General features: G+C 70.1%; 41 protein-coding genes, 1 tRNA gene and 2 pseudogenes (1 of these 44 cut by a window edge). 19 read left to right on the top strand and 25 right to left on the bottom strand.

Annotated elements, in window-relative coordinates:
• Positions 1 to 254: 254 nt before the first annotated feature.
• A complete protein-coding gene (locus ABZ154_RS19605; RefSeq protein ID WP_356834216.1) occupies positions 255 to 452 on the top strand; it encodes a hypothetical protein in 198 nt (65 codons plus the stop codon).
• Positions 453 to 1,100: 648 nt separating this feature from the next.
• Here ABZ154_RS19605 and ABZ154_RS19600 read toward each other — a convergent pair.
• Positions 1,101 to 2,120, bottom strand: a pseudogene (locus ABZ154_RS19600) (TadA family conjugal transfer-associated ATPase); the annotation flags it as partial.
• Positions 2,117 to 3,256, bottom strand: a complete 1,140-nt coding sequence (gene ssd / locus ABZ154_RS19595) for a septum site-determining protein Ssd (protein WP_356834214.1) — start codon at positions 3,254 to 3,256, stop codon at positions 2,117 to 2,119. The gene ssd and the pseudogene ABZ154_RS19600, both read right to left, overlap by 4 nt.
• A 503-nt stretch (positions 3,257 to 3,759) precedes the next feature.
• Here ssd and ABZ154_RS19590 point away from each other — a divergent pair.
• On the top strand, positions 3,760 to 4,605 hold the full coding sequence (locus ABZ154_RS19590) for an HAD family hydrolase (RefSeq protein WP_356834212.1): 846 nt from the start codon (positions 3,760 to 3,762) through the stop codon (positions 4,603 to 4,605).
• 489 nt (positions 4,606 to 5,094) lie between these two features.
• On the opposite strand, the gene ABZ154_RS19585 is transcribed toward ABZ154_RS19590, so the two are convergent.
• Complete coding sequence (locus ABZ154_RS19585) at positions 5,095 to 5,919, bottom strand: oxidoreductase (protein WP_356834210.1); 825 nt, start codon at positions 5,917 to 5,919, stop codon at positions 5,095 to 5,097.
• 102 nt (positions 5,920 to 6,021) lie between these two features.
• Between ABZ154_RS19585 and ABZ154_RS19580 the strand changes: the two genes are divergently transcribed.
• Positions 6,022 to 7,017: an ATP-binding protein gene (locus ABZ154_RS19580; RefSeq protein WP_356834208.1), complete on the top strand. Its 996-nt coding sequence runs from the start codon at positions 6,022 to 6,024 to the stop codon at positions 7,015 to 7,017.
• A 95-nt stretch (positions 7,018 to 7,112) separates the two neighbouring features.
• Here ABZ154_RS19580 and ABZ154_RS19575 read toward each other — a convergent pair whose 3' ends face one another.
• Positions 7,113 to 8,453, bottom strand: a complete 1,341-nt coding sequence (locus ABZ154_RS19575) for a hypothetical protein (protein WP_356834226.1) — start codon at positions 8,451 to 8,453, stop codon at positions 7,113 to 7,115.
• An 849-nt stretch (positions 8,454 to 9,302) separates the two neighbouring features.
• Between ABZ154_RS19575 and ABZ154_RS19570 the strand changes: the two genes are divergently transcribed.
• The 6 genes from ABZ154_RS19570 (at position 9,303) to ABZ154_RS19545 (ending at position 15,425) form a co-directional block, all read left to right on the top strand.
• Positions 9,303 to 9,629, top strand: coding sequence for a hypothetical protein (locus ABZ154_RS19570; RefSeq protein ID WP_356834206.1), 327 nt, complete (start codon positions 9,303 to 9,305; stop codon positions 9,627 to 9,629).
• A gap of 247 nt (positions 9,630 to 9,876) precedes the next feature.
• The gene (gene acs, locus ABZ154_RS19565; RefSeq protein ID WP_356834204.1) at positions 9,877 to 11,874 is read left to right on the top strand and encodes an acetate--CoA ligase; all 1,998 of its coding nucleotides are present in this window, start codon (positions 9,877 to 9,879) and stop codon (positions 11,872 to 11,874) included.
• A gap of 220 nt (positions 11,875 to 12,094) precedes the next feature.
• Positions 12,095 to 13,507: a Na+/H+ antiporter NhaA gene (gene nhaA / locus ABZ154_RS19560; RefSeq protein ID WP_356834202.1), complete on the top strand. Its 1,413-nt coding sequence runs from the start codon at positions 12,095 to 12,097 to the stop codon at positions 13,505 to 13,507.
• A 40-nt stretch (positions 13,508 to 13,547) separates the two neighbouring features.
• Positions 13,548 to 14,081, top strand: coding sequence for a phage holin family protein (locus ABZ154_RS19555; protein ID WP_356834200.1), 534 nt, complete (start codon positions 13,548 to 13,550; stop codon positions 14,079 to 14,081).
• The gene (locus ABZ154_RS19550; RefSeq protein ID WP_356834199.1) at positions 14,078 to 15,091 is read left to right on the top strand and encodes an alpha/beta hydrolase; all 1,014 of its coding nucleotides are present in this window, start codon (positions 14,078 to 14,080) and stop codon (positions 15,089 to 15,091) included. Before ABZ154_RS19555 ends, ABZ154_RS19550 begins: the two co-directional genes overlap by 4 nt.
• 115 nt (positions 15,092 to 15,206) lie before the next feature.
• Positions 15,207 to 15,425 carry a hypothetical protein gene (locus tag ABZ154_RS19545; protein ID WP_356834197.1) on the top strand — a complete coding sequence of 73 codons (219 nt, stop codon included), beginning with the start codon at positions 15,207 to 15,209 and terminating at the stop codon, positions 15,423 to 15,425.
• Between the two features lie 82 nt (positions 15,426 to 15,507).
• Here ABZ154_RS19545 and ABZ154_RS19540 read toward each other — a convergent pair whose 3' ends face one another.
• From ABZ154_RS19540 to nth, 3 genes are all read right to left on the bottom strand, one after another.
• Positions 15,508 to 16,713, bottom strand: coding sequence for a MarP family serine protease (locus ABZ154_RS19540; RefSeq protein WP_356834195.1), 1,206 nt, complete (start codon positions 16,711 to 16,713; stop codon positions 15,508 to 15,510).
• A gap of 91 nt (positions 16,714 to 16,804) precedes the next feature.
• Complete coding sequence (locus ABZ154_RS19535) at positions 16,805 to 17,533, bottom strand: CoA pyrophosphatase (RefSeq protein WP_356834193.1); 729 nt, start codon at positions 17,531 to 17,533, stop codon at positions 16,805 to 16,807.
• Positions 17,534 to 17,634: 101 nt separating this feature from the next.
• Positions 17,635 to 18,516 (bottom strand): endonuclease III, encoded by an 882-nt coding sequence (gene nth / locus ABZ154_RS19530; protein ID WP_356834191.1) that lies wholly within the window; start codon positions 18,514 to 18,516, stop codon positions 17,635 to 17,637.
• 348 nt (positions 18,517 to 18,864) lie between these two features.
• Here nth and ABZ154_RS19525 point away from each other — a divergent pair, with 348 nt between their 5' ends.
• Complete coding sequence (locus tag ABZ154_RS19525; protein WP_003967450.1) at positions 18,865 to 19,539, top strand: Crp/Fnr family transcriptional regulator; 675 nt, start codon at positions 18,865 to 18,867, stop codon at positions 19,537 to 19,539.
• A 107-nt stretch (positions 19,540 to 19,646) separates the two neighbouring features.
• On the opposite strand, the gene ABZ154_RS19520 is transcribed toward ABZ154_RS19525, so the two are convergent.
• From ABZ154_RS19520 to ABZ154_RS19505, 4 genes are all read right to left on the bottom strand, one after another.
• Positions 19,647 to 20,477 carry an MBL fold metallo-hydrolase gene (locus ABZ154_RS19520; RefSeq protein WP_356834189.1) on the bottom strand — a complete coding sequence of 277 codons (831 nt, stop codon included), beginning with the start codon at positions 20,475 to 20,477 and terminating at the stop codon, positions 19,647 to 19,649.
• Positions 20,474 to 21,370: an NUDIX hydrolase gene (locus ABZ154_RS19515; protein ID WP_356834187.1), complete on the bottom strand. Its 897-nt coding sequence runs from the start codon at positions 21,368 to 21,370 to the stop codon at positions 20,474 to 20,476. The genes ABZ154_RS19520 and ABZ154_RS19515 overlap by 4 nt, the downstream gene beginning before the upstream one ends.
• A 182-nt stretch (positions 21,371 to 21,552) precedes the next feature.
• Positions 21,553 to 22,023 (bottom strand): RidA family protein, encoded by a 471-nt coding sequence (locus ABZ154_RS19510; RefSeq protein WP_018514204.1) that lies wholly within the window; start codon positions 22,021 to 22,023, stop codon positions 21,553 to 21,555.
• On the bottom strand, positions 22,023 to 22,181 hold the full coding sequence (locus tag ABZ154_RS19505) for a DUF4177 domain-containing protein (RefSeq protein ID WP_019888269.1): 159 nt from the start codon (positions 22,179 to 22,181) through the stop codon (positions 22,023 to 22,025). The genes ABZ154_RS19510 and ABZ154_RS19505 overlap by 1 nt, the downstream gene beginning before the upstream one ends.
• 72 nt (positions 22,182 to 22,253) lie before the next feature.
• On the opposite strand from ABZ154_RS19505, the gene ABZ154_RS19500 reads away from it, so the two are divergent.
• Together ABZ154_RS19500 and ABZ154_RS19495 are read left to right on the top strand one after the other, a co-directional pair.
• A complete protein-coding gene (locus ABZ154_RS19500; RefSeq protein WP_356834185.1) occupies positions 22,254 to 23,228 on the top strand; it encodes an ArsA-related P-loop ATPase in 975 nt (324 codons plus the stop codon).
• The gene (locus ABZ154_RS19495) at positions 23,225 to 24,631 is read left to right on the top strand and encodes an ArsA family ATPase (RefSeq protein ID WP_356834183.1); all 1,407 of its coding nucleotides are present in this window, start codon (positions 23,225 to 23,227) and stop codon (positions 24,629 to 24,631) included. Before ABZ154_RS19500 ends, ABZ154_RS19495 begins: the two co-directional genes overlap by 4 nt.
• A gap of 37 nt (positions 24,632 to 24,668) precedes the next feature.
• Here ABZ154_RS19495 and ABZ154_RS19490 read toward each other — a convergent pair whose 3' ends face one another.
• The gene (locus tag ABZ154_RS19490; protein ID WP_015609457.1) at positions 24,669 to 25,019 is read right to left on the bottom strand and encodes a WhiB family transcriptional regulator; all 351 of its coding nucleotides are present in this window, start codon (positions 25,017 to 25,019) and stop codon (positions 24,669 to 24,671) included.
• A 560-nt stretch (positions 25,020 to 25,579) separates the two neighbouring features.
• Between ABZ154_RS19490 and ABZ154_RS19485 the strand changes: the two genes are divergently transcribed.
• Positions 25,580 to 27,829 carry a transglycosylase domain-containing protein gene (locus ABZ154_RS19485; protein WP_356834181.1) on the top strand — a complete coding sequence of 750 codons (2,250 nt, stop codon included), beginning with the start codon at positions 25,580 to 25,582 and terminating at the stop codon, positions 27,827 to 27,829.
• Positions 27,830 to 27,916: 87 nt separating this feature from the next.
• Here the strand turns inward: ABZ154_RS19485 and ABZ154_RS19480 are convergent, their stop codons facing one another.
• On the bottom strand, positions 27,917 to 28,381 hold the full coding sequence (locus ABZ154_RS19480) for a GatB/YqeY domain-containing protein (RefSeq protein ID WP_356834179.1): 465 nt from the start codon (positions 28,379 to 28,381) through the stop codon (positions 27,917 to 27,919).
• Between the two features lie 79 nt (positions 28,382 to 28,460).
• On the opposite strand from ABZ154_RS19480, the gene ABZ154_RS19475 reads away from it, so the two are divergent.
• The 3 genes from ABZ154_RS19475 to ABZ154_RS19465 all read left to right on the top strand — a co-directional run bounded on the left by ABZ154_RS19475 (position 28,461) and on the right by ABZ154_RS19465 (position 31,191).
• On the top strand, positions 28,461 to 29,399 hold the full coding sequence (locus tag ABZ154_RS19475) for a metallophosphoesterase (RefSeq protein WP_356834176.1): 939 nt from the start codon (positions 28,461 to 28,463) through the stop codon (positions 29,397 to 29,399).
• 95 nt (positions 29,400 to 29,494) lie between these two features.
• Positions 29,495 to 29,568: transfer RNA gene (locus tag ABZ154_RS19470), tRNA-Pro, on the top strand.
• 81 nt (positions 29,569 to 29,649) lie between these two features.
• Positions 29,650 to 31,191 carry a DNA-binding protein gene (locus tag ABZ154_RS19465; RefSeq protein WP_356834174.1) on the top strand — a complete coding sequence of 514 codons (1,542 nt, stop codon included), beginning with the start codon at positions 29,650 to 29,652 and terminating at the stop codon, positions 31,189 to 31,191.
• A gap of 166 nt (positions 31,192 to 31,357) precedes the next feature.
• On the opposite strand, the gene ABZ154_RS19460 is transcribed toward ABZ154_RS19465, so the two are convergent.
• Together ABZ154_RS19460 and ABZ154_RS19455 are read right to left on the bottom strand one after the other, a co-directional pair.
• The gene (locus tag ABZ154_RS19460; RefSeq protein ID WP_356834172.1) at positions 31,358 to 31,891 is read right to left on the bottom strand and encodes a hypothetical protein; all 534 of its coding nucleotides are present in this window, start codon (positions 31,889 to 31,891) and stop codon (positions 31,358 to 31,360) included.
• A 251-nt stretch (positions 31,892 to 32,142) separates the two neighbouring features.
• Positions 32,143 to 32,253 (bottom strand): annotated as a pseudogene (locus ABZ154_RS19455) (hypothetical protein); the annotation flags it as partial.
• A 373-nt stretch (positions 32,254 to 32,626) separates the two neighbouring features.
• Here ABZ154_RS19455 and ABZ154_RS19450 point away from each other — a divergent pair.
• Positions 32,627 to 33,433 carry an SGNH/GDSL hydrolase family protein gene (locus ABZ154_RS19450; RefSeq protein WP_356834170.1) on the top strand — a complete coding sequence of 269 codons (807 nt, stop codon included), beginning with the start codon at positions 32,627 to 32,629 and terminating at the stop codon, positions 33,431 to 33,433.
• 82 nt (positions 33,434 to 33,515) lie between these two features.
• Here the strand turns inward: ABZ154_RS19450 and ABZ154_RS19445 are convergent, their stop codons facing one another.
• Positions 33,516 to 33,926 (bottom strand): nuclear transport factor 2 family protein, encoded by a 411-nt coding sequence (locus ABZ154_RS19445; protein WP_356834167.1) that lies wholly within the window; start codon positions 33,924 to 33,926, stop codon positions 33,516 to 33,518.
• A 59-nt stretch (positions 33,927 to 33,985) separates the two neighbouring features.
• Positions 33,986 to 34,828, bottom strand: a complete 843-nt coding sequence (locus ABZ154_RS19440; RefSeq protein WP_356834165.1) for a class I SAM-dependent methyltransferase — start codon at positions 34,826 to 34,828, stop codon at positions 33,986 to 33,988.
• A 124-nt stretch (positions 34,829 to 34,952) separates the two neighbouring features.
• Between ABZ154_RS19440 and ABZ154_RS19435 the strand changes: the two genes are divergently transcribed.
• Together ABZ154_RS19435 and ABZ154_RS19430 are read left to right on the top strand one after the other, a co-directional pair.
• Positions 34,953 to 36,794 (top strand): prolyl oligopeptidase family serine peptidase, encoded by a 1,842-nt coding sequence (locus tag ABZ154_RS19435; RefSeq protein ID WP_356834163.1) that lies wholly within the window; start codon positions 34,953 to 34,955, stop codon positions 36,792 to 36,794.
• Between the two features lie 93 nt (positions 36,795 to 36,887).
• Entirely contained in the window at positions 36,888 to 37,745 is an 858-nt protein-coding gene (locus ABZ154_RS19430; protein WP_356834161.1) for an SURF1 family protein, read from the top strand.
• 103 nt (positions 37,746 to 37,848) lie between these two features.
• Here the strand turns inward: ABZ154_RS19430 and ABZ154_RS19425 are convergent, their stop codons facing one another.
• The 8 genes from ABZ154_RS19425 to ABZ154_RS19390 form a co-directional block, all read right to left on the bottom strand.
• Positions 37,849 to 39,132, bottom strand: a complete 1,284-nt coding sequence (locus ABZ154_RS19425; protein ID WP_356834159.1) for a hypothetical protein — start codon at positions 39,130 to 39,132, stop codon at positions 37,849 to 37,851.
• Between the two features lie 59 nt (positions 39,133 to 39,191).
• Positions 39,192 to 39,854 (bottom strand): SigE family RNA polymerase sigma factor, encoded by a 663-nt coding sequence (locus tag ABZ154_RS19420; RefSeq protein WP_356834157.1) that lies wholly within the window; start codon positions 39,852 to 39,854, stop codon positions 39,192 to 39,194.
• Between the two features lie 300 nt (positions 39,855 to 40,154).
• Positions 40,155 to 41,234 carry an aspartate-semialdehyde dehydrogenase gene (locus ABZ154_RS19415; RefSeq protein WP_356834155.1) on the bottom strand — a complete coding sequence of 360 codons (1,080 nt, stop codon included), beginning with the start codon at positions 41,232 to 41,234 and terminating at the stop codon, positions 40,155 to 40,157.
• Complete coding sequence (locus ABZ154_RS19410) at positions 41,231 to 42,502, bottom strand: aspartate kinase (RefSeq protein ID WP_018514188.1); 1,272 nt, start codon at positions 42,500 to 42,502, stop codon at positions 41,231 to 41,233. Before ABZ154_RS19410 ends, ABZ154_RS19415 begins: the two co-directional genes overlap by 4 nt.
• Before the next feature lie 240 nt (positions 42,503 to 42,742).
• Positions 42,743 to 43,513 carry a DUF1838 family protein gene (locus ABZ154_RS19405; RefSeq protein WP_356834153.1) on the bottom strand — a complete coding sequence of 257 codons (771 nt, stop codon included), beginning with the start codon at positions 43,511 to 43,513 and terminating at the stop codon, positions 42,743 to 42,745.
• A 99-nt stretch (positions 43,514 to 43,612) separates the two neighbouring features.
• Positions 43,613 to 45,754, bottom strand: a complete 2,142-nt coding sequence (locus tag ABZ154_RS19400; RefSeq protein WP_356834151.1) for a LamG domain-containing protein — start codon at positions 45,752 to 45,754, stop codon at positions 43,613 to 43,615.
• Between the two features lie 132 nt (positions 45,755 to 45,886).
• Positions 45,887 to 46,396: an SgcJ/EcaC family oxidoreductase gene (locus ABZ154_RS19395; protein WP_356834149.1), complete on the bottom strand. Its 510-nt coding sequence runs from the start codon at positions 46,394 to 46,396 to the stop codon at positions 45,887 to 45,889.
• Positions 46,397 to 46,552: 156 nt separating this feature from the next.
• A protein-coding gene (locus ABZ154_RS19390) for a DUF5063 domain-containing protein (RefSeq protein ID WP_030565136.1) crosses the window boundary here: on the bottom strand, positions 46,553 to 46,554 show a 2-nt sliver of it. It continues 658 nt past the right edge of the window; only 2 of the gene's 660 nt are visible here; its start codon lies beyond the right edge, outside the window — the gene reads right to left on this strand; the stop codon is cut by the window's right edge — 2 of its three bases fall inside, at positions 46,553 to 46,554.

The raw sequence follows: 46,554 nt of genomic DNA, 5'->3' as shown, positions 1-46,554 counted from the left end.
ACCGCCAGATCACGCCCTCGAACTGCTGCCGCAGCCGGGTGGGATACGGGCCGTACTCGCCAATTGGCAGGTACGGCGCGATGAACTCCCACTCCCCATCCGTCAGTTGCACGCGCGTCATGCACTCAGGACTACAGGACCCGTCCCCGAAGCGGAGGCGCATCCCACAGATTGATCACGACTCGATACACGCCCTAGGTTAGTCAACTCTGGTCAACTACCGCGTCACGATGGCGGGTCGCGACCATGTCGGCATGACCGAGCCGACGAGGTACAGCACAAGGGCTCTCGAACTCCCTCTGCAACTAGGGCGGTTGGAGCCGACGCCTGTCGAAGGTTGCGCCGGATGCGTTGAGTTGGCGAACGTGCGAGATCGCGCCCGGACGGGTGGCGACTGGACGACGGTTTCCGACTGCAACGTCTTCTTGCGGCGGCATCCCCAGGGCCACTAGGTGACGACCGCCCCAGAACGTCCACGTGCCGTAGCGCCATCCAGACGGCAGCGGAAGCAGACCGTTCAGCCTGCCCCAACGCCGCCCCCTGCCCCGATCACGTCGTACTGCGGCACGTGCGCCGGACGCCGTGCCATCTGGTGTGACGGGTGTTGCGGATTCGCGGGGTGTGAACTCTGTGCGTGGACGTTTAAGCGCCCGTGCCCGGCGTGCGTTGGCGGAGACGCAGAACGCATCCGCTGGTGAACCGGTACGCCCTCAAAGCCTGCCCGTAGGCTGCGCGGCGTGGCAGAGATATGGAGCACGTTGGTCGGTGCCGGAGCTGTCGTGGTGGGTGCGGGCCTCACTGGTGGGTTCACCCTGCTGAAGGGACGACAAGAACGCGTAGACAAGGAACGTGACCGGCTAGAGCAGCGGACGAGTCGGCATCGTGAGATACGCAGAGACGCGTATATCGCTCTCCTCAGCGACGCGAAGTCAGTGGACAGCTTGCAACGTGACTTCTCGCCTTCCAACCCCCTACCGCGTACGGAGTACCTGCGGGAGCTGACGGCGGCAACCGATCAGCTCTATCAAAGCCTGCTGATCGTTCGGATCGAGGGTCCGGACGAGGTAGCCGCTGCTGCCCAAGAGCTCGTCTCCAAGTACAGCTCTCTGAGCAACCAGATGCACTCGGACGACGGAGTCACCCTGGGCGACCTGTTGAACGGCCGGTTGGCAACGCTCCAGGCGCGCGAGGAGTTCCTAGCAGTCACGGCGAGGGCGCTGGACAGCCGCTCGTGAGCTGTCCAGGTGTATGTATGGTTTGAGCAGACACCCTCCCTCATGACCGGTGTTCAAGGCGGCCAGCAATTCCGTCACTTCAACACCTCGGACCTCTCCCACCACCAGACGGTCAGGACGCATCCGCAGCGCCTGGCGCACCAGGTCGCGCAAGGTCACCCGGCCCGCGCCCTCCTGGTTGGCGGGGCGGGACTCCAGGCGCACCACATGGGGGTGGTCGGGGCGCAGTTCGGCGGAGTCCTCGGCGAGCACGATCCGCTCGTCCGCACCGACGGCGCCCAGCAGGCTGGCGAGGAGGGTCGTCTTGCCCGCCCCGGTACCGCCGCTGATCAGGTACGAGAGACGGGCCTCCACCATGGCCCGCAGGATCCGGTCGCCACCCGGCGGCACGGTCCCGGCTTCCACCAGCTCCGCCAGGGAGAAGGCCCGCGGACGCACCACCCGCAGGGAGAGGCAGGTCGAGCCGACGGAGACCGGTGGCAGCACGGCGTGCATCCGCGTCCCGTCCGGCAACCGCGCGTCCACCCACGGCCTGGCATCGTCCAGCCGCCTGCCCGCGACCGCGGCGAGGCGCTGGGCCAGCCGGCGAACCGCCGCCGCGTCCGGGAAGGTGATCCCCGTCAGCTGAAGCCCGCCGCCCCGGTCCACCCACACCCGGTCGGGTGCGGAGACCAGCACATCGGTCACCTCGGGGTCCGCGAGCAACGGCTCCAGCACGCCGGTTCCGACGAGTTCGCCGCGCATCTCGGCCGCAGCCCCGAGTACCTCCGCATCGCCCAGCAGCCGCCCCTGGGCCCGAAGCGCGGCCGCCACTCCGGCAGGTGTGGGCGCGTCACCGCTACGCGCCAGCCGTTGGCGTACGGCATCCAGCAGCGCATCGGTCATGGCGCGCCTCCCCCGGCCGGAGCCGCCGCGGAACCCCGCTCCCCCACTGCTGCCGCCGCCTGCTCCCAGAACTCCGTGCAGAAGCGGGCGAGCGGCCCGCGGGCGCTGCCGCCCGGTGGCATTCCGGCGTCCTGGGCGGCCAGGAGATCCGGTTCCAGGGGCAGTTCACCGACGAGCGGCAGGCCGATGGCCTGGGCCACCCAGCGCTCGTCCAGACCTGCCGCATACGGTCCCCGAGCCACCACCCGCACGTCGTCCAGCACCATGCGAACCGTGGACGCCACGCGCTTCGCAGCCGCGACCGCCCTCAGCTCGCCCGGCACCACGAGCAGGCCGAGGTCGAGCTGGGCCAGGGCCTCCGCGACACCCTCGTCCACCCGGCGCGGCAGATCGACGACCACCACCCCGCCGAGCCGGCGCGCGGCGGCCAGGACCGCCCGCACGGCCTGCGGGGCGATGGTCGCCTCGTGGTCACGGCCCCAGCTCAGCACCCGCAGTCCGTGGAGCGCGGGCAGGGAGTCCTCCAGCGCCCCGCCCCCGAGGCGACCCTTCGAGTGGGCGAAATCCGGCCATCGCATGCCCTCGGCCCGTTCTCCGCCAAGGAGGACGTCGATGCCTCCGCCCAAGGGATCCGCGTCGATCAGCATCGTCCGCCGCCCGGACCTCGCCGCGCTGACGGCGAGGGCACAGGCCAGCGTCGATGCGCCGGAGCCGCCCCGTCCGCCGATCACCCCGACGGTGAGCGCGGGCCTGCCGACGCCTTCGACCGCGTTGGCGATCTGATCGACGAGCCAGCCCTCCGAATCCGGCAGCCGCAACACGTATTCAGCCCCGATCTCGACCGCCCGCCGCCAGACGTCCGGGTCGTCCTGGTCCCGCCCGACCAGCATCACCCCCCGCCTGCGGGCGGCCCCGCGGCATCGCGCGGCCGCGTCGTCGCCCACCAGGACCATGGGGGCCCGCTCCCAGGCGCCCCGCCGCCCGGGCGGCCCGTGATGAACCTCCGGCTCCGCGCCGGCCGCCGCGCAGAGCCGCAGCAGATCATCGAGCAACTCCACGTCTTCCGTCACGATCAGCGGTCCGCCGCGTCGCCCTTCGGCGACCGTCAGCCCTTCTCGCGTGAGGGATCCAGCCACGATCTCCGCCCCCTTCTCACTGCTCCTTCAGTGCGGTTCGCGGCGATCTCGGGCGTTTCCGAGATGCGCGATTCCGCTACCCGCGGACTTCGCGGGAGGAATCAACGTGCAGCACCTCGGAAAAACATGTGGATCTTGCTCGAAAACTGTGGACAACTTCGGCGTTGTGAATATCTCCGTCACCCGAACCGGCGACTTCCGGAGCGCAGCCCCGCTGCTACACACTGTGACGAGACGAGGCTCGCGTCGACGCCTCGCACGTCCGGGCCTCGCAGGGTCCGGAAGGGAGAGAAGCGCTGGTCCCGAACGCCAGAAATGCATCCGGACATGCGACGACCCCCGCCGGGGGGGAGAGCGGGGGTCGTCCCCACGGCCGACTCGGGGGGGGGAGGAGCCGGACCGGGGTTCGCACGGTCGCGAACGATCCGTGACTTCCATGGTGTACCCGAGGGCCCTCTCAGGCAAACCCACGCACCGGATTTTACGCCGAATGGCGGCCCCCTATGCTCAGCCTTGTGGAAAACTGCTTCTCGCCGCGCACAGCAGCCTTCTTTGACCTGGACAAGACGGTCATCGCGAAGTCTTCGACGCTGACCTTCAGCAAGTCCTTCTACCAAGGCGGACTGATCAACCGCCGTGACGTACTGCGCACCGCGTACACACAGTTCGTGTTCCTGGCCGGTGGCGCCGATCACGAGCAGATGGAGAAGATGCGTGCCTACCTCTCCGCCCTCTGCAAAGGGTGGAACGTCCAGCAGGTCAAGGAGATCGTCGCCGAGACCCTGCACGACCTGATCGACCCGATCATCTACGACGAGGCGGCCACCCTCATCGAGGAACATCACACGGCCGGCCGCGACGTGGTCATCGTCTCGACCTCCGGCGCGGAGGTCGTCGAACCGATCGGCGAACTGCTGGGCGCCGACCGTGTCGTCGCCACGCGCATGGTCGTCGGTGACGACGGCTGCTTCACGGGAGAGATCGAGTACTACGCCTACGGACCGACCAAGGCCGAGGCGGTGAGGGCGCTAGCCGTCTCGGAGGGGTACGACCTTTCGCGCTGCTACGCCTACAGCGACTCGGCGACCGACGTGCCGATGCTGGAAGCGGTCGGCCACCCGCACGCCGTCAACCCCGATCGCGCGCTGCGCCGCGAAGCGACCCTTCGCGAGTGGCCGATTCTCGTCTTCAATCGCCCGGTCCGGCTGAAGCAACGACTCCCCGACTTCTCCATGCCGCCGCGCCCGGCACTCGTGGCGGCCGCCGCGGTCGGCGCCGCAGCCATCACCGCGGGGCTCGTCTGGTACGCCAGCCGTCGGCGCGCCGCAGGGACGGCGCTGCCAGGCTGAGGCGATCCGCGACCAGGGGGAACGGGGCAGCCCCCTAGGCACCGACCCATGGGCGCCACCGTCCGGTTCGCCCTTGATTGAACCTAAAAGTAAAGAAGTGCGGTCAGGGCTTTCCCTTCCACCGGTCCTGGAGTACAAAGGATGCAACGGCCCGCGAGACCAAGGACATCCGTGAGGATGACCTGTAACGCAGTGATGGCCCCACGGACCGAGCACGAAGGCCGAGCACCCACGCGACGTCGACCCGTCGATTACGGGCCAGCCGCACCAGGTGACGGGCAAAGCACCCGACCTGATGGGCAATTTACGAGGACGCTTGGTAACTGGGCGGACGTGCCAGCGGCGGTACCGCATTTCGGTACCGCCGCAACCTTTTCCCCGGGCCGATTCCTGCTCGTCCGGACCGTCCCGATCCGTCCGCCAGGGCCTGCCCTCCCCCGCCACCCAGGAGCTGCCGCCCGAGCGTCGGCCCCGCCGCCCTCGCGCCGCCTACGCCGCGCCGCGCTGCAGGGCCTCGCAGACCGCCGTCGACTCGCGTACCCCCAGCTCCACCGAGCGCCCGCAGTGCGCGATCCACGCGGCCAGGCCTGCCGGGGTCCCCGTCGTAAAACCCCCGAACGCCGCGAGGTACGCAGCCCGCCCCTGTTCCGCATGGCCCACCTCGGCGGGGCAGATGGACTTCGGGTCCAGCCCGCTGCCGATCAGCACGATGCGCTCGGCGGTCCGCGCCACCAGGCCGTTGTGCGAGCCGAAGGGGCGCAGCGCCAGCAGTTCACCATGGACCACCGCGGCCGTCACCAGGGCGGGAGCCGCGGTGCCCGCGATGATCAACTGTGACAGCCCTTCGAGCCGTCCGGCCACCTCGTCGGCGCCGGGGAGCGGCGCCTCGATCAGCGGTTCGTCGACAGGTTCTCCAGCCAGCCGCGGGCGGCCGACCGCGTCATCGGGCGCGGCCCCACCGGCCGCCACCAGGTGCAGCCGGGCCAGCACCCGCAGCGGCGACTGCCGCCAGATGGAGAGCAGTTGCCCGGCCTCCGCAGTGAGCCTCAGCGCGGCTCCGACCGTGCGCGCCTCGTCCTCACCGCTGAAGTCGGTGCGCCGACGCACCTCCTCCAGGTTCCAGTCCGCACCGGCGAGCGCCGCCGACCCCCTGGAGCCCCGCAGCGCGGCCTCGGCCGTGACCTCGTTGCTGCGGCGGCGCATGACGCGGTGACCGTAGACCCGGTCGACGGCCTTGCGGACGGAGTCCACGGCATCGGGCACTCCGGGCAGGGAGCCAAGCGTGGCGAGCGGGTCTGAGGCAGTCGTACTCATAAGGAGCGAGGCTACGCGCCCCCTGCACCCGGACCGCCCTCAAGTGGCCATCTTCACGAACATCGACAGCGCAGCGCGATCGACCAGCTACCCTAGGTGAACATGAAGATCGCTTTCGTCGGGAAGGGCGGCAGCGGTAAGACCACGCTGTCCTCGCTCTTCATCCGCCACCTCGCCGCCAATGAAGCCCACGTCATCGCCGTCGACGCCGACATCAATCAGCATCTGGGGGCCGCCCTCGGCCTCGACGAGGCGGAGGCGGCCGCGCTGCCCGCCATGGGTGCGCACCTCCCCCTCATCAAGGATTATCTGCGCGGCACCAACCCCCGGATCGCCTCCGCCGAGACGATGATCAAGACGACTCCGCCCGGCGAGGGCTCACAGTTGCTGCGGGTCTGCGAGGACAACCCGATCTTCGACGCCTGTGCGCGTACGGTCCGGCTCGACGACGGGGACATCCGGCTGATGGCCACCGGCCCGTTCACGGAGTCCGACCTCGGAGTGGCCTGCTACCACTCCAAGGTCGGGGCCGTCGAGCTCTGCCTCAACCACCTGGCCGACGGACCGGACGAGTACGTCGTGGTGGACATGACCGCCGGGTCGGACTCGTTCGCTTCGGGGATGTTCACGCGCTTCGACATGACGTTCCTGGTCGCGGAGCCGACCCGCAAGGGGGTGTCGGTGTACCGCCAGTACAAGGAGTACGCACGGGACTTCGGTGTCGCCCTGAAGGTCGTCGGCAACAAGGTGCAGGGCCAGGAGGACCTGGACTTCCTGCGTGCGGAGGTCGGCGACGACCTGCTGATCGGGGTGGGTTACTCCGACTGGGTACGGTCCATGGAGAAGGGGCGGCCGTCCCGGTTCGAGCTGCTGGAGGCGGACAACCGGATGGCCCTGCAGGTTCTCCAGGACGCCGCCGAGGACTCGTACGAGTTGCGCGACTGGGAGCGCTACACCCGGCAGATGGTGCACTTCCACCTGAAGAACGCGGAGAGCTGGGGCAACGAGAAGACGGGCGCCGATCTGGCCGCCCAGGTCGACCCTTCCTTCGTGCTCGGTGAGCGGCGGGCCGGAGCGGGCGTCCCGGCACCCGCCTGAGCCGCCGATCCCGTACCCGGCCACGCGAAGCGCCGCGATCCCGCCGCACGCCTCGTCACCCCGGCCACGTTCGACCAGGGTGACGGGAGGGGCCCTCAGTGCCTGTCCGCGCTCCGGGCCGCCGGCTCGTCGGCCTCCGGGCCTGCCGCCTTGTCCTTCCCGGCCTTCGGGGCAGCCGCGGCCTGGGCGCCGAGGTAGGTCTTCCACCCCTCCTTGGGCGCCTCACCGACGCCGAGCGTGGCGAGCTTGGCCAACGCCTGCGGGTCCTGCGCGTCCAGCCAGTCCACCAGCTGCCGGAAGGAGACGCAGCGGACCTCTTCCTTGGTGCACACCTTCGCGATGGTCTCCTCGATGGCGCGCATGTAGGTGCCACCGTTCCAGGACTCGAAGTGGTTACCGATGATCAGCGGCGCCCGGTTCCCGTCGTACGAGCGGTCGAAGGCCTGGAGCAGGCCGTCGCGCATCTGGTTGCCCCAGTAGGTGTGCTGGGAGGGGTCACCCTGGGTCTTCGTACCGGACTGGTTGACCATGAAGTTGTAGTCCATGGAGAGGGTCTCGAAGGCGCGGCCGGGCATCGGGACGAGTTGGAGCGGGATGTCCCAGACGCCGCCCTTCTTCTTGGGCCAGACCTGGTTGCCGACGCCGCTGGAGTCATAGCGGAAGCCCATGTTCCGGGCTGCGGCGACCATGTTCTTCTGCCCTTCGAGGCAGGGGGTGCGGGCGCCGATCAGCTCCTGGTCGTAGTCGAAGGGAAGCGGAGCCTCACCCTTCAGCTCCGGAGCGTTGGTCTTCCAGTTCTTGACGAAAGCTTTCGCCTGATTGATCTCGCTCTTCCACTCCTCGACGGACCAGGTGCCCACACCGCCGTCCGGGCCGCAGAAGTGGCCGTTGAAGTGGGTGCCGATCTCATTGCCGTCCTTCCAGGCGGCGCGCACTTCGGCGAGGGTGTTGCGAATGCCCTCGGTGTCGTTGAAGCCGATGTCGGAACGGCCCGGCGAGTGCTGCGGCGGAGCGTAGAGGGATCGTTTCTCCTCAGGCAGCAGATACACACCGCTGAGGAAGTACGTCATGTTGGCGTTGTACTTCTTGGCGACGCCGCGGAAGTGCGAGAAGAGCTTCTGGCTGTCCTCGCCGGCACCGTCCCAGGAGAACACCACGAACTGCGGGGGCTTCTGACCCGGCGCCAGGCGCTGGGCGGTCGGCATCTTCGGCTGGGCACCGGTGAAGGCGGTGGAGCCGTCCCCGATGAGCTTGACGGCGTTCTTCGGGACGGCCTCCGGGGCGTTCTCCTTCGCGCCGTGGGCACCCTTCTCGGCGCCCGCACCCGTTCCGCCGGGCTCGGAACCCCCGGAGCCCGCACCGGAACAGCCCGCGAGTACGGCGACCAGCGCCGCGGTCATGACGCCCGAGGCGATCCTCTTCGTGGCGGCCATCATCCGCCCACCCTCTTCCTTGCAGGTCATTTGCATTGCATGCCGACACGGCGTGGCCAAACTCGCATGCAGCCCTGCGGGAAGGAGAGCGACAGGCCGAATGAAAAGCTGCCTATTCACTTGAATGGGTGACGCACTGACCTAAATGCCGTGAATGCCAGACGCTCAGCTTTACTCTCCATTACCATTCTTTTTACTGAGAGTTGAAAAGACGCGCCGCGGCACACCGAGACTCACGGCCGCGTCCCTCATTGCCCTGGCGCCCGCGCTACCTCCGGAGGAGACGGGAACATGTCTGCCTGCGCCCCCACTCGTCATGCCCCCCACCCGCCGTCCGCGCCACCGCCGCGCCCCGGGCAGGAATAGCCCCCACGCTCGCCCCGGTGGTGATTGCGACGACTGTGGCGGCGCCCGGCATCGCCCGGGTCGGCCTGCCGTCCTGCCGGTCGCATCGCCCGGGTCGACCTGCTGTCCTGGCGTTCGCACACCCTGCCGGACCTGCCCCAAGGCCCCGTTCCCGCCCCGGCCACCGCGGTGTTCACCTGCACCGGCTGGGCCGTACGAAGATCCCCGTGACCGAGCAGGGCGGCGCCATGTGGAGACAGTGCACGGCCAGTTGACCCTTCTCGCCGTGCCGCGGATCGCCCGTGACCTCGGGCAGCTGCCGCCGGGCGCCGACGCGACCGTCGAGCTGGACGGCTTCTTCATGGACCACGTCGCGTACGAGGCGATCCGGACCCGGCGCGGCGCCCAGCTCACCCAGGGCGGCCGAATCGCCTTCACCGGCCGGTCCGGCAGCCGCATCGCCGAGCCCGCCACCGCGGCCGACTCCCGCTGCCGCCCCTGGACCCCTTGGCGCAACCACCACTGCCACGACCACCCCATGAGCCCGCAAACGCGACGAACGATCTCGGCACCACCGACACGCTCGGCCGGCTCCCCGCCGACGAGGTCGAGCAGCTCTGCCTCACCAACGGGGTCCAGCAGTTGGAGCACCTGCGGCCTCACGAGGCGGTGGCCCGGCGGCTCGCCGAGGGGACGCTCCAGTTGCACGGCCTGTGCTTCCACGTCGACGAGGCGCGGGCGTGTCTGCTGACCGAGGAGTCCAGCTCCGGTAAGGGCTCCGACGGGGTCTTCGACCGGGTCGGCACGGGAGAGCTGGAGCGCACCGGCGTGTGAGCCGGCGCGGCACCCGCGACTGAACCGGACAGCCCGCGGGTCCGTGAGACCTGATGACCCCGCTCCACGCCGTACGGCAGGAAGAGCAGCGCCAGAACCGACAGACCGACTTTGCGCCACACATCGTGAACACGCGTCGTAAAGCCGCCCTGACCAGTGGAGCGGGATCATGCTTCCATACACGAAGACACAGGTCTAAACCAATTCCCGGCAGACACTTGTCACCTGGCCTCGCGCCTGATGAGCTATGCCCCGGGACACAACGGACACCCTGGGACTGGGAGAAGTCGTGAGCAACGAGAGCCTGGCCAACCTGCTTCGGGAAGAGCGGAAGTTCGCTCCGCCTGCCGAGCTGGCCGCCAACGCCAACGTCACCGCAGAGGCGTACGAGCAGGCCGAGGCGGACCGGCTGGGCTTCTGGGCCGAGCAGGCCCGCCGCCTGACGTGGGCCACCGAGCCGACCGAGACCCTCGACTGGAGCAATCCGCCCTTCGCGAAGTGGTTCGCGGACGGCAAGCTGAACGTCGCGTACAACTGCGTGGACAGGCACGTCGAGGCCGGCAACGGCGACCGGGTCGCCATCCACTTCGAGGGCGAGCCCGGCGACAGCCGCGCCATCACCTACGCCGAGCTGAAAGAAGAGGTCTCCCGCGCCGCCAACGCCCTGACCGAGCTCGGCGTCGGCAAGGGTGACCGGGTCGCCGTCTACCTGCCGATGATCCCCGAGGCCGCCGTCGCGATGCTGGCCTGCGCCCGCATCGGCGCCACGCACTCGGTGGTCTTCGGCGGCTTCTCCGCCGACGCCATCGCCACCCGCATCCAGGACGCGGACGCCAAGGTCGTCATCACCGCCGACGGCGGCTACCGCCGCGGCAAGCCCTCCGCGCTCAAACCCGCCGTCGACGACGCCGTCTCCCGTATCAAGAGCGTCGAACACGTCCTCGTGGTCCGCCGCACCGGTCAGGACACCGCCTGGACCGAGGGCCGCGACGTCTGGTGGCACGAGATCACCGCTCGGCAGTCCGCAGAGCACACCCCCGAGGCCTTCGACGCCGAGCAGCCCCTCTTCATCCTCTACACCTCGGGCACCACGGGTAAGCCGAAGGGCATCCTGCACACCTCCGGCGGCTACCTCACCCAGGCGGCCTACACCCACCACGCCGTCTTCGACCTCAAGCCCGAGACCGACGTCTACTGGTGCACCGCCGACGTCGGCTGGGTCACCGGCCACTCCTACATCGTCTACGGACCGCTGGCCAACGGCGCGACCCAGGTCATGTACGAGGGCACCCCGGACACCCCTCACCAGGGCCGGTTCTGGGAGATCGTGCAGAAGTACGGCGTCACGATCCTCTACACGGCCCCCACCGCGATCCGCACGTTCATGAAGTGGGGTGACGACATCCCCGCCAAGTTCGACCTGAGCAGCCTCCGCGTCCTCGGTTCGGTCGGTGAGCCGATCAACCCCGAGGCATGGATGTGGTACCGCAAGCACATCGGCGCCGACAAGTGCCCGATCGTGGACACCTGGTGGCAGACCGAGACCGGCGCGATGATGATTTCGCCGCTGCCCGGCGTCACCGAGACCAAGCCGGGATCCGCCCAGCGCGCCCTGCCGGGCATCGCCGCCACGGTCGTCGACGACGACGCCAACGAGGTGCCGGACGGCGGGGGCGGCTACCTCGTCCTCACCGAGCCGTGGCCCTCCATGCTCCGCACCATCTGGGGCGACGACCAGCGGTTCCTCGACACCTACTGGTCACGCTTCGAGGGCAAGTACTTCGCGGGCGACGGCGCCAAGAAGGACGAGGACGGCGACGTCTGGCTGCTCGGCCGGGTCGACGACGTCATGCTCGTCTCCGGGCACAACATCTCCACCACCGAGGTCGAGTCCGCCCTCGTCTCCCACCCGGCGGTCGCCGAGGCCGCCGTGGTCGGGGCGAACGACGAGACGACCGGCCAGGCCATCGTCGCCTTCGTGATCCTGCGCGGTACGGCCACCACCTCCGACGAGCTGGTCGCGGAGCTGCGCAACCACGTCGGCACGACGCTCGGCCCGATCGCCAAGCCCAAGCGCGTCCTGCCGGTCGCCGAGCTGCCCAAGACCCGCTCCGGCAAGATCATGCGCCGCCTGCTGCGCGACGTCGCCGAGAACCGCGAGCTGGGCGACGTCACCACGCTCACCGACTCCTCCGTGATGGACCTGATCACCACCCAGCTGCCCTCCTCGTCCTCCGAGGACTGAGGAACACCTCCTGTGACGGTGCCGATGGGCGCCCGGCGACATGCCGGGCGCCCATCGGCGTCTACGGGGATGATCAACGGGTAGGGGTTGAAGCACCCCAGGTAGAGTGGGCACTTCCAGTCATAACTTCACATAGATCTCCACAGGGGCGCCGGGAAGTCTGGTCGGCACGTGTCATTACTCATGCCATTTTCGCCGTACACATCCGGAGGACTCTCTCGTGGCCCCGCCCACCCCCACCCCCTCGCCTTCCCCGCCCGACCGCACCCTCCTGGGACGGCTCCCGCTACCGGAGCGGAGTTACGTCGCCGAAGCACTGCGCACCGAGACCGTGGGGGGTGTGCTCCTCCTGATCGCGGCCGTCGCGGCACTCATCTGGGCGAACACCTTCGGCGGCTCGTACGACTCCGTGAGCCACTTCCACTTCGGTCCCGGCTTTCTCGGCCTGGACCTTTCTGTGGCGCACTGGGCGGCCGACGGACTGCTTGCCGTGTTCTTCTTCGTCGCTGGCGTCGAGCTCAAGCGAGAACTGGTCGCCGGCGAGCTCCGTGACCCCAAGGCCGCCGCCCTGCCGGTGGTAGCAGCCCTGTGCGGCATGGCGGTGCCCGCCCTCGTCTACACACTCACCGTGGTCGTCGGTGGTGGCTCCCTTGCCGGCTGGGCCGTGCCGACCGCAACGGACATCGCCTTCGCACTCGCCGTCCTCGCGGTGATCGGTGCCTCGCTGCCGTCCGCGCTGCGGGCTTTCCTGCTCACCCTGGCGGTCGTCGACGACCTCTTCGCCATCCTGATCATCGCGGTCTTCTTCACGTCGGACCTGAACTTCCTGGCTCTCGGTGGGGCTGTCGTCGGCCTGGTCGCCTTCTACCTGCTGCTCCGCTTCGAGGTCCGGGGCTGGTACGTGTACATCCCCCTGGCCCTGACGATCTGGGGCCTGATGTACAACAGCGGCGTCCACGCCACCATCGCCGGTGTCGCCATGGGCCTGATGCTGCGCTGCAGCCGCCGCGAGGGCGAAGCCCACTCTCCTGGAGAGCACATCGAGCACCTGGTGCGCCCGGTGTCGGCCGGCATCGCCGTCCCGCTCTTCGCTCTGTTCGCAGCCGGAGTGACCATGAGCGGTGAGGCTCTGGCGGGCGTCTTCACCCGGCCCGAGACCCTCGGTGTCGTCCTCGGGCTGGTCCTCGGCAAGACCTTCGGCATCTTCGGCGGTACGTATCTCGCGGCCCGCTTCACCAAGGCGGAGCTGAACAAGGACCTGGCCTGGGCGGACGTCCTCGCACTCGCCTCCCTGGCGGGCATCGGTTTCACCGTCTCCCTCCTCATCGGCGAGCTCGCCTTCTCGGACGATGCGGAGATGACCAACGAGATCAAGGCTGCTGTCCTGGTCGGCTCGCTGGTCGCGGCCCTGCTCGCCTGCGTGCTGCTCAGGATGCGCGTACGCCGGTACCGCGCCCTCTTCGACGCCGAGGAGCTGGACGAGGACGGGTCCGGGGTCCCCGATGTCTATGAACAGGAAGATCCGGGGTACCACCTGCGGATGGCCGCGATACACGAGGAGAAGGCGGCCAAACACCGCCGCCAAGCCGAAGAGGCGGGTGCAGCGCGCAACATGCCGGACAGTCCGGCATGATCTGACATCGGATGTGTCGAAGACGGAGAGGGAGTCAGGGATGAGCGATCCCGGCAACTACGTGGGCAGCGCGGACCGCAGCATCGGGCAGCTGGTCGCCTCGGCGACGGCCGAGATGTCCGCGCTGGTGCACGACGAGATCGCCCTGGCGAAGGCTGAGGTCCGCCAGGACGTCAAGCGCGGGGTGATCGGCAGTGTCGCGTTCATCGTGGCGGGCGTGCTGCTCCTGTTCACGATGCCGATGCTGAGCTTCGCCGCCGCGTACGGCATCCACAATCTGGGCCTCGGCCTGGCCTGGTCGTTCCTGATCGTGGCCGGCGGGTTCATCCTTCTGGCGGCACTGCTCGGGCTGGTCGGCTGGCTGAAGTTCAAGAAGGTCAAGCCGCCGGAGAAGTCCATCGCCTCCGCCAAGCAGACCGCCGCCGTCCTGCAGAAGGCGAAGCCCCACCCGCGCCCGGCCATCGAGGCCGACGCGATCCTCAAGCGCTCCGGCTCCAGCCTCGCCGCGGGTACGGACGTCGAGAGCCTCCCCGGTAAGGACAAGGCCTCCGCTGTGGCACGCTCCTCCACATGACGGTTTCCGATTCCAGCGCATCCGGCCCTGCCGGGTCGGCGAGCCCGCAGGGTTCGGCCGGCCCGGCGGGCTCATCGACAAGCCCGGTCGGCGCCGGAGGCCCCGTACGGCTCGACGGCCCCTGGATCCACCGTGACGTGGCGGCCAACGGGGCACGGTTCCACATCGCCGAGATGGGCGAGGGGCCGCTGGTCCTCCTGCTGCACGGGTTCCCGCAGTTCTGGTGGACCTGGCGCCACCAGCTGCCCGCGCTCGCCGATGCGGGCTTCCGGGCCGTCGCGATGGACCTGCGCGGGGTGGGCGGCAGCGACCGGACGCCGCGCGGTTACGACCCCGCCAACCTGGCGCTCGACGTCACCGGGGTGATCCGCTCCCTCGGTGAGCCGGACGCGGCCCTGGTGGGCCATGACCTGGGCGGCTACCTCGCCTGGACGGCCGCCGTGATGCGGCCCAAGCTGGTGCGCCGGCTCGCCGTCTCGTCCATGCCCCACCCGCGCCGCTGGCGCTCCTCGATGCTGTCCGACTTCGCGCAGTCGCGGGCGGGCTCCTACATCTGGGGCTTCCAGCGCCCCTGGCTGCCGGAGCGTCAGCTCCTCGCGGACGACGCCGCCCTGGTGGGCCGGCTGGTCCAGGACTGGGCCGGGCCGCGTACCCCGGAGTTCCCCGACGAGGAGACCCTGGCCGTCTACCGGCGGGCCATGCGCATCCCCTCGACGGCGCACTGCTCGATCGAGCCGTACCGCTGGATGGTCCGGTCGATGGCCCGTCCGGACGGGGTCCAGTTCAACCGGCGGATGAAGTGGCCCGTGCGCGTACCCACCCTGCACCTGCACGGATCACTCGATCCGGCGGTCCGCACCCGGAGTTCGGCGGGGTCCGGCGAGTACGTCGAGGCACCCTACCGGTGGCGACTTTTCGACGGTGTCGGTCACTTCCCCCACGAGGAGGATCCGATCGCCTTCTCCACCGAACTCATCAACTGGCTCAAGGATCCTGAGCCCGACCGGTAGCCGAGCACCCGCCAGGGGCACAGCCGTGCGACGAACAGCCACTTGCCTGCCGCATAAGCCAATTGGCTGACTCGCGCACGATTACCGACCTTGGGACACGGGCAGACGTCGGGGTATGGGCTGGACGCACGACTTCACTGACGAAGCACGCAACCGCCGCTCCACCGCGACCGCGGGTGCGAGCACTCATGAGGGGGGCGGCCCCCTGGGCCGGGTGCACGATGTGCAGGACCTTCATCATCACCGGCTCGGAAATCACCGCCTCGGGATCTCGCGCATCCTCCGCCGTCGGGCCCGCTGGGTCTCGGCGCGGCTGCGCCACCCCCGTGGCTGATCTCTCCGGTATCCCCTGACAACCCCACCCCCGCCGATCCGCATGCGCCGACCGGCGGGGGTTCTTCAGGGCCTTGACCGCCTCACAGGGCACAGCCCTGGCTGTCGACCTGCTGGTTGGCCGTGCGGCCGATCTCGATGTCCTCGCGGATCTCGTCGGCCGTCAGCGCGTACCCGGTGTCCGGGTCGTCGAGCGACTTGGCGAACACCACTCCGTACACCTTTCCGTCCGGAGTGAGCAGCGGGCCGCCCGAGTTGCCCTGGCGCACGGTCGCGTAGAGGGAGTAGACGTCGCGCAGGACGGTGCCCCGCTGGTAGATGTCGGGGCCGTTGGCGTCGATTCGGGCGCGGACCCGGGCGGACCGTACGTCGTAGGCGCCGTTCTCCGGGAAGCCGGCGACGATCGCGCTGTCGCCGCTCTGCGCGTCGTCGTTCGTGCCGGTGAACTCCAGCGGCGCGGCCCGGAGGTCGGGCACGTCCAGCACCGCGATGTCGCGCTGCCAGTCGTAGAGGACCACCTTGGCGTCGTAGAGCCGGCCCTCGCCGCCGATCTGGACGGTCGGCTCGCTGACGCCGCCCACAACGTGGGCGTTGGTCATCACACGGCGGTCGGAGAAGACGAAGCCCGTGCCTTCGAGGACCTTGCCGCAGCTCGGGGCCGTACCCACGACCTTGACGATCGACTTCTTGGCACGGGCGGCCACCGGGCTGCCCACCAGTGCCGGGTCCGGGGGCTTGACCTCGGTGATCGGCTCGTTGGCGAAGGGGCTGAAGACCTGCGGGAAGCCGTTCTGCGCGAGGACGGAGGAGAAGTCCCGGAACCAGGGCGGCGCCTGTTGGGGCATCACCCGGGAGATCCCGAGCAGGACCGAGGAGTTGCGGACCTCCTTGCCGAGGGTCGGCAGCGAGGTGCGGGCCAGCGGCAGGGCGATCAGCCAGGCGACCAGCAGCATGGCCACCACGTTGACCAGGGCGCCGCCGGTGGCGTCCAGGGCACGGGCCGGTGACCAGGTGATGTACCTGCGGAGCTTGTTGCCCAGGTGGGTGGTGAAGGCCTGCCCGATCGAGGCGCAGACGATGACGACGACGACCGCGCCGATGGCGGTCGCCGTGGAGACCTCCGCCCCCTCGGTCACCCGGTCCCAGATGATCGGCAGCAGATAGACGGCGACGAGACCGCCCCCGAGGAAGCCGATCACCGACAGGATGCCGACGACGAAACCCTGTCGATAGCCGATGACCGCGAACCATACGGCGGCGAGCAGCAGCAGGATGTCCAGCACGTTCACCGTCAATAGCCTCGCAGTTTCGTCACCTGGCCCGTCGGGGGTGACGGGGTCCGGGCCGGGCCCGGTACAGCGCAGCAGGACAGCCAGCGTGTCATGTGCGCCAGTCGAGCGGCACCTGTCTCTCCTGGTCCCACGGGCGTTCCCAGCCCGCGAAGTGCAGGATCCGGTCGATCACTCCGGCCGTGAATCCCCAGACCAGGGCCGATTCGACCAGGAAGGCAGGGCCGCTGTGGCCGCTCGGATGTACGGCCGTGGCCCGGTTGGCCGGGTCCGTGAGATCCGCCACGGGAACGGTGAAGACCCGGGCCGTCTCGGCCGGATCGACCACCCCGACCGGGCTGGGCGCGCGCCACCAGCCGAGCACGGGCGTCACGACGAAGCTGCTGACGGGGATGTACAGCCGGGGCAGCACGCCGAAGAGCTGGACGCCCCGGGGATCGAGGCCGGTCTCCTCCTCGGCCTCGCGCAACGCGGCACGCAGCGGCCCGGTGGTGGCCTGGTCGCCGTCGTCGGGGTCGAGGGAGCCGCCGGGGAAGGACGGCTGGCCGGGGTGGGAGCGCAGGGTGCCGGCGCGCTCCATCAGCAGCAGCTCGGGGCCGCGCGCGCCTTCGCCGAAGAGGATCAGGACGGCGGACTGCCTGCCCGCCCCGCTCTCGGGCGGCAGGAAGCGGCTCAGCTGCTGCGGGCGGACGCTGCGGGCGGCCTGGGCCACGGGGTCGAGCCAGGCGGGCAGGCCCGCGGTGGTCACGTCGACCGCCGCGCGGTCGAGCGCCGCACGGGTGTCCGCGTCTGCGTCCGTGTGCGTGTCCGTGTGCGTCATCGGCACCCCCTGGTTCCCCTGGTTTCACAACGCCTGTCGTCGGCCATTTCGTTCCGAGTCATTTCGTGGTTCGTCGGGAGGGTGCTCGGTGCGGCACTCCCTCATACGGCTCCCAGGGCGGGCGCCGGCTTGCCCGGGAAGTCGGGGGGCGGGCTGAGCCGCTGGCCCGGATAACCGCCCATCTCGTACTTCAGCAGCTTCACGGCTTTTTCGGGATCGGTCTCCCCCTCACCGTACGAAGGGCAGAGAGGGGCGATGGGGCAGGCGCCGCAGGCCGGTTTCCGGGCGTGGCAGATGCGGCGGCCGTGGAAGATCACCCGATGGGACAGCATCGTCCACTCGCTCTTCGGGAAGATGTCGGCGATCACCGCCTCGACCTTCACCGGGTCCTCCTCGTCCGTCCACTTCCAGCGCCGGACCAGGCGGCCGAAGTGCGTGTCCACAGTGATGCCGGGGACCCCGAAGGCGTTGCCCAGCACCACGTTGGCGGTCTTGCGGCCGACGCCGGGCAGCTTGACCAGGTCCTCCAGCCGGCCGGGGACCTCGCCACCGAAGTCGTCCCTCAGGGCTGCGGCGAGGCCGAGGAGCGACTTGGTCTTGGCCCGGAAGAATCCGGTCGGCCGGATCAGCTCCTCCATCTCCTCCGGGACGGCCGCCGCCATGTCCTCGGGCGTCGGGTAGGCGGCGAAGAGCGCGGGGGTGGTCTGGTTGACCCTCAGGTCGGTGGTCTGGGCGGAAAGGACCGTGGCGACGAGCAGCTCGAAGGGGTTGCGGAAGTCCAGCTCGGGGTGGGCATACGGATAGACCTCGGCGAGCTCCCGGTTGATGCGGCGGGCGCGGCGGACCAGCGCGAGGTGCGATTCACCCTTGGGGATCTTGGGCGCCTTGGGCGCCTTGAGGGTTTTCGACGCCGTGGACGTCCTGGACGCTGTGGTCGCCTTCGAGGCCTTGGGCGGTGTCGTTCCGGACTCTGACGATGTCACTGAGGACCTCCTGGCCGACTTCGAGGCCGGCTTCCCCGGCCCTCCAGGGAGCCATTTGCGGCACTCTCCGGGCGAATCGGGGAGTGTTCGCCCACAGCGGAATCACGCCTCCCCGACACCCCATCAGCCCCCTCGGCCCGTGTACTCCCCGGCATTCTGGACACCCGGCCAGCCTAGAGCCAGCCACTGACAACCGCCCCGGTCACCACGTATCCACCCCCGATCGGCCCCCTGCCGTAGGGACCGGCACGCCCGTGCGTCAAACTGGTTTGTGATTGATCGCACTGTTTTACCGTCCGGCATGATGGGGACCACGGTTCCCTGAACAGGCCGACAAGGAGAGAACTCGTGGACGACGTTCTGCGGCGCGCCCCGCTTTTCGCGGCGCTCGATGATGAGCAGGCCGCGGAGCTCCGCGCCTCGATGAGTGAGGTGACCCTCGCGCGCGGCGACGCGCTTTTCCACGAGGGCGACCAGGGTGACCGCCTGTACGTGGTCACCGAGGGCAAGGTGAAGCTCCACCGCACCTCGCCCGACGGGCGCGAGAACATGCTGGCAGTGCTCGGTCCCGGCGAGCTGATCGGTGAGCTTTCGCTCTTCGACCCCGGCCCGCGTACGGCGACCGCCTCCGCGCTGACCGAGGTCAAGCTCCTCGGCCTCGGCCACGGCGACCTGCAGCCCTGGCTCAACGCCCGGCCCGAGGTCGCCACCGCGCTGCTGCGAGCGGTCGCCCGGCGCCTGCGCAAGACCAACGACCAGATGTCCGACCTGGTCTTCTCCGATGTGCCGGGCCGCGTCGCCCGCGCCCTCCTGGACCTGTCACGCCGCTTCGGCGTCCAGTCGGAGGAAGGCATCCACGTCGTGCACGACCTCACCCAGGAGGAGCTGGCCCAGCTGGTCGGCGCCTCCCGCGAGACGGTCAACAAGGCCCTCGCGGACTTCGCGGGTCGCGGCTGGCTGCGCCTGGAGGCCCGCGCGGTCATCCTGCTGGACGTGGAGCGGCTGGCGAAGCGCTCGCGCTGACCGGGTGATGTGACCTGACGTGAGGGGCCCCGCGCCGACCGGAGTACGTCCGGCCGGCGCGGGGCCCTTCGTTCACGCGGCTCCCTGTAGGTTTCACGCGGGCGGCCTCAGATGAGCCCGTGCCCCGCGAGGTACTCCAGCTGGGCCCGTACCGACAGCTCCGCGGCCGGCCACAGGGAGCGGTCCACGTCGGCGTACACCCGGGCCACCACCTCCGACGGCGTACGGTGCCCCGCCTCCACCGCCGTCTCGACCTGGGCCAGCCGGTGAGCGCGGTGGGCCAGGTAGAACTCCACGGCCCCCTGCGCGTCCTCCAGGACCGGCCCGTGGCCCGGCAGCACCGTGTGCACGCCGTCGTCGACCGTCAGCGAGCGCAGCCGCCGCAGCGTGTCCAGGTAGTCGCCGAGCCGCCCGTCCGGGTGCGCGACCACCGTCGTACCGCGGCCGAGGATCGTGTCGCCCGTCAGCACGGCGCGGTCGGCGGGCAGATGGAACGAGAGCGAGTCGGCGGTGTGGCCCGGCGTCGGGACCACGCGCAGCTCCAGACCGCCGGTGGTGATCACATCGCCCGCCCCCAGGCCCTCGTCCCCCAGCCGCAGGGCCAGGTCCAGCGCCCGTACCTTCGTGCGCGTCAGCTCGGCGAACCGCCCCGCGCCCTCCGCGTGATCGGGGTGGCCGTGCGTGAGCAGAGTAAGGGCCACGCGGCGCCCGGACCGCTCTACCGCGTCGATCACGGCCCTCAGGTGTACGTCGTCGAGCGGCCCGGGGTCGATGACGACCGCGAGATCGGAGCCCGGCTCGGCGACGATCCAGGTGTTCGTGCCGTCGAGCGTCATCGCGGACGGGTTCGGCGCGAGGACGTTGACCGTACGGGCGGTCGCGGGCCCGGAGGCCACGGTCCCGCGCGGCTGTCCCGGGAGCGCGGCTGCGTCGCTCATTCCGCACCGCCGCTCTCGCCGGCCGTGGGTACGTGCTTGGTGAACTCGTCGTGTCCCGGCCAGCTCAGCACCAGCTCATCCCCCTCCAGGCGGGCCTGCGCGAGCACGGGAGTCATGTCCTGGACGTCCGCCGCCCCGAGCGCCTCGGCGGCCGTCCTGAACGGCGTCAGGGCCCGCAGCGTCGACACGGTGGGCGGCATCATCAGCAGCTCGCCCAGGTCGTAGCGGCGGGCCGCCTCGGCCGGGGCGATCCACACCGTACGGTCCGCCTCGGTGGACACGGCCCGGGTGCGCTGCCCCTCGGGGAGCGCGGCGACGAAGAACCAGGTGTCGTACCGCCTCGGTTCGAACTCCGGGGTGATCCAGCGTGCCCAGGCGCCCAGCAGGTCCGAGCGGAGCAGCAGTCCGCGCCGGTCCAGGAACTCCGCGAAGGACAGATCGCGGGCGACCAGCGCCTCACGGTCGGCCTCCCAGTCGGCCCCGGTCGTGTCGCTGACCACCGTCCCGGCGGTCTCCCCGGCGAGCAGGACGCCCGCCTCCTCGAAGGTCTCCCGGACCGCCGCACAGACGACGGCCTGCGCCTCGGTGACCGTCGCCACGCCGAGCCGGGCTGCCCAGTGCTCCAGCGAGGGCCCGGCCCACCCGATCAGCCGGTCGTCGTCGCGCGGATCCACGCCGCCACCCGGATAGGCGTATGCGCCTCCGGCGAACGCCATGGAGGTCCGCCGGCGCAGCATGTGCACCACGGGGCCGGGCGCCGCGCCCTGAGGCCCCAGATCGCGGAGCAGCATCACGGTGGCCGCCCGCCGGGGTGCCACGGCCGTCAGCTCGCCGGCGGCGAGCGCCCGGATCCGGTCGGGCCATTCCGGGGGGTACCACTGACCTTGGGACATGGCCGGAGGCTATCCGGAACCGGGCCGATGTTCGAGAGGCTCCGCGACCACCACGGGGCCCCGACCTGCCCCGTACACACACTGGTCTCCCGTACACACACGCCCCCGTACGCACGCGATCCCGCCCGGTCGCGGGACCGGACGGGATCGGGAAGAACTTCGGAAAAGAGGGCCGGTACGGCTCAGGCGTCGACGAGCTCGACCTGGACCTCGACCTCGACCGGGGCGTCCAGCGGCAGCACGGCGACGCCCACGGCGCTGCGTGCGTGCACACCCTTGTCGCCCAGGACCGCGCCCAGCAGCTCGCTCGCACCGTTGATCACGGCGGGCTGCCCGGTGAAGTCGGAGGCCGAGGCGACGAAGCCCACGACCTTCACGACGCGCTTGATCCGGTCCAGGTCACCGGCGACCGACTTCACCGCGGCCAGGGCGTTGAGGGCGCAGGTCTTCGCGAGCTCCTTCGCCTCGTCCGGCGTCACCTCGGCGCCGACCTTGCCGGTGACGGCGAGCTTGCCGTCCACCATCGGGAGCTGGCCCGAGGTGTACACGTACACCCCGGACTGCACGGCCGGCTGGTACGAGGCCAGCGGCGGCACGACGGCGGGCAGGGTCAGGCCGAGCTCGGCCAGCTGAGCCTCGACGGCGCCCGCCACTAGCCCTTCTCCCGCTTCAGGTAGGCCACGAGCTGCTCGGGGTTGTTCGGGCCGGGAACGACCTGGACCAGCTCCCAGCCGTCCTCGCCCCAGGTGTCCAGAATCTGCTTGGTCGCGTGCACGAGAAGGGGCACGGTCGCGTATTCCCACTTGGTCATGGGCCTGACTGTAACGCCTGGCACCCATGGTCCCGTGCGTAGCCCGGGGCCGGACTGGTTAGGCTCGAATACGTGAGCAGGTTCCAGGTCGTCAGCGGCAAGGGCGGTACCGGTAAGACCACGGTCGCCGCCGCCCTCGCGCTCGCCCTCGCGACCGAGGGCAGGCGCGTCCTCCTCGTCGAGGTCGAGGGCAGACAGGGCATCGCCCAGCTCTTCGATTCCGACGCGCTTCCCTATGAGGAGCGCCAGATCGCCGTGGCGCCGGGAGGCGGCGAGGTGCACGCGCTGGCGATCGACGCCGAGCAGGCGCTCCTCGACTACCTCCAGATGTTCTACAAGCTCGGCGGCGCGGGCCGGGCGCTCAAGAAGCTCGGCGCGATCGACTTCGCCACCACCATCGCCCCCGGCGTGCGGGACGTCCTGCTGACCGGCAAGGCCTGCGAAGCCGTACGCCGCAAGGACAAGCAGGGCCGGTTCGTCTACGACTACGTGATCATGGACGCCCCGCCGACCGGCCGCATCACGCGCTTCCTGAACGTCAACGACGAGGTCGCGGGGCTGGCCAGGATCGGCCCGATACACAACCAGGCCCAGGCCGTGATGCGGGTCCTGAAGTCCCCGCAGACCAGCGTCCACCTGGTGACCCTGCTGGAGGAGATGCCGGTCCAGGAGACCGCGGACGGCATCGCCGAACTGCGCGCCGCCGACCTGCCCGTGGGCCACGTCATCGTGAACATGGTGCGCCCCCACCTGGTCGACGAGGAGACCCTGCGCACCGCCGCGACCGGCCGCCGCAAGGAGATCGCCAAGACGCTGACCCGCGCCGGAGTGACCGGCTCCGCCGCCCTCGTACGGCCCCTGATCGAGCAGGCCTCCGAGCACGCCCAGCGCGTCGGCCTGGAGCGCGAGCAGCGCGCCGTACTGGCCGGGCTGGGCCTGCCGACGGCCGAGCTGCCGCTGGTCGGCGACGGGGTGGACCTCGCCGCACTGCACGACCTGGCCACGGAGCTCCGTAAACAGGGCGTAGGGGAAGGGGCGGATTCATGACACGGGCCACGGACCACACCCCGGAGCCGGCCCTCGGGGCGGCCTCCGGACTGGACACCGACGCGCTGCTCGACGACCCGGGCATCCGGATCATCGTCTGCTGCGGCTCCGGCGGCGTCGGCAAGACCACGACGGCCGCCGCCCTCGGCGTACGGGCGGCCGAGCGCGGCCGGAAGGCCGTCGTCCTCACCATCGACCCGGCCCGCCGGCTCGCGCAGTCCATGGGCATCGACCAGCTGGACAACGTCCCGCGCCGGGTCGAGGGCATCGCGGGCGAGGGCGAACTGCACGCCATGATGCTCGACATGAAGCGCACCTTCGACGAGACCGTGGAGGCGCACGCGGACGCCGAAAGGGCCCGCGCGATCCTGGAGAACCCCTTTTACCAGTCCCTGTCGGCCGGATTCGCCGGTACGCAGGAGTACATGGCGATGGAGAAGCTCGGGCAGCTGCGGGCGCGCGACGAGTGGGACCTGATCATCGTCGACACCCCTCCCTCGCGCTCCGCGCTGGACTTCCTGGACGCGCCCAAGCGTCTCGGCTCGTTCCTGGACGGAAAGTTCATCCGGCTGCTGATGGCGCCCGCGAAGGTGGGCGGCCGGGCCGGGATGAAGTTCCTCAACGTCGGTATGTCGATGATGACCGGCACGCTGGGCAAGCTGCTGGGTGGTCAGTTCCTGCGGGACGTGCAGACGTTCGTCGCCGCGATGGACACCATGTTCGGCGGCTTCCGCAGCCGCGCGGATGCCACGTACAAGCTGCTGCAGGCCCCCGGTACGGCCTTCCTCGTGGTCGCGACCCCGGAGCGGGACGCGCTGCGCGAGGCCGCGTACTTCGTGGAGCGGCTGGCGGCGGAGGGCATGCCGCTGGCCGGTCTCGTCCTCAACCGGGCGCACGGCAGCGAGGCCTCCCGGCTCTCCGCCGAGCAGGCGCTGGCCGCCGCGGAAAATCTTGACGACGCCCGCATTGTGGATCAGACGGCCGGGAAGGCTGGCCTTGGTGACCCGGAGGACCCCGGCCCTGCGGTCACCGCCCCCGAAGCCACCGCGCCGCCGCTCTCCCCCGAGCCTGAACCCGAGAAGACCGAAGAACACGACCACGGCCACGCCCACAGCCACGAGGACAAACACGAGCCGCATGCCAAAAGCGCGACGGACGGCACCGCCGAAGCCCCTGTGGACGTCGACGAACTGACGGCAGGCCTGCTGCGCCTGCACGCCGAGCGCATGCAGGTCGTCGCGCGCGAGCAGCACACACGCGACCGCTTCACCCAGTTGCACCCCGAGGTCCTGGTGACCGCGGTGGCCGCGCTGCCCGGCGATGTGCACGACCTGGACGGGCTGCGGGCCATCGGCGACCGGTTGGCGTCCGGTTCCGCCCCGGCTCCGGCCGGAGCGGCGTAGACCTCACGCAACGCCCTGTCCGAGCGACCCCAGCGCCCTACCCCACAGCGGCGTACGTCTCGTGCAGTTCGTCGTCCTCCAGCCCGATCACCGCGGGCAGAATGCCGGTGGACCGCTCGTACTCACTGCGTGCGGTCTCCAGCAAGCGGCGCCAGGACGTGACGGTGGGCCGGCGGCGCAGCAGTGCGCGGCGCTCCCGCTCCGTCATTCCGCCCCACACGCCGAACTCGACGCGATTGTCCAGCGCGTCGGCCAGGCACTCGGTCCGCACCGGGCATCCGGTGCACACCGCCTTGGCCCTGTTCTGCGCTGCCCCTTGTACGAACAGTTCATCCGGATCGGTAGTGCGGCAGGCTGCCTGCGCACTCCAGTCGGTTACCCAGCCCATGCCGGCGCCGTCCTCTCCCGAATCGAGGCTCCCCCACGGCGGTAGCGGCATATTCACCGCTGCCAGTTGAGGACGTTACGGAAGGTGGGGACAGCACAACACCCCCTTCGGGCCCAATCTTGAATGGTCCGAACGGACTATGTGTATGCGGCAGATCACCCAGGGGAGTGAGGGGAAGACATGCGCGACTATCTCCGCGAAAACGGGACAGTACACCCGAATGGCAACGGGCGTTCAGTGACACACAGGGCGATTTCGGGAGCGCCTCGATGTGCGGTTCACCGGTGCACCGGCCGGGAGAAGAATGACCAGAAGAGGTGCATGGGGCTGCACGGGGGTTGATACGGAACCGGACTGCTGTGACAGTTGCGAGCAGCTTAGGCCAAGGCCTGTCCGCCTGTCCGGCGAATGAGAACGTAGGCGCCGCACGTGCCTGTGCCGTTCGCCGTGCCGTCCTGCGCACCGGGTCCGCCAGCCCGGATGTCACGGTCTGGTACGCGAACGCTCCGAGAGACCCCCGCTCCTACAGAACGCTCATAATTACGGATTAGGCTGCCCCCATGCCAAAGAAGCGCTCGGGCGGGGGTCTCACCACGACCCAGCAGGCCGCCAAGTTCCTCGGTGTCGCCGCACTCTCCGGAGCTGTCCTGGCAGGCATCGCGCTGCCCGCGGCCGGAGCGTTGGGGCTCGCCGCCAAGGGGACGGTCGAAGGATTCGACGAGATCCCCTCCAACCTGAAGACTCCGCCGCTCAGCCAGCGGACCACGATCCTGGACCGCGACGGCGGGGCGATCGCGACGGTCTACTCGCGCGACCGCACGGTGGTCCCGCTCAAGGACATCTCCCCTTACATGCAGGACGCGATCATCGCGATCGAGGACTCCCGCTTCTACGAGCACGGGGCGGTCGACCTCAAGGGCATCCTGCGTGCGATGAACCGCAACGTACAGACGGGCGGGACCGCGCAGGGCGCGTCGACCCTCACCCAGCAGTACGTGAAGAACGTGTTCGTCGAGGAGGCGGGCGACGACCAGGAGAAGGTCGCGCAGGCCACCCAGCAGACGCTCGGCCGCAAGGTCCGCGAGCTGAAGTACGCGATCCAGGTCGAGGAAGAGCTCGGTAAGAAGAAGATCCTGGAGAACTACCTCAACATCACGTTCTTCGGCCAGCAGGCGTACGGCGTCGAGGCCGCGTCCCAGCGGTACTTCTCCAAGCACGCCAAGGACCTGCAGGTGGAGGAGGCCGCGCTGCTCGCCGGCATCGTCCAGTCGCCGACCCGCTACGACCCGGTCAACGACACGGAGGAGGCCACCAAGCGACGTAACACCGTGCTGGCACGGATGGCCGCCACCCGCGCCATCACGCAGGCCGAGGCCGACAAGGCCATGGAGACGCCGATCAAGCTGAAGGTCCGCAAGCCGAAGAACGGCTGTATCACGGCCGTCAGCGGCTCCGGGTTCTTCTGCGACTACGTACGCAAGACGATCCTGACCGACCCGGCGTTCGGCAAGACCGAGGAGGAGCGCTCCAAGCTCTGGAACCTCGGCGGGCTCACGATCAGGACCACGCTCGACCCGCGTGCCCAGCAGGCCGCCAACGAGGCCGCGACCGCGAGGGTCAACAGGGACGACAAGTTCGCGGCCTCCGTGGTGCAGGTGCAGCCGGGCAGCGGCAAGATCCTCTCGATGGGCCAGTCCCGCCCGTACGGCCTGGACCAGAAGCAGAACGAGACCGTGCTCAACCTAGCCGTCAGCAACAAGATGGGCGGCAGCACGTACGGCTTCCAGGTCGGCTCGACGTTCAAACCGTTCACCGCGGCGGCGGCGCTGGAGAAGGGCATCACCCCGGCGACGTCGTTCTCGACGGACTGGAAGATGACCCTCAAGGAGCAGGACTTCCGGAACTGCACCGGCTCCCCGGCGGGCTACGCGGACTGGCCCCTGCAGAACGAGCTGGAGTCCGAGAAGGGCTCCTGGGACATGACCAGCGCTCTCGGCAAGTCCATCAACACCTACTTCGCGCTGCTGGAGCAGAAGGCAGGCCTCTGCGAGACCGTGGAGATGGCGAAGAAGGTCGGCTACGAGCGCGGTGACGGCAAGAAGATCGGCGAGTACCCCTCGATCACGCTCGGCGGTGAGGTGAGCACCCCACTCTCCATGGCCGGCGCGTACGCCGCGTTCGCCAACCGGGGCACGTACTGCACGCCGATCGCCATCGAGTCGATCACCGACCCGAACGGCAAGAAGCTCAAGGTTCCGAAGTCGAAGTGCTCGCGGGCGATGAGCGAGAACACCGCCGACACCATCAACCAGATGCTCAAGGGCGTTGTCGAGGACGGCACCGGCACGCAGGCCGGCCTGAGCGACCGGGACAACGCGGGCAAGACCGGTACGACGAACGACCGCAAGGACGCCTGGTTCGTCGGGTACACGCCGAACCTCTCCACCGCGGTGTGGGTCGGTGACGACATCGGCGAGAAGAGCTCCATGTACAACGTCACCATCGGCGGCCGGACCTACGAAAAGGTCTGCGGTGGCTGCCTCCCGGGGCCGATCTGGAAGATCGCGATGACCGGCGCGCTGAACGCATCCGAGACACCGGCGTTCAACCCCGTCTCCGTCCCCCGGGCGAAGGTCAAGGAGGACAAGAAGAAGGAGGACGGCGACCGCGACGGTAACGGTGGCGGCGGCGAGGACCGCGAGGACGGCAAGCCCGGCCGCGACCGGCCCGGCGGCATCCAGCTCCCGCCCGGCCTGATCGGCGGCACCGGCGACGACGACCAGCGGGGCGGCGGCAGGTCCGGCCCCTGACCTGCTCATACGAGATGAATACAGAAGGGTGGGGCGCCCCGGTCGACGGACCGGGGTGCCCCACCCTTCTGCACGCCTGTACGGGGCTCAGCCCGCCAGGAGCCTCTTCACCGCGGTGGCGACCCGGCCGCCCTCGGCGAGGCCCGCCACCTTGGGGTTGACGATCTTCATGACGGCGCCCATGGCGCGCGGCCCCTCGGCCCCGGCGGCCTTCGCCTCCTCCACGGCGGACGCCACGATCGCGTTCAGCTCGTCATCGGTGAGCTGCTTGGGGAGGTAGCCGTCCAGCAGCTCGCCCTCCGCCTTCTCCCGCTCCGCCTGCTCGGTCCGGCCGCCCTGGGCGAACGCCTCGGCCGCCTCGCGGCGCTTCTTCGCCTCCTTGGCGATCACCTTCTGCACCTCGTCGTCGGAGAGCTCGCGCGCCGACTTGCCGCTGACCTCTTCCTTGGTGATCGCGGTGAGGGTGAGCCGAAGGGTGGACGAGGTCAGCTCGTCACGCGCCTTCATGGCCGTGTGGAGGTCTTCCTTGAGCTTGGACTTGAGCGTGGTCATGCCGTGATTGTGACAGGTGCGGGGTGCCCGCCGCCCTCCGGTTTTCCGCTCCAGGCGCCGTGTCTGCGACGATGGACACATGCGCGCACGCTACGGAGTACCCCTGAAAGTCACGGCAGTCGGCGCAGCGGTCGGTGCAGCCGGCCTCGCCTACGCCGCCGGATTCGAGGCCCGCTCGTTCCGCCTGCGGCGGGTCACCGTTCCCGTACTCCCGCACGGCGCACGTCCGTTGCGCGTCCTCCAGGTGTCCGACATCCACATGGTGAGCGGCCAGCGCAAGAAGCGCGCCTGGCTCCAGTCGCTGGCCGGCCTGCGCCCGGACTTCGTCGTGAACACGGGCGACAACCTCTCCGACCCGGAGGCCGTGCCCGAGGTGCTGGACGCGCTCGGCCCGCTGATGGAGTTCCCGGGGGTGTACGTCTTCGGCTCCAACGACTACTACGGGCCCAAGCTGCGCAACCCGGGCCGCTACCTCCTGGAGAAGGTCCAGGGCAAGCACGGCCTCAACGGCAACGCGCCCGCGGTCGGTGCCGTGCACAACCCGTGGGAGCCGATGCGCGACGCCTTCGACGAGGCGGGCTGGCTGAACCTGACGAACACCCGCGGCCGGCTCAAGCTGGACGGCACGGAGATCGCGTTCACGGGCCTGGACGACCCGCACATCAAGCGCGACCGTTACGCCGAAGTACAGGGCGGCCCTACGAGCGGCGCCGACCTCTCCATCGGCGTGGTCCACGCCCCGTACCTGCGCTCCCTGGACGCCTTCACGGCCGACGGCTACCCCTTGATCCTGGCGGGCCACACGCACGGCGGCCAACTGTGTATCCCCTTCTACGGGGCCCTGGTCACCAACTGCGACCTGGACACCGACCGGGTCAAGGGCCTGTCCAGCCACACGGTGGGCGACCACCGCGCCTACCTCCACGTCTCCGCGGGCTGCGGCACCAACCGCTACACCCCGGTCCGCTTCGCCTGCCCGCCGGAGGCCACGCTGCTGACGCTGGTGGGGCGGGACTGAGGGGCGCGGCCGGGGCGGGGGTCGGAGAAAGCGGATTTCGCCTCCGGCCGCGGGTGGGCTAAAGTAATCGATGTCGCCGGGAGACCGGTGGGCATCGGGGTGTAGCGCAGCTTGGCAGCGCGCTTCGTTCGGGACGAAGAGGTCGTGGGTTCAAATCCCGCCACCCCGACAGCTGTAAGACCAGGTCAGGGGCCTGATCCACTTAGTGGATCAGGCCCCTGATTCGTTTCTGGGGCCACCTTGGAGCCGTTTGGGAGCCAACCTCGAAATCCGGCTCCCCGTTGCTTCCCGGAGCTTTTCGGTGATTCGGCGATATACCCCTCGTAGCATGACCCGGCCCACGTACGCTCTGGGCGTCCGACGCACCGCGCCGGGCACACGAGGGGGCACCGTGGATCATCTCTTCACCGTCGATGGCCGGACTGCCACGCCGATATCGCGCACCGGGCTCGCCGCCGAGAGCCTGCTGGAGCGACAGCACCTCCAGGAGTGGGTGATCGCCCATCCTCAGGTACTCGGGGAGTCGGTGCTCGTGATCACCTCGGAGTACGACCGGTGGGCCGACACCGACGGAGTGCCGGCCCGCGACCGGCTGGACGTGCTCGGACTGGATGCGACCGGGCGCCTCGTGGTGGTGGAGCTGAAGCGAGGGACGGCCGACCGGGATGTACACCTTCAGGCGATCACCTACGCCGCTTTGGTGTCCCGGTTCGACCTCGACACGCTCACCCAGGCGCACCGTGGCTTCCTGTCGCGTAGAGGGCAGGCCCTCGACATCGACGCGTGCAGGCAGCGTCTGCTCGACCATGTGGACGGGGAGTGGAGCCCGGAACTGCTCCAGCGTCCCCGGCAGGTGATCATCGCCGCCGACTTCCCCAAGCAGGTCACCCACTCCGTCGTCTGGCTTTCGGAGATGGGTATCGACATTGACCTCGTCCAGGTCGGCCTGTGGCGGGTGGAGGGACACCTCGTCGCCGGGTTCACCAAGGTCTATCCGACCCCGGAGGTTGAGGAGTTCACGCTCACCCCAGCCCGGGTCGAAGGCGAGGCAGCGGCCAAGAAACTGCAGGAACGCTCACGCTCGCGCAACGCCGTCCACGTACTCGTCGGTGCGGGACTGCTGCCCGACGGCACCAGGCTACGGCTGACGCCGCGCCACGGTGCACCGGAATCCATCCGCAACGCCATCCTTGCCTGGGTGGAGGAGGACATCAGCCGAGCAACGGTCACCTGGAACAACAACACCGCCAAGCCACTGATCTGGGACGCCGATGACGCGTCCTATTCACCAACCGGGCTCGCCAACCACATCTTCACGAGCGTGACGGGTCGCACCGCCGACGGCATACAGGGAACTACGTGGTGGGACGTCGACACCGACCATGTGCCCGCCGATGTCGACCCCGAAGAATGGGCCACCCTGGCGGGGATCGACCTCACAGTTCTGGCCAGGCGGCTCAACGGCACCCGCAAAGACTGGACGGGGCTGCACACCCTGCTGGGCGCCGTCCCCGCCGGACGGTGGACCACTTACGGAGACGTAGCTGCGGTGATCGGCAGCCATGCCGTCCCGGTCGGCACCCATCTGGCCGCCTGCGGCCAATGCCCCAACCCCTGGCGTGTCCTCAATGCGGCAGGACGCGTCAGCAAAGGCTTCCAGTGGCCCGATCAGATGCGCACGGACACTCCTACGGAGGTCCTCATCGCCGAGGGGGTCCGCTTCGACGGGGATGTCGCCGATCCGGAAATGCGACTCCGCCAGGATGCCCTCCGGCAGCTACTCGACGGCTGACAAGGTTCCCTCCGGGCTGAAGCACTGTGAGTACCGCACAGTGCCGATCGCGATGGTTATCTAGGGTCCGGTCACTGTCTTCGCAGCTCAACAACTATGCCGGGGGGCTTCAGGCGCATTAGGCACGTGACTGCTCGTGAAAGTGGATCGCGTCCCAGACGGCTGCCTAGATGACGGCTCCGGTGATTGCCAGTACCGCTCCGGCCGCAGCGAGCCAAAGGCCCAGCGCCTCCTGGGCCAAGCCATCCGCCATGGCCGTGTCGATGGCTTTGCGGAGCTTGTTTGCCTCCTCATTCACGATCCCGCCTAGGTGGCTGACCTCAACGCGGCGCTCCCGGCCTTCTGTGGCCACGCTCTCCCTGAGGCGGCCCGCCTCCTCCTGAAGCCAGATCACCCGTTCTACGAGGAACTGCTCGCGCTGCGCAGCAGTGGCGTCCGGCGCCGGTGCCGCCACCACGGTCGCATTGAAGGCCGTCCCGGCTGCATCCGCCGAGATGACCATCGTGGCGGTTCCTGCCACGGGCGGCAGAGGCTTGAAGATGCGACGCAGGGCACCGAACCACTCCTTCATCTGGCGCCATACCCGGAGCCGTTCCGGTGCATGTTGCACCCTGACTCTGCGGACGCCGAAGCCCGCGACTCCCAGGCCGACGAGCTGGAGGCACCTGCCGATGACTGTGAGGACAGTGCCAGCGGTCACAGGTAGACGGTAGGGGTAGAGCAGCCGTTCACACAGCAGACACGGCTTGAGGGCAGCTGGGAGGGCGAACCGGGCCGCCGTCGGGTGTACAGGGTGCGACGCGAACGGGGGTTGATACTTCAGTGTCAGATCGCGCAGCGTCGCAGGCGCGACGCTGCAATACCGCTCTCGACGAGTTGTACGAACGACTGTTCACTGACCACAGCTGCGAGGGGGCGGCAGCACCCAGCAACTTGGCTTCGCCAGCCGCCTCAGGCGTCGGCGCCGCCGAAACGGGTCCGGTAGGCCTCCAGGTCCTCCTCCGAGATCTTCGCGAAGAGCACCGGCGGCACAGTGAAGGCTGTGGGGGCTCGGCGAGGAACGCCGCCTGCACGCGGTCGCCGACCTTCAGCTTGAGCGGAGCGGCGCTGCCACGCCCGTCGCGGCGACCGGGCGGCCACATTGAGCCGTACGGCTGAAGCCGCCGTCACCCGCAGCGGGCTCCTCCCCGCTCCGTACGGGCCCGAACCGCCGCTGACCGAGGGGCTCCCAGGCACGCGGTATTTCCCTGAACTCGCTTGCTTACGCACAGCGTTAAGGGTTCATTCACGTGCGGAGCACCGCCCTCCGAACGACCATCCAGGCATATCAGACGACTTCTTGTGCGGGCATTACCGGTGGGTACCACGAGCTGCTAGAAACTGCATCGCTGCTTCACCCCCCCACCCACCCCCCACACTTCGAAGGTCGGCAACCATGTCCGTACGCCGGTTCTGGGCATCCCTATCCACTCTCGCACTCGCCGCCGTGGCCGCTCTCGGCGTTGCCGGAACCGCCGTCGCGGCGGACTCGGCCGCCGCCGGCGGTTATGTCGCGCTCGGCGACTCCTACTCCTCCGGTGTCGGCGCCGGCAACTACCTCCCCGACAGTGGCGACTGCCGTCGCAGCGCGAACGCCTATCCGCAGCTGTGGGCGGCGGCGAACTCCCCCACCTCGTTCGCCTTCGTCGCCTGCTCGGGGGCGACCACCTCTTCCGTCGCCAGTGGCCAGCTGGGCGTGCTCGACGCGTCCACCGCGCTGGTCAGCGTGACGGCCGGAGGCAACGATGTCGGGTTCGCCGATGTCATGCAGGACTGCCTGCTCGGAAGCGAGGCCACCTGCATCAGCAGCGTGAACGCTGCTGTCGCCGAGATGAACAACTCCCTTCCCGGCCAACTCGACGCGCTGTACGCCGGCATCCGCGCCGGGGCACCCTCCGCCCAGGTCGTCGTCCTCGGGTATCCGCGCTTCTACCAGCTCTCCGGCAGCTGCGTCGCGGGGCTCACCGAGGCCGAGCGGGCCGCGATCAACGACGCGTCGGACGTGCTGAACGGGGTCCTCGCCAAGCGGGCCGCCGATGCCGGCTTCACCTTCTCCAGCGTCGTCGACGAGTTCACCGGGCATGAGCTGTGCTCCGGCGACGCCTGGCTCCACAGCGTGACCGTGCCCGTCCAGAACTCGTACCACCCCACCGTCGCCGGGCAGTCGGGCGGCTATCTGCCCGCCTTCCGGTCTGCGGTGTAGCGGAGACCGGTGCTGTACTGAGGCGGCTCGCCGGGTGACCGGTCCGGTGGGCCGCCCCGGTGTGTCTCCTAGGCTGTCTTACTCAGTACCGCTCCACCAAGTGCTCGCGGCCCGCCGGGGGTTCGTAGGACTCCGGCCAGAAGTCCGTCACCCCCGTGATAAGGCCCCGGTCGTCGAAGGTGAAGAAGTGGATCGCGTGCGTCTCCTCCGGGCCGACCGTGACCTCGGTCCGCGCTGCCGCCTGCAGCCCCTCGGCGTCGGCGACGATCCGCTCGATCCGGATGTGCCAGTCGCCCGGGTACTCCTGGTTGAACCGGACGTAGCGCTCCTTGCCGTGGACACGTTCCCTGGTCTGCGGGAGCTCGTACACCACGTCGTCCGCCAGGGTCGCCGCGAACGCGTCCCAGTCGCGGGCCTCGGCCGTCGCCCAGTACGTCTCCACCGCCGTGCGCAGGCCGCCCGTGGTGATGCTCCCGCTTGTCTCGTCCGTCATAGGAGTGAGTGTGGCGGGCGGCACTGACAATGGCCCGGAGAGCCGCCGTCGAGCTGCTGTTACGCCTCGTTCGGCTTGGGACGCGTCGCCTTCAGCGAGTACATCAGGGGGACCCTCGGACGGTCCGCCGGGAAGCGGTAGTGTCCGTCCGCATGGCGCTCCAGCGTGCCGAAGCGCGGGAAGAGCGAGACGTCGTGCTCGCGGAGGAACTCGATGCGCAGGCCGGCCGCCGCGAGCGCCGTCACCACCTCGCCCACCGGGTGCTGCCACTCGACGCTGCGGTTGTGCACGGTCGGCGCGTCGAAGTCGGCGTACGTCCCCGGGGTCTCGTCCACCCAGGCCTCACGGCTGAAGTAGTCGTGGGTGACCACCGAGCCCGTCCCGTCGTCCAGCGTGTCGGTGAGGGGATGGAACTCCGCCAGGTAGAGGAAGCCGCCGGGCGCGATCAGCGAGGCCGCCGTCTCGGCCCAGCGCTCCATGTCGGGCAGCCAGTTCAGCGCGCCGATGCCCGTGTAGACGATGTCGTACGAGGAGTCGGGGACGGCCGTCGCGGCGTCGTACACATCGGCCGCCACGAACGCCGCGCGGTCCGGGCCGAGGCCCAGCGATTCCGCCAGGCCCCGGGCGGTCTCCACGGCAGGCTCGGAGAAGTCCAGGCCCACCACCTGCGCGGCGCCATGCCGCGCCCAGGACAGGGTGTCCAGGCCGATGTGGCACTGGAGGTGCAGCAGACTCCTTCCCGTGACGTCGCCGACCTCCGCCAGCTCGAACGGGCGCAGCGCGTCCTTGCCGGCCCGGAACGCCTCCAGGTCGTAGAAATCGCTCGCCGCGTGTATCGGCACGCGCTCGTCCCAGCGTGCGCGGTTGGCGTCCTGCCAGTCGTCCGGCGTCGGGGAGTACATATCCCGAAAGTTACCCACAGGGCGGGAGAGGTGCGAGCGGTTATCCACAGGCGGAGGGGTCCGGTCATATCTTCCCACGGGGGTTGTGGACAGGCTTCTCCGGTCGGGCCGGGGATCAGGTTGGATGGAGGGCATGAGCGAATCAGAGAACGTCTCGACCATGCCGGACTGGGAGCAGCGGTTCCGCGCGCCCAGGGTGTCCCTGCCCGACTGGGCCGAGGACGCGCCTGACCGCTCGCTCTTCGTCTCCAACGCCACCGGGACCTACGAGCTCTATGCGTGGGACCGGGCGAACGGGCGGCAGCGGCAGGTGACCGACCGGCCCAACGGGACCACCGACGGCGTGCTGACGCCGGACGGTGAGGCCATCTGGTGGTTCAGCGACACCGACGGCGACGAGTTCGGTGTGTGGATGCGCCAGCCCTTCGGCGGCGGGGAGGACGAGCCCGCCGCCCCCAGCCTCGCGCCCTCGTATCCAGCGGGCCTCGCCATCGGGCGCGACGGGTCCGCGGTGATCGGCCGCTCCACCGACGAGGACGGGACGACCATCCATCGCGTGCGGCCGGCGGGCGGCGACGGGAGCGGGGGCGAGACCACCGAGATCTACCGGCACCGGGAGTCCGCCGGCGTCGGTGACCTGTCGTACGACGGGACGCTCATCGCGCTGGAGCACACCGAGCACGGCGACGCCATGCACTCCGCCCTGCGCGTGGTACGCCCCGACGGCTCCACGGTGGCCGAGCTGGACGACACCGAGGGCGGCACCAAGGAGCTCGGTCTCGCCGTGCTGGGCTTCGTGCCGGTGGCCGGCGACCCGCGGCTCCTCGTCGGGCACCAGCGCCGGGGCCGCTGGGAGCCGATGATCTGGGACCCGGTCGCGGGCACGGAGACCGCGCTCCCCGTCGACCTGCCCGGTGATGTGGGCGCCGAGTGGTATCCGGACGGCTCCGCCCTGCTCATCGAGCACAGCTTCGAGGCCCGCAGCGAGCTGTGGCGGTACGAGCCGGGGGCCGCGGAGCCCGTGCGTGTGGAGACCCCCGCCGGGACGGTGTCGGGCGCCACGCCCCGGCCGGACGGCACGGTGGAGTACCTCTGGTCCTCTGCCGCGCAGCCGCCGGTGGTGCGGTCGACGAGCGGCGCGGTGGTCCTGGACCCGCCGGGCGCCAAGGCCCCGGCGTCGGTGGCCGTCGAGGACGCGTGGGTGGAGGGGCCGGGCGGCAGGATCCACGCCCTCGTGCAGAAGCCCGCCACCGGGGACGGGCCCTTCCCCACCGTCTTCGAGATCCACGGCGGCCCGACCTGGCACGACAGCGACGCCTTCGCCTCCGGCCCGGCGGCCTGGGTGGACCACGGCTTCGCCGTCGTGCGGGTCAACTACCGCGGCTCGACCGGGTACGGCCGCGCCTGGACGGACGCGCTCAAGCACCGGGTCGGCCTGATCGAGCTGGAGGACATCGCGGCCGTGCGGGACTGGTCGGTGAAGTCCGGGCTCGCGGACCCGCAGCGCCTGGTCCTCGCCGGGGGCTCCTGGGGCGGCTATCTCACGCTGCTCGGCCTCGGTACCCAGCCCGACGCCTGGGCACTGGGTCTCGCGGCCGTACCGGTCGCGGACTACGTCACGGCGTACCACGACGAGATGGAGGCCCTGAAGGCGATGGACCGCACGCTGCTGGGCGGCACTCCGGAGGAGGTGCCCGAGCGCTTCGAGGCCTCGTCGCCGCTGACGTACGTCGACGCGGTGCGCGCTCCCGTCTACATCTCGGCGGGCGTCAACGATCCCCGCTGCCCCATCCGTCAGGTGGAGAACTACGTGGACCGTCTGGCGGCGCGCGGCGCGGTGCATGAGGTCTACCGGTACGACGCCGGGCACGGCTCGCTCGTGGTGGAGGAGCGCATCAAGCAGGTGCGACTGGAGCTGGAGTTCGCCCTGAAGCACCTGGGAGGTGGTGACGTCATGGGGGCGTGAGGGACGGGCGGTCCCCCCCCCGGGGGCGTAAGAGGCGGATAAAGGGGCGACCCCGCTCCGGGGGCCCGGAGCGGGGAACCGTACCGTGGAGGGGTGTACCGGTTCCTGCTGACCCCGCGATGGTGGGGGATCAACCTCTTCGTCGTGCTGGCCATCCCGTTCTGCGTGTTCATGGGCACCTGGCAGCTCGGCCGCTTCGAGGACCGTGTGCAGTCGCACGAGCAGGCGGCGAAGCAGCCCGATCCGAGCACCCGGACCGCTGAGCCGCTGGACGAGCTGCTGCCCGTCGACAAGGTGACGTCGGGCCGTCCGGCCGTCGCGACCGGGACGTACGCCGACCAGTTCCTGGTCCCCGGCCGCGAACTGGACGAGCGGCAGGGCTTCTACGTCCTGAATCTGCTGCGGACCGAGGGGGGCAAGGCCCTGCCGGTGGTACGCGGGTGGCTGCCCGGGACCGCGGGCAGCGTCCCCGTGCCGGCCGCGCCGCAGGGCGAGGTCACCGTGACCGGGGACCTCCAGGCCTCCGAGAACATCCACAGCGACGGCGTCGAGACCAGGGGCGGGCTCCCCGCGGGCCAGCTCGGCATGATCAGCGCCGCGTCCCTGGTGAACCTGGTCGACTACGACGTGTACGACGCCTGGGTGACGCTTCCCGAGGCGGAGGCGGGCGGTACGGGCGGCGCGATGAAGCCGGTGCCCGCCGCCGCCCCGCAGGGCAGCGGGCTCGACCTGAAGGCGTTCCAGAATCTGGGGTACACGGGCGAGTGGTTCGTCTTCGCGGGCTTCGTGCTCTTCATGTGGTTCCGGCTGGTCCGCCGCGAGGCCGAGGCCGTCCGCGATGTCGCCCTCGGGCTCGTCCCGGAGGGCGAGGAGGCCGGCGACGTTGCGGGAAGCGAGACCGCACAGGTGCCGGGGAGCCCGAAGACTCCGGAGACCGCGCAGGGCTCGTAGGGCTCGTAGGCGGGGCGGCTGAGTCCGTCTCGGCTTCGGTCGCGGCTTCGGTCGCGGCTTCCGTCGCGGCTTCCGTCGCGGCTTCGGTCGCGGCTTCGCCGAACTACGACGTGGCCAGTACGCCCGTCCGGTAGATCGTGCCCGAGCAGGCGTTGTCGATCTTCGTCTCGGCCGTGGGCGCGCCCGTCTCCGGTGTGTGCGTCACGGCGATGCTGCCCCCCGCCGAGGAGCCGTCCTGGTACAGCGACTGCGTGTCGGCGCCGGACTGGCCGGAGCTCTCGCCCGTCGATCCCCCGGCGCCCGCGTCCGGCGTCGGGGTGGGGGTGGGTGAGGGAGCCACGGTCGGGCAGGTGTCGGCGGGGACCCAGGCGAACTGCACCTCGTAGGCCATGGAGGGCTTCAGCAGCACGGTGCCCGGCTCCTGCGAGGGGTCGGGCAGGCCGGGGGCCGGGTCGCCCGCCGTGTGCTGGATGACGTTGATCTTGAGCGGGTCGGCGGCGCCGAGGGCGGTGAAGCCGACGGTGCCGTCGCTGCTGACCGTGCAGTCCGCGCCGGAGACGTTCGCGATCTTGAAGCTGCCGTACACCGTGCCGTCGGCGCCCGGGGCGCCCGCTCCCGCGGAGGCGACGCCGAGCTGACCCGGGTCGCAGACCGGAAGGGCGGCGAGATCCGCCTGCGGGGGCGCTGAGGTCCCGCCCGTCGTGGCGCCGCCCACCGGTTTCTCGGTGCTGTCCGCCGAGGGGTTCGCCTCGGAAGGTTCCGGTTCGCCGACGCCGCCCCGGCTCTCGTGGTCGGTGGGCTCCACGGTCCGGTCGTCCGGCGCCTGGGGCCCGGGCTCCTCCCCGTTGCCGCCCTGGGCATGCTCGCCGTGTCCGGCGATGGCGGGGAGCGCGGTGGACGGGCCGTCCGACTTCGCCACGTGCACGAAAGCCGGGACCGCCGTGCCGATCAGCAGCGCCGCAGCGGCAGCGCCGACGGCGGCCTGGCGCCGGCGGGCGCGCCGGGCGGGCACCGCGCGCTGCAGATGCTCCAGGGTCCGGTCGGAGGGTTCGAGGTCCCCCACGGCACCGTGCAGCATCCGGCGCAGGGCGACCTCGTCCAGCTCGCCGCCGGGACCGAAACCGGCAGGGCCCAAACCGCCGGGCCCGAAACCGCCAGGGCCGAATCCGCCGGAATCGAAGCCGTCGGAACCGAGACCGTCGGCGCCGTGACCGGTTCCGCGCGCGCTCCGGATGCCCCCGAAGAGGTCGGTGAGCGTACCGGCGGGGTCGGCAGGGCCGCGCCCGCCCGGCTCGCGTGGCGCACTCTCGCCCGGAGCGGCCGGACCGTCCGGTCGGTCCGGCCGCTCCGGATCGGTGTGCGGAGTCTTCTCCGGCCCGTGGTTCACAATTCCGTTTCCCGTCGGGTCATTCTCGTGCCTGTGCTCGTGCCGGTGGCTGGGCCCGCTCATGCCTGGGCCTCCATCACGACGCGCAGCGCCGCGATACCGCGGGAACCGTACGCCTTGACGGAGCCCAGCGAAACTCCGAGCGTCTCCGCGACCTGGGCCTCCGTCATGTCCGCGAAGTACCGCAGGACCAGCACCTCGCGCTGGCGTCGCTGGAGCCCTTTCATGGCTTTGATCAGCGCGTCCCGCTCCAGCTGGTCGTAGGCGCCCTCCTCCGCGCTCGCCATGTCCGGCATGGGCTTGGAGAGCAGCTTGAGCCCGAGGATGCGGCGGCGGAGCGCGGAGCGCGAGAGGTTGACGACGGTCTGGCGCAGATAAGCCAGGGTCTTCTCGGGTTCCCGGACGCGGTTGCGCGCGGAGTGCACGCGGATGAACGCCTCCTGCACCACGTCCTCGCAGGACGCGGTGTCGTCCAGGAGCAGGGCCGCGAGGCCGAGCAGCGAGCGGTAGTGGGCGCGGTAGGTCTCGGTGAGATGGTCGACCGTGGTTCCTGCTGCCACCGTCTCGTCAGCACCCCCGCGCTGCGAGGGCAGCTGGGCCGGGCGCGCGGCGGGCATGGGCGCGATCACCGGCATGCCGCCAGGCGCGCGGGGCCGCCGGGGCGGACGCACGGTCGCGCCTCGCAACGGGCCCACCACTGTGATGTCGAGAACCTCTGCCACGCCTGTTGGACACGCTGCCCCCCGTCAGGGTTGTACGCGTACGGCGCCACGTTCGACGCTGTGCGACATGCCCTCATACGTACCTGCTCTTCCCCAAATGCCCCGTAAACGCGTCTCCGTCACCCAAGAAGTGACGGCATAGACGCACCCCGGCCGACATGCGGTTGCAGGGGGCCGGGAGATCATCGTCGGATATGACAACGCCCCAGCTCAAGAGGTTCAGACCAGGTAATTACTCATAGGGCGTTCACAGATCCTACAAAACAGGTTCGACCGCCCGGTTCGATCAAAGGGGCCCGCTCAAGCGAGGGTAATTTCGGCGGCCACCGATTCCGCAATCTGCGCCACGTTCAAGGCCGCACCTTTACGGAGATTATCGCCGCAAATGAACATTTCGAGGGCCCGGGGATCGTCCATCGAGCGCCGTACCCGGCCGACCCAGGTGGGGTCGGTGCCCACGACGTCGGACGGGGTCGGGAAATCTCCGCACGCCGGGCTGTCGAACAGCACGACGCCGGGTGCGGTCGCCAGGATCTCGTGGGCCCGGTCGACGGCGACCTCGTTCTCGAAGCGCGCGTGGACGGACATGGAGTGCGTCGCGATCACGGGGACGTACACGCAGGTCGCGGTGGTCTTCAGGTCCGGCAGGCCCAACACCTTGCGGCACTGCTCGCGGATGGCCAGCTCCTCGGAGGACCAGCCGTCCCCGGCATCCTCACCGGCCCAGGGCACGACGTTCAGGGCGACAGGCGCGGCGAAAGGACTGAACGGACTGTTGGCGGAGGCGCCGCCGCCCAGGGCCCGGCGTACGTCACCGGGGTGGGTGCCCAGCTCCGTACCGGCCACCAGCGACAGTTGTTCGCGCAGGGCCGTCACGCCGTCGCGGCCGGCGCCGCTGACCGCCTGGTAGGAGGAGACGATCAGTTCGCGCAGCCCGAATTCCGCGTGCAGTGCGCCGACCGCGACGATCAGGGACAGCGTGGTGCAGTTCGGGGACGCGACGATGCCCCGCGGTCTGAGCCGGGCGGCGTGCGGGTTGACCTCCGGGACGACCAGCGGTACGTCGTCCTCCAGCCGGAACGCCGCCGAGTCGTCGATGACGACGGCGCCCTTGGACGCGGCGATCGGGGCCCAGTGGGCCGACACCTCGTCCGGCACCAGGAAGAGGGCCACGTCCACGCCGTCGAACACGTCCTCGGCGAGCGCGAGCACCTCGGTCTCCTCACCGCGCACGACCAGTTTGCGGCCGGCCGAGCGCGGTGAGGCGACGAGTGTGACCTCGCCCCAGACGTCCGCGTGCTGCGAGAGGATCCGGAGCATGACGCCGCCGATCGCCCCGGTCGCACCGACGACCGCGAGCGAAGGGCGGCGTGCGGTCATCGGCCGGTGCCCCCGTAGACGACGGCCTCGTCGGAGTCGCTGTCGAGGCCGAAGGCGGTGTGCACGGCGCGCACGGCCTCGTTGACATCGTCGGCGCGCGTGACCACCGAGATGCGGATCTCGGATGTCGAGATGAGCTCGATGTTGACGCCCGCGTCGGAAAGCGCCTCGAAGAAGCCCGCGGTGACGCCCGGGTTGGTCTTCATACCGGCGCCGACCAGTGAGATCTTGGCGATCTGGTCGTCGTAGCGCAGCGACTCGAAGCCGATGGAGCCCTTGGCCCGCTCCAGGGCGTCGATGGCCTTGCGGCCCTCGGCCTTGGGGAGGGTGAAGGAGATGTCCGTCAGGCCGGTCGACGCGGCGGAGACGTTCTGCACCACCATGTCGATGTTGACCTCGGCGTTCGCGATGGCGCGGAAGATCGCGGCCGCCTCGCCCGGCTTGTCCGGGACGCCGACGACGGTGACCTTGGCCTCCGAGACGTCGTGGGCGACTCCGGAGATGATCGCGTGCTCCACCTTCTGGTCCCCTTGCGGCTCGTTGCTGACCCAGGTTCCGCGCAGTCCGGAGAAGGACGAGCGGACGTGGATCGGGATGTTGTAACGGCGTGCGTACTCGACGCAGCGGTGCAGCAGCACCTTGGAGCCGGACGCGGCCAGCTCCAGCATGTCCTCGAAGGAGATCCAGTCGATCTTCTTCGCCTTCTTCACGACCCGGGGGTCCGCGGTGAAGACGCCGTCGACGTCGGTGTAGATCTCACAGACCTCGGCGTCCAGCGCGGCGGCCAGCGCGACGGCGGTCGTGTCCGACCCGCCGCGGCCGAGGGTGGTGATGTTCTTGCCCTCCTGGCTCACACCCTGGAACCCGGCGACGATGGCGATGTTGCCCTCGTCGATCGAGGTCCGGATGCGGCCCGGCGTGACGTCGATGATGCGCGCTTTGTTGTGGACCGAGTCGGTGATGACACCGGCCTGGCTGCCCGTGAACGACTGGGCCTCGTGGCCCAGGTTCTTGATCGCCATCGCCAGCAGGGCCATGGAGATCCGCTCGCCGGCGGTCAGCAGCATGTCGAACTCACGGCCGGCAGGGATCGGCGAAACCTGCTCGGCGAGGTCTATCAACTCGTCCGTCGTGTCGCCCATCGCGGACACCACGACAACCACCTGGTTGCCGTTCCTCTTGGCGTCGACGACTCGCTTGGCGACCCGCTTGATGCCCTCGGCATCGGCTACGGAGGAGCCTCCGTACTTCTGCACGACAAGGCCCACGTGCGCTCCTCGCTCAGTCATTACTGCGGTCGGCTCAGTTTAACGAGCAGTCCGGAATCGACCCGTCCTTACCAGATGGTGAGATGTCCCGCTCACAACCCGGTACGGCGTGTCGACCCGAACTGCTCGTACGAGGCTGCTGCCCACCCCGGAGTACCGCACTCCTTTTGTGTCCCAGCCCACACCTTCGGGGCGGAATGTGCGAGCCGGGGGCGCCGGTCGGGGTATCTCCCGGGCTGGTCACCGCACCGGGTTGAGCTTGCGGAAGTACGTCCAGCTCGTCTCGTTCGGCTCGCTCCACTCCTGCGGGGCGTGGGCGAACTCCGGCCCGTGCTCGGAGATGTGGGCGCGGGTGCGCTCGGGCACCTCCGCGTACGAGCCGAGCTTGCGGCCCCGGCAGTGGAAGGTGAGGCCGCCGGGCCGCTGCCCCTGGGCCATCCACGGCAGCCACGGCGACATCCGCGACCACGACATGGTGGCCGGAACGCTCGGCGCCGGACCGTCCAGGTCGGCGCGGTCGGCGAAGAACTGGAAGAGCTCCAGCGCCTTGTAGGTGTCGCCGGCCGAGTGGAGGGGGTACTGGGCCACCGGCAGCGGCGAGGGGTAGGCGAGCGGGATCTCCAGGCTGAAGCAGACCTGTCCGCCGAGCTCGGTCGTCGGGACCGGGAAGGGGCGCCACTTCTGGTTGGCCGGGTCGTTCCAGACGTGCACCACCGGCCGCCCCTGCCAGGTCTCCAGGATCTCGCGGGTGACGGGGTCCAGGTAGAACGCGGCTTCCCGGGTGAGCAGCTGGTACGCGTCCGGCCCGGCCTCGGCGTCCTGGACGAGACGGGCGACGTTGAGCCCCTCGAAGCCGAAGACGCGCCGGTAGGGCTCATCGGGGGCCCAGGAGTACACGTCTCCCGACCACCAGTACGTGACCTCCTCGCCGTCCAGCGATGCGCGGGTACGGGCGAAGGAGCGGAGCAGCTCTGCGGGCGTCGCCCCTGTGGGAGCCGAGGGTGTCGTCATACGCACCACTGTGCGCCACCGCCGCCCCGGCACGAGGCCCGGAGCGGCGGTGGCTCGCACCAGCGACCGGCGGCGGTGGCTCTCAACAGCGGTCGGCGGTCAGTGGCCGGCGGCAAGCAGCCACGGCAGCTGGTTGATGTCCCTCTCGGACAGCACGCCCTCGTAGGCGAACACGCTGTCCACCGCGCCGTGCAGATACTCGCCCCACCCGTCGGCGGTGCGGCCCCGGCCGAGCTGGAGCCCGCCCGTGCTCTTCCAGGCGGCGGCGAAGCCGGCCGTGCCGCCTTCGTCGAACTTCACCCCGTCCAGATAGAAGGAAACCTGCTTCGCGGAGGCGTCATGGACGACGGTCAGCCGGTGGCCGATCCCCCTGTTGCCGTCCGGCCCTTCGATACGGCTGAGTACGGTCTCCGGCGCGCCCGGTGCGTCGGCGTGGGCCATCACCAGGTCCCAGCTGGAGCTCTCCGGGTCGAAGCGCACCTTGAAGGCGTCGCCGTGCTCGCCCCCCTGGGAGATCGCGGTCATCGGCGCCGCCGGCTCGTCGTCGGTGAGCCGGACCCTGACGCTGACGGTGAAGCTCCCCGAGGTGTCGACCACGGGCGCGTCCGTGGCGGCGTGGCCCGAGACTCCGTCGAGGCGGAGGTGGCCGTCGCCGTCCATCTCCAGCGGCCAGTCCTGGCCGCACTCCGGGTCCAGCGGGTCGCACGGGTCGTCGAGGCGGTAGAGGGAGGCGCCGGTGCCCAGCTTCAGCGGCGCGCCGCCGCCCTCCTCCGGTGCGAGGCCGTCCGGCGCGGTGTCGAGCGCCCAGTGGCCGAGCCGCCGCGCGGCGCGCGTGGCGAGGTCCTTCACCTCGGAGGCCACGACGATCCGGTCGTACGCCCGTACGTCACCGATCTCGCCCTGCCAGCGGTCCCGGTACCCCTGCGCGCCGCGCGCCCGGCCGATCTGGAAGGCGCCCTCGCCCGCCACGGGAACGACGGCCACCTCCTCGCCGGCCGCGCGGCCGTTGACGTACAGCCGTGCTGTGCCGGTCTCCGCGTCGTACCGGCCCAGCACATGCGCCCACGCTCCGGTCTCGGGCAGGCCGCCCGTGACCCGCGCCCCGCCGACGGCGAACGACCACTGCGGGCCGCCCGCGACCTGGGTCAGGCCCAGGGTGAAGGCGCGCGCCGTGCCCGCGTCCTGCGAGAGGACCGTACGGGTGCCGTCCACGCGTCCCGGCCGCACCCAGCCGCCGACCGCGAAGGTCTCCGCGGTGTCGGTGACGGCCGGAGCACCCGGGGTCAGGAAGCCGTGTCCCGATCCGTCGAGCGAGGCGGTGGCGGCGAGCGGTGTACCGGAGGGCGCGGGCGCGCCGAACGTGACGCCCGCACCGGCACGGGCGGCGGTGCCGTTCTCAGCGGCGGCCGAGCGGGAGCCCGCCGCGTCGGCGAGCTTCCATCGCGCCACCGGGGCAGGACCTTCCCCGATCCGGAAGGTGTAACCGGTGCGCGGGCCACGGTTGCCCGCTCGGTCCTGCGCCTGGACGGAGAGGGTCTGTACGCCGACGCTCTCCGGCAGGAAGCGGATCTGGGCCGATCCGTCGGGCCCGGCCTCGATCGTCTTCGACGGGCCGCCGATGAAGGAGTAGGCATAGGCCGTGACGTCGTCGGCCTGCGCCTTCACGTGGAAGGTCCCCCGGACCCCGACGCCGGGCGTCCACGTGTTGTCGTCCGGATAGTCGGAAGAGGTGACGACCGGAACGTCGGGAGCTGTGCGGTCGTACACGAACTCGCAGGGCGCTCCCGTCCCTTCGCTGCTCCAGGCCGACGCCCCGGCGTCGTTGACGGCGCGCACCCGCCAGGAGATGACGGTCTCGTCGGGGATCGGGCCCGGCAGCTGCCAGGTGAAGGGGGCGGTGTCGGACATCGTGGTGGTGGTCATGGTCACGCGCTCCTCGGCGCCACCCTCCCCCTGCCACCAGACCTCGAACTCCCCACGGCTGACGTGGCCCGGCTGCCCGCCGCCGGGCCCGTAAAGCCGCGCGGTCAGCTGCGGGACGGACCGTATGTAGGGCCGCTCCGCACCGGAGGCGCACGGTTCGCCGCCCGTCTCCAGGTCGGCGGCCGACGGCTGTTTCGGCGGGAGCGCGCCGGACGCCGCCGCCAGCACGGTGCCCGGCGTCGCCAGCACCGTACCGGCGACGATCACCGCGACCGCGGCCGCCCGTCTCGCCCGTCCGTGTCCCGTACGTCTCACCATGTGCGTATACCTCCCCTGTGACGCCACCGAAGATCGCTGGCGGGGGGAGGCTAGCAGCGGCACACGGGGGCCGCTCCCGAATACCGCCAGGTCAGGACACGGTGTGGCCGGGGCGGCGGCCCAGGGCGGGCCTCACCCCGCCGCCAGTGTCTCGGCGTCGATGACCGAGGTGTTCTGCGCCGCGGCGATGCGCCAGGCGCCGTCGTCCTTCGCCAGGACGAAGGTCGGGGTTCCGGGAACCGACTCGGGGTGGGCGGCGATGAGTTCGGAGGGGTCCTCCTGGCCGCGGAAGACCTCGTCCAGGAACCGGCCTCCGTCGCGGGTGGCCGGACGCTGGCGGATCTTGACCGCGGCCACATCAGGGCGGATGAAGAGGATGAGGTCGACGGTGTACGTGGCGGTCACCGGCGAGTCCGCCTGCGGCGGGAGCACCTTGCGGGTGAAGGCGCTGATCTCGGGCAGGCCGGTCAGCCTCTTCCCGTGGGCCGTGGTCCAGATGACGTCCTCGCGAAACCCGCTGAGGAACGCATCGGGCTGCGCCCTCTGCTGGGCGTCCTGCACGCCTGCGACGAACGCGACGATGGCGTCCACGTCCTCCTGCGGGGCCGGTACGCCGAGGACGGTGGGGGTTCCGGTGCTCATGAGGGTCTCCAGCCGTGCGGTGCCGGTCGGTCCGGGCAGGACGAGCCTCACGCCTCAAGCGCGGTTGAGGTCAAGAGGGCGGTGCCGCGAAAGCATGCCGCCTCCGGCCGCCCCGGCCATCCGGTCCCCCGTACTCGATGGACACCCTGGTCCGGGCT

This window comes from Streptomyces sp. NPDC006261, assembly GCF_040613515.1.
In the GTDB taxonomy this organism is placed as follows: Bacteria; Actinomycetota; Actinomycetes; order Streptomycetales; family Streptomycetaceae; genus Streptomyces.
This window is presented reverse-complemented; position numbering and strand designations above follow the sequence as displayed.

Coding starts and splice junctions, on each gene's coding strand:
- ABZ154_RS19580 (WP_356834208.1), top strand. CDS start 6,022: ATGAAGATCGCTTTCGTCGGGAAGGGCGGCAGCGGTAAGACCACGCTG.
- ABZ154_RS19545 (WP_356834197.1), top strand. CDS start 15,207: ATGGGCTGGACGCACGACTTCACTGACGAAGCACGCAACCGCCGCTCC.
- ABZ154_RS19550 (WP_356834199.1), top strand. CDS start 14,078: ATGACGGTTTCCGATTCCAGCGCATCCGGCCCTGCCGGGTCGGCGAGC.
- ABZ154_RS19535 (WP_356834193.1), bottom strand. CDS start 17,533: ATGACGCACACGGACACGCACACGGACGCAGACGCGGACACCCGTGCG.
- ABZ154_RS19475 (WP_356834176.1), top strand. CDS start 28,461: ATGCGCGCACGCTACGGAGTACCCCTGAAAGTCACGGCAGTCGGCGCA.
- ABZ154_RS19605 (WP_356834216.1), top strand. CDS start 255: ATGACCGAGCCGACGAGGTACAGCACAAGGGCTCTCGAACTCCCTCTG.
- ABZ154_RS19485 (WP_356834181.1), top strand. CDS start 25,580: ATGCCAAAGAAGCGCTCGGGCGGGGGTCTCACCACGACCCAGCAGGCC.
- ABZ154_RS19575 (WP_356834226.1), bottom strand. CDS start 8,453: ATGATGGCCGCCACGAAGAGGATCGCCTCGGGCGTCATGACCGCGGCG.
- ABZ154_RS19400 (WP_356834151.1), bottom strand. CDS start 45,754: ATGGTGAGACGTACGGGACACGGACGGGCGAGACGGGCGGCCGCGGTC.
- ABZ154_RS19515 (WP_356834187.1), bottom strand. CDS start 21,370: ATGTCCCAAGGTCAGTGGTACCCCCCGGAATGGCCCGACCGGATCCGG.
- ABZ154_RS19435 (WP_356834163.1), top strand. CDS start 34,953: ATGGAGGGCATGAGCGAATCAGAGAACGTCTCGACCATGCCGGACTGG.
- ABZ154_RS19405 (WP_356834153.1), bottom strand. CDS start 43,513: ATGACGACACCCTCGGCTCCCACAGGGGCGACGCCCGCAGAGCTGCTC.
- ABZ154_RS19585 (WP_356834210.1), bottom strand. CDS start 5,919: ATGAGTACGACTGCCTCAGACCCGCTCGCCACGCTTGGCTCCCTGCCC.
- ABZ154_RS19495 (WP_356834183.1), top strand. CDS start 23,225: ATGACACGGGCCACGGACCACACCCCGGAGCCGGCCCTCGGGGCGGCC.
- ABZ154_RS19395 (WP_356834149.1), bottom strand. CDS start 46,396: ATGAGCACCGGAACCCCCACCGTCCTCGGCGTACCGGCCCCGCAGGAG.
- ABZ154_RS19590 (WP_356834212.1), top strand. CDS start 3,760: ATGCTCAGCCTTGTGGAAAACTGCTTCTCGCCGCGCACAGCAGCCTTC.
- ABZ154_RS19415 (WP_356834155.1), bottom strand. CDS start 41,234: ATGACCGCACGCCGCCCTTCGCTCGCGGTCGTCGGTGCGACCGGGGCG.
- acs (WP_356834204.1), top strand. CDS start 9,877: ATGCCCCGGGACACAACGGACACCCTGGGACTGGGAGAAGTCGTGAGC.
- ABZ154_RS19450 (WP_356834170.1), top strand. CDS start 32,627: ATGTCCGTACGCCGGTTCTGGGCATCCCTATCCACTCTCGCACTCGCC.
- ABZ154_RS19480 (WP_356834179.1), bottom strand. CDS start 28,381: ATGACCACGCTCAAGTCCAAGCTCAAGGAAGACCTCCACACGGCCATG.
- ABZ154_RS19505 (WP_019888269.1), bottom strand. CDS start 22,181: ATGACCAAGTGGGAATACGCGACCGTGCCCCTTCTCGTGCACGCGACC.
- ABZ154_RS19440 (WP_356834165.1), bottom strand. CDS start 34,828: ATGTACTCCCCGACGCCGGACGACTGGCAGGACGCCAACCGCGCACGC.
- ABZ154_RS19445 (WP_356834167.1), bottom strand. CDS start 33,926: ATGACGGACGAGACAAGCGGGAGCATCACCACGGGCGGCCTGCGCACG.
- ABZ154_RS19520 (WP_356834189.1), bottom strand. CDS start 20,477: ATGAGCGACGCAGCCGCGCTCCCGGGACAGCCGCGCGGGACCGTGGCC.
- ABZ154_RS19555 (WP_356834200.1), top strand. CDS start 13,548: ATGAGCGATCCCGGCAACTACGTGGGCAGCGCGGACCGCAGCATCGGG.
- ABZ154_RS19490 (WP_015609457.1), bottom strand. CDS start 25,019: ATGGGCTGGGTAACCGACTGGAGTGCGCAGGCAGCCTGCCGCACTACC.